The 57,671-nt window shown below is 56.9% G+C and carries 54 protein-coding genes and 3 tRNA genes (1 of these 57 only partly in view); 15 read left to right on the forward strand and 42 right to left on the reverse strand.

Going from position 1 to position 57,671, the window contains the following annotated elements; all coding sequences use genetic code 11:
- Positions 1–50 precede the first annotated feature (50 nt).
- Positions 51–701: a PEP-CTERM sorting domain-containing protein gene (locus tag M8010_RS17220; RefSeq protein ID WP_250093953.1), complete on the forward strand. Its 651-nt coding sequence runs from the start codon at positions 51–53 to the stop codon at positions 699–701.
- 95 nt (positions 702–796) lie between these two features.
- Here M8010_RS17220 and prpF read toward each other — a convergent pair whose 3' ends face one another.
- The 11 genes from prpF to M8010_RS17275 all read right to left on the reverse strand — a co-directional run bounded on the left by prpF (position 797) and on the right by M8010_RS17275 (position 16,016).
- Positions 797–1,972 (reverse strand): 2-methylaconitate cis-trans isomerase PrpF, encoded by a 1,176-nt coding sequence (prpF, locus tag M8010_RS17225; RefSeq protein WP_250093954.1) that lies wholly within the window; start codon positions 1,970–1,972, stop codon positions 797–799.
- Positions 1,973–2,101: 129 nt separating this feature from the next.
- Positions 2,102–4,699, reverse strand: coding sequence for a Fe/S-dependent 2-methylisocitrate dehydratase AcnD (gene acnD / locus M8010_RS17230; protein WP_250093955.1), 2,598 nt, complete (start codon positions 4,697–4,699; stop codon positions 2,102–2,104).
- Positions 4,700–4,957: 258 nt separating this feature from the next.
- The gene (gene prpC, locus M8010_RS17235; RefSeq protein WP_250093956.1) at positions 4,958–6,088 is read right to left on the reverse strand and encodes a bifunctional 2-methylcitrate synthase/citrate synthase; all 1,131 of its coding nucleotides are present in this window, start codon (positions 6,086–6,088) and stop codon (positions 4,958–4,960) included.
- Between the two features lie 171 nt (positions 6,089–6,259).
- Positions 6,260–7,144: a methylisocitrate lyase gene (prpB, locus tag M8010_RS17240; protein WP_250093957.1), complete on the reverse strand. Its 885-nt coding sequence runs from the start codon at positions 7,142–7,144 to the stop codon at positions 6,260–6,262.
- A 159-nt stretch (positions 7,145–7,303) separates the two neighbouring features.
- On the reverse strand, positions 7,304–7,984 hold the full coding sequence (locus tag M8010_RS17245) for a GntR family transcriptional regulator (RefSeq protein WP_250093958.1): 681 nt from the start codon (positions 7,982–7,984) through the stop codon (positions 7,304–7,306).
- A gap of 105 nt (positions 7,985–8,089) precedes the next feature.
- Entirely contained in the window at positions 8,090–9,226 is a 1,137-nt protein-coding gene (locus M8010_RS17250; protein ID WP_250093959.1) for an AI-2E family transporter, read from the reverse strand.
- 2 nt (positions 9,227–9,228) lie between these two features.
- Complete coding sequence (locus M8010_RS17255; protein WP_250093960.1) at positions 9,229–10,809, reverse strand: OpgD/OpgG family glucan biosynthesis protein; 1,581 nt, start codon at positions 10,807–10,809, stop codon at positions 9,229–9,231.
- Positions 10,809–12,944, reverse strand: coding sequence for a glucans biosynthesis glucosyltransferase MdoH (gene mdoH / locus M8010_RS17260; protein ID WP_250093961.1), 2,136 nt, complete (start codon positions 12,942–12,944; stop codon positions 10,809–10,811). Before mdoH ends, M8010_RS17255 begins: the two co-directional genes overlap by 1 nt.
- Complete coding sequence (locus M8010_RS17265; protein WP_250093962.1) at positions 12,937–13,203, reverse strand: hypothetical protein; 267 nt, start codon at positions 13,201–13,203, stop codon at positions 12,937–12,939. The genes mdoH and M8010_RS17265 overlap by 8 nt, the downstream gene beginning before the upstream one ends.
- Positions 13,200–14,750 carry a glucan biosynthesis protein G gene (locus M8010_RS17270; protein WP_250093963.1) on the reverse strand — a complete coding sequence of 517 codons (1,551 nt, stop codon included), beginning with the start codon at positions 14,748–14,750 and terminating at the stop codon, positions 13,200–13,202. Before M8010_RS17270 ends, M8010_RS17265 begins: the two co-directional genes overlap by 4 nt.
- A 90-nt stretch (positions 14,751–14,840) precedes the next feature.
- Positions 14,841–16,016: a ShlB/FhaC/HecB family hemolysin secretion/activation protein gene (locus M8010_RS17275; protein ID WP_250093964.1), complete on the reverse strand. Its 1,176-nt coding sequence runs from the start codon at positions 16,014–16,016 to the stop codon at positions 14,841–14,843.
- A gap of 337 nt (positions 16,017–16,353) precedes the next feature.
- Here M8010_RS17275 and galU point away from each other — a divergent pair, with 337 nt between their 5' ends.
- Complete coding sequence (gene galU, locus M8010_RS17280) at positions 16,354–17,190, forward strand: UTP--glucose-1-phosphate uridylyltransferase GalU (protein ID WP_250093965.1); 837 nt, start codon at positions 16,354–16,356, stop codon at positions 17,188–17,190.
- A 5-nt stretch (positions 17,191–17,195) separates the two neighbouring features.
- Here galU and M8010_RS17285 read toward each other — a convergent pair whose 3' ends face one another.
- Entirely contained in the window at positions 17,196–17,444 is a 249-nt protein-coding gene (locus M8010_RS17285) for a hypothetical protein (protein ID WP_250093966.1), read from the reverse strand.
- Between the two features lie 131 nt (positions 17,445–17,575).
- Here M8010_RS17285 and M8010_RS17290 point away from each other — a divergent pair, with 131 nt between their 5' ends.
- Entirely contained in the window at positions 17,576–18,448 is an 873-nt protein-coding gene (locus M8010_RS17290) for a RibD family protein (RefSeq protein ID WP_250093967.1), read from the forward strand.
- Here the strand turns inward: M8010_RS17290 and M8010_RS17295 are convergent.
- The 4 genes from M8010_RS17295 to M8010_RS17310 are packed head-to-tail and all read right to left on the reverse strand — an operon-like array spanning position 18,423 to position 22,734.
- Positions 18,423–19,352, reverse strand: coding sequence for a lysylphosphatidylglycerol synthase transmembrane domain-containing protein (locus M8010_RS17295; RefSeq protein WP_250093968.1), 930 nt, complete (start codon positions 19,350–19,352; stop codon positions 18,423–18,425). The genes M8010_RS17290 and M8010_RS17295 overlap by 26 nt on opposite strands.
- Before the next feature lies 1 nt (position 19,353).
- Positions 19,354–21,300 carry a glycosyltransferase gene (locus tag M8010_RS17300; RefSeq protein WP_250093969.1) on the reverse strand — a complete coding sequence of 649 codons (1,947 nt, stop codon included), beginning with the start codon at positions 21,298–21,300 and terminating at the stop codon, positions 19,354–19,356.
- Positions 21,287–21,685 carry a 6-pyruvoyl trahydropterin synthase family protein gene (locus M8010_RS17305; protein ID WP_250093970.1) on the reverse strand — a complete coding sequence of 133 codons (399 nt, stop codon included), beginning with the start codon at positions 21,683–21,685 and terminating at the stop codon, positions 21,287–21,289. Before M8010_RS17305 ends, M8010_RS17300 begins: the two co-directional genes overlap by 14 nt.
- A 32-nt stretch (positions 21,686–21,717) precedes the next feature.
- Positions 21,718–22,734 (reverse strand): zinc-dependent alcohol dehydrogenase, encoded by a 1,017-nt coding sequence (locus tag M8010_RS17310; protein ID WP_250093971.1) that lies wholly within the window; start codon positions 22,732–22,734, stop codon positions 21,718–21,720.
- A 71-nt stretch (positions 22,735–22,805) separates the two neighbouring features.
- Here M8010_RS17310 and M8010_RS17315 point away from each other — a divergent pair, with 71 nt between their 5' ends.
- The 8 genes from M8010_RS17315 to M8010_RS17350 all read left to right on the forward strand — a co-directional run bounded on the left by M8010_RS17315 (position 22,806) and on the right by M8010_RS17350 (position 30,778).
- Positions 22,806–23,525 (forward strand): CDP-alcohol phosphatidyltransferase family protein, encoded by a 720-nt coding sequence (locus M8010_RS17315; RefSeq protein ID WP_250093972.1) that lies wholly within the window; start codon positions 22,806–22,808, stop codon positions 23,523–23,525.
- A complete protein-coding gene (locus M8010_RS17320) occupies positions 23,522–24,136 on the forward strand; it encodes a YceI family protein (protein ID WP_250093973.1) in 615 nt (204 codons plus the stop codon). Before M8010_RS17315 ends, M8010_RS17320 begins: the two co-directional genes overlap by 4 nt.
- Positions 24,137–24,219: 83 nt before the next feature.
- The gene (locus M8010_RS17325) at positions 24,220–25,176 is read left to right on the forward strand and encodes a DMT family transporter (protein WP_250093974.1); all 957 of its coding nucleotides are present in this window, start codon (positions 24,220–24,222) and stop codon (positions 25,174–25,176) included.
- Positions 25,177–25,231: 55 nt separating this feature from the next.
- A tRNA-Val gene (locus M8010_RS17330) sits at positions 25,232–25,308 on the forward strand.
- A gap of 339 nt (positions 25,309–25,647) precedes the next feature.
- Positions 25,648–27,729, forward strand: coding sequence for a putative bifunctional diguanylate cyclase/phosphodiesterase (locus M8010_RS17335; RefSeq protein ID WP_250093975.1), 2,082 nt, complete (start codon positions 25,648–25,650; stop codon positions 27,727–27,729).
- Positions 27,730–27,742: 13 nt separating this feature from the next.
- The gene (locus M8010_RS17340; protein ID WP_349666119.1) at positions 27,743–29,476 is read left to right on the forward strand and encodes a DUF7125 family protein; all 1,734 of its coding nucleotides are present in this window, start codon (positions 27,743–27,745) and stop codon (positions 29,474–29,476) included.
- A complete protein-coding gene (locus tag M8010_RS17345; protein WP_250093977.1) occupies positions 29,473–29,772 on the forward strand; it encodes a circadian clock KaiB family protein in 300 nt (99 codons plus the stop codon). The genes M8010_RS17340 and M8010_RS17345 overlap by 4 nt, the downstream gene beginning before the upstream one ends.
- Before the next feature lie 88 nt (positions 29,773–29,860).
- Entirely contained in the window at positions 29,861–30,778 is a 918-nt protein-coding gene (locus M8010_RS17350) for a sensor domain-containing diguanylate cyclase (RefSeq protein WP_250093978.1), read from the forward strand.
- 100 nt (positions 30,779–30,878) lie between these two features.
- On the opposite strand, the gene M8010_RS17355 is transcribed toward M8010_RS17350, so the two are convergent.
- From M8010_RS17355 to M8010_RS17385, 7 genes are all read right to left on the reverse strand, one after another.
- Positions 30,879–31,886 carry an NAD-dependent epimerase gene (locus tag M8010_RS17355; protein WP_250093979.1) on the reverse strand — a complete coding sequence of 336 codons (1,008 nt, stop codon included), beginning with the start codon at positions 31,884–31,886 and terminating at the stop codon, positions 30,879–30,881.
- Between the two features lie 20 nt (positions 31,887–31,906).
- Complete coding sequence (locus tag M8010_RS17360) at positions 31,907–32,641, reverse strand: TIGR04219 family outer membrane beta-barrel protein (protein ID WP_250093980.1); 735 nt, start codon at positions 32,639–32,641, stop codon at positions 31,907–31,909.
- Between the two features lie 35 nt (positions 32,642–32,676).
- Complete coding sequence (gene purC / locus M8010_RS17365) at positions 32,677–33,390, reverse strand: phosphoribosylaminoimidazolesuccinocarboxamide synthase (protein ID WP_250093981.1); 714 nt, start codon at positions 33,388–33,390, stop codon at positions 32,677–32,679.
- A 47-nt stretch (positions 33,391–33,437) separates the two neighbouring features.
- Complete coding sequence (gene bamC / locus M8010_RS17370; protein WP_250093982.1) at positions 33,438–34,535, reverse strand: NlpB/DapX family lipoprotein; 1,098 nt, start codon at positions 34,533–34,535, stop codon at positions 33,438–33,440.
- 37 nt (positions 34,536–34,572) lie between these two features.
- The gene (gene dapA, locus M8010_RS17375; protein WP_250093983.1) at positions 34,573–35,448 is read right to left on the reverse strand and encodes a 4-hydroxy-tetrahydrodipicolinate synthase; all 876 of its coding nucleotides are present in this window, start codon (positions 35,446–35,448) and stop codon (positions 34,573–34,575) included.
- Positions 35,449–35,520: 72 nt separating this feature from the next.
- Entirely contained in the window at positions 35,521–36,585 is a 1,065-nt protein-coding gene (locus M8010_RS17380) for an AI-2E family transporter (protein WP_250093984.1), read from the reverse strand.
- A 30-nt stretch (positions 36,586–36,615) separates the two neighbouring features.
- Positions 36,616–36,843, reverse strand: coding sequence for a sulfurtransferase TusA family protein (locus M8010_RS17385; protein ID WP_250093985.1), 228 nt, complete (start codon positions 36,841–36,843; stop codon positions 36,616–36,618).
- A gap of 154 nt (positions 36,844–36,997) precedes the next feature.
- Between M8010_RS17385 and M8010_RS17390 the strand changes: the two genes are divergently transcribed.
- Positions 36,998–38,476: a M48 family metalloprotease gene (locus M8010_RS17390; protein WP_502846232.1), complete on the forward strand. Its 1,479-nt coding sequence runs from the start codon at positions 36,998–37,000 to the stop codon at positions 38,474–38,476.
- A 2-nt stretch (positions 38,477–38,478) separates the two neighbouring features.
- Here M8010_RS17390 and nadA read toward each other — a convergent pair whose 3' ends face one another.
- The 14 genes from nadA to aspS form a co-directional block, all read right to left on the reverse strand.
- Positions 38,479–39,540 carry a quinolinate synthase NadA gene (gene nadA, locus M8010_RS17395; RefSeq protein WP_250093986.1) on the reverse strand — a complete coding sequence of 354 codons (1,062 nt, stop codon included), beginning with the start codon at positions 39,538–39,540 and terminating at the stop codon, positions 38,479–38,481.
- Between the two features lie 147 nt (positions 39,541–39,687).
- Positions 39,688–39,763 (reverse strand) — tRNA-Lys (locus tag M8010_RS17400).
- Positions 39,764–39,830: 67 nt separating this feature from the next.
- Positions 39,831–39,906: transfer RNA gene (locus M8010_RS17405), tRNA-Lys, on the reverse strand.
- Between the two features lie 85 nt (positions 39,907–39,991).
- A complete protein-coding gene (ybgF, locus tag M8010_RS17410; protein WP_250093987.1) occupies positions 39,992–40,765 on the reverse strand; it encodes a tol-pal system protein YbgF in 774 nt (257 codons plus the stop codon).
- A gap of 12 nt (positions 40,766–40,777) precedes the next feature.
- Positions 40,778–41,356, reverse strand: coding sequence for a peptidoglycan-associated lipoprotein Pal (gene pal / locus M8010_RS17415; RefSeq protein WP_250093988.1), 579 nt, complete (start codon positions 41,354–41,356; stop codon positions 40,778–40,780).
- A 72-nt stretch (positions 41,357–41,428) separates the two neighbouring features.
- Positions 41,429–42,748: a Tol-Pal system beta propeller repeat protein TolB gene (tolB, locus tag M8010_RS17420; RefSeq protein ID WP_502846233.1), complete on the reverse strand. Its 1,320-nt coding sequence runs from the start codon at positions 42,746–42,748 to the stop codon at positions 41,429–41,431.
- 17 nt (positions 42,749–42,765) lie between these two features.
- On the reverse strand, positions 42,766–43,809 hold the full coding sequence (tolA, locus tag M8010_RS17425; protein ID WP_349666120.1) for a cell envelope integrity protein TolA: 1,044 nt from the start codon (positions 43,807–43,809) through the stop codon (positions 42,766–42,768).
- Positions 43,810–43,830: 21 nt separating this feature from the next.
- A complete protein-coding gene (gene tolR, locus M8010_RS17430) occupies positions 43,831–44,277 on the reverse strand; it encodes a protein TolR (protein WP_250093989.1) in 447 nt (148 codons plus the stop codon).
- A 43-nt stretch (positions 44,278–44,320) separates the two neighbouring features.
- Positions 44,321–45,010 (reverse strand): protein TolQ, encoded by a 690-nt coding sequence (gene tolQ / locus M8010_RS17435; RefSeq protein ID WP_250093990.1) that lies wholly within the window; start codon positions 45,008–45,010, stop codon positions 44,321–44,323.
- Positions 45,011–45,024: 14 nt separating this feature from the next.
- Positions 45,025–45,468, reverse strand: a complete 444-nt coding sequence (locus M8010_RS17440; protein ID WP_250093991.1) for a YbgC/FadM family acyl-CoA thioesterase — start codon at positions 45,466–45,468, stop codon at positions 45,025–45,027.
- Positions 45,461–46,489, reverse strand: a complete 1,029-nt coding sequence (gene ruvB, locus M8010_RS17445; protein WP_250093992.1) for a Holliday junction branch migration DNA helicase RuvB — start codon at positions 46,487–46,489, stop codon at positions 45,461–45,463. The genes M8010_RS17440 and ruvB overlap by 8 nt, the downstream gene beginning before the upstream one ends.
- 143 nt (positions 46,490–46,632) lie before the next feature.
- Complete coding sequence (gene ruvA / locus M8010_RS17450) at positions 46,633–47,265, reverse strand: Holliday junction branch migration protein RuvA (RefSeq protein ID WP_250093993.1); 633 nt, start codon at positions 47,263–47,265, stop codon at positions 46,633–46,635.
- Positions 47,266–47,295: 30 nt separating this feature from the next.
- Complete coding sequence (gene ruvC, locus M8010_RS17455) at positions 47,296–47,826, reverse strand: crossover junction endodeoxyribonuclease RuvC (protein ID WP_250093994.1); 531 nt, start codon at positions 47,824–47,826, stop codon at positions 47,296–47,298.
- Positions 47,827–47,840: 14 nt separating this feature from the next.
- Positions 47,841–49,649 (reverse strand): aspartate--tRNA ligase, encoded by a 1,809-nt coding sequence (gene aspS / locus M8010_RS17460; RefSeq protein ID WP_250093995.1) that lies wholly within the window; start codon positions 49,647–49,649, stop codon positions 47,841–47,843.
- 318 nt (positions 49,650–49,967) lie between these two features.
- On the opposite strand from aspS, the gene fabR reads away from it, so the two are divergent.
- On the forward strand, positions 49,968–50,591 hold the full coding sequence (gene fabR, locus M8010_RS17465) for an HTH-type transcriptional repressor FabR (protein WP_284048182.1): 624 nt from the start codon (positions 49,968–49,970) through the stop codon (positions 50,589–50,591).
- 22 nt (positions 50,592–50,613) lie between these two features.
- Here fabR and M8010_RS17470 read toward each other — a convergent pair whose 3' ends face one another.
- Genes M8010_RS17470 through tadA form a run of 4 tightly spaced genes read right to left on the reverse strand, consistent with a single transcriptional unit; the run spans position 50,614 to position 53,953 of the window.
- Entirely contained in the window at positions 50,614–51,051 is a 438-nt protein-coding gene (locus M8010_RS17470; RefSeq protein WP_250093996.1) for an HIT domain-containing protein, read from the reverse strand.
- A gap of 1 nt (position 51,052) precedes the next feature.
- The gene (locus M8010_RS17475; RefSeq protein ID WP_250093997.1) at positions 51,053–52,396 is read right to left on the reverse strand and encodes a UDP-glucose dehydrogenase family protein; all 1,344 of its coding nucleotides are present in this window, start codon (positions 52,394–52,396) and stop codon (positions 51,053–51,055) included.
- A gap of 51 nt (positions 52,397–52,447) precedes the next feature.
- Positions 52,448–53,431: a UDP-glucose 4-epimerase GalE gene (gene galE, locus M8010_RS17480; RefSeq protein ID WP_250093998.1), complete on the reverse strand. Its 984-nt coding sequence runs from the start codon at positions 53,429–53,431 to the stop codon at positions 52,448–52,450.
- Between the two features lie 9 nt (positions 53,432–53,440).
- Complete coding sequence (tadA, locus tag M8010_RS17485; protein ID WP_284048183.1) at positions 53,441–53,953, reverse strand: tRNA adenosine(34) deaminase TadA; 513 nt, start codon at positions 53,951–53,953, stop codon at positions 53,441–53,443.
- Positions 53,954–54,145: 192 nt separating this feature from the next.
- On the opposite strand from tadA, the gene M8010_RS17490 reads away from it, so the two are divergent.
- Both M8010_RS17490 and M8010_RS17495 read left to right on the forward strand, forming a co-directional pair.
- The gene (locus M8010_RS17490; RefSeq protein ID WP_250094000.1) at positions 54,146–54,487 is read left to right on the forward strand and encodes a phasin family protein; all 342 of its coding nucleotides are present in this window, start codon (positions 54,146–54,148) and stop codon (positions 54,485–54,487) included.
- A gap of 9 nt (positions 54,488–54,496) precedes the next feature.
- Positions 54,497–56,299, forward strand: coding sequence for a PHA/PHB synthase family protein (locus M8010_RS17495; RefSeq protein ID WP_250094001.1), 1,803 nt, complete (start codon positions 54,497–54,499; stop codon positions 56,297–56,299).
- Between the two features lie 19 nt (positions 56,300–56,318).
- Here the strand turns inward: M8010_RS17495 and guaA are convergent, their stop codons facing one another.
- Positions 56,319–57,671, reverse strand: the 3' portion of a protein-coding gene (gene guaA, locus M8010_RS17500; RefSeq protein ID WP_250094002.1) for a glutamine-hydrolyzing GMP synthase. Its footprint extends 225 nt past the window's final position; the window shows 1,353 of its 1,578 coding nt (coding positions 226–1,578); its start codon lies off the right edge, out of view — the gene reads right to left on this strand; it ends in the stop codon at positions 56,319–56,321.

Here is a 57,671-nt window from a genome sequence, read left to right on the forward strand (position 1 = left end):
TAGAGCGTGCCTCCTGGCACTCCAATAAAGTAAAACAAAGGGATCTTCAAATGAATTACTCAACGAAAACTTCACTGCTTGCGCTCTCCATGGCTGTAGGCCTTGCAGGCGCCAGCATCACTCAAGCTGGCCCAGTTAACGAAAACTTCGAAGAGCTTGACGATAACCCGATTGCAGAATTCCGTGGCAATGGTAATAACACGTCCTGGAGCTTCGGCACGGGCAAAGACACCCAGACTACTGGGTCCTTTGATGAAAGTGGCTTCGTATGGCAATCCGGTGTTGCCACAAACTGGTCGTTCAACGTCTCAGAAAATACCTCGACTCTGACAGTTGGCGATTTCACTACTCAATATACCGGACTGACTGCAGCTCAGCTTAGTGCGAATACGCTTGCCATCCACGCCAAGGATAGTGTTGATTTCTCTTATGATTTTGGGAGTCTCGGTAGCGGCTCACTTTCGGGCGACGACGCCAACCGGTTTGGTGTCGACTGGGCCTATCTCGGACTCAGCGGTCTCGACGGGATTTCTGGTTCGGGCACCATCACGTTCCGGGATGACCCCATCGCAAACCAGTCTGGCACTGGCGTAACGTTCAAGATTGGCAACGTCGCTGAAGTTCCCGAGCCTGGCACACTTGCACTGTTCAGTTTGGGCCTGCTCGGCCTGGGCGTTGCACGTCGCCGTAAGGCAGCATAACTCTGAATAAAAATCTGAACTAGCCACAAGCGTGGCAGAAAAAAGGGTCAATGGAAGTTCCATTGACCCTTTTTTTCTCTTATTGAAAAGTCAGTTCAACTAGATTTTGGAACCCTCACCCAACCTTCCATAAGCACCCGTGCACTGCGGCTCATGATAGCTTTGGTGGCAGTCCACTGGTTATTGACCAGGGTGGCTTCGGCGCCTACCTGAAGAGTGCCGGATGGATGCCCGAAGGTGACCGAGGTGCGGTCTCCACCGCCGGCAGCGAGGTTAACCAGTGTTCCCGGAACAGACGCCGCTGTCGCGATTGCCACGGAAGCGGTGCCCATCATGGCATGGTGGAGCTTGCCCATGGACAGGGCGCGGACCAGAACGTCCACATCTGCAGCTTTGATGTTCTTCCCGCTGGAGGACACGTAATCCGCCGGTTTCGCCACAAACGCCACCTTGGGTGTGTGCTGGCGATTGGCCGCTTCGTCGATGTGTTTGATAAGCCCCATTTTAACCGCGCCATGTGCACGGATAGTTTCAAACATGGTCAGTGCTTTGTTGTCGCCGTTGATGGCTTCCTGGAGTTCTGTGCCCTTGTAACCGATATCTTCGGCGTTGACGAAAATGGTGGGAATGCCAGCATTGATCATCGTGGCCTTGAGGGTGCCAACACCGGGTACTTCAAGATCGTCCACCAGGTTGCCTGTGGGGAACATGGAGCCTTCACCGTCGGCCGGGTCCATGAATTCCACCTGGATTTCGGCTGCCGGGAAGGTGACGCCGTCGAGTTCGAAGTCGCCGGTTTCCTGGACTTCGCCGTTGGTGATGGGGATGTGGGCGACGATGGTTTTCTTGATGTTGGCCTGCCAGATGCGGATTGCGGCGGTGCCGTTTTCGGGCACCCGGTCTGGCGCTACCAGGCCGCTGCTGATGGCGAATGCGCCTACTGCTGCGGACAGATTGCCGCAGTTGCCACTCCAGTCGACGAAGGGTTTGTCGATGGAGACCTGGCCAAACAGGTAGTCCACGTCGTGGTCCGGCATGGTGGGTTTGGACAGGATGACGGTTTTGCTGGTGCTGGAGGTGGCGCCGCCCATACCGTCGATCTGTTTCTGATAGGGGTCGGGGCTGCCTATTATGCGCAGCAGGAGGTTGTCACGGGCTTCGCCTGGGGTTTGGGCGGCCTCTGGCAGGTCGTCCAGGCGGAAGAAGACGCCTTTGCTTGTGCCGCCTCGGATGTAGGTGGCTGGGATTCGGATTTGGGGGGTGCTGGGCATGGGGGTACCTGTTGGCTTGGTCAATGGGATTGGGGTCTGACCCCCTGGGGTCAGACCCCTGAGTCCTCTTCAGCTTGGTCAATGGGGGTGGGGTCTGACCCCGCAGGGTCAGACCCCTTTCAGACCCCGTTAGGCTGCCCCCTCGGACTGGAGGAAGTCCTCGGCGAAACGTTGCAACACTCCGCCGGCCTGGTAGATCGAGACTTCTTCGGCGGTATCCAGGCGGCAGATTACGGGCACGCGTTCGGTGCTGCCGTTTTTGCGGTGGATGACCAGCGTCAGTTCAGCGCGGGGTGCGGCGGTGCCTTCTACGTCGTAGGTTTCGGTGCCGTCGAGGGCCAGGGTTTTGCGGGTGGTGCCTTCTTCGAACTGCAGGGGCATTACGCCCATGCCCACCAGGTTGGTGCGGTGGATGCGTTCGAAGCCTTCGGCCACGATGGCTTCTACACCTGCCAGGGCAACGCCTTTGGCGGCCCAGTCGCGGGAGGATCCCTGGCCGTAGTCGGCGCCGGCAATGATGATCAGCGGCTGCTTGCGCTCCATGTAGGTTTCGATGGCTTCCCACATACGGGTTACCGTACCTTCCGGTTCGATGCGTGCCAGGGAGCCCTGCTTCACGTTGCCCTTTTCGTCCAGCACCATTTCGTTGAACAGTTTCGGGTTGGCGAAGGTGGCACGCTGGGCAGTCAGGTGGTCACCACGGTGGGTGGCGTAGGAGTTGAAGTCTTCCTCCGGCACGCCCATTTTGTGCAGGTACTCACCGGACGCACTGTCCATCAGGATGGCATTGGACGGCGACAGGTGATCCGTGGTGATGTTGTCTGGAAGCACTGCCAGCGGGCGCATGCCCTTGAGGTTCTTCTCCCCTACCATACCGCCTTCCCAGTACGGCGGGCGGCGGATGTAGGTGCTCATGGGCCGCCAGTCGTAATTCGGGTCGGTATTGGCATGGGCGTCCCGGGTGATGTCGAACATCGGGATGTAGGTGCTGCGGAACTGTTCCGGCTTCACGCTTTCCTTCACGATGGCATCGATTTCCGGGTCATCCGGCCAGATGTCTTTCAGGGTGACGGGGTCGCCATCCTGGTCGTAGCCCAGGGCATCTTTTTCGATATCGAAGCGAATGGTGCCGGCGATAGCGTAGGCGACCACCAGTGGCGGTGAAGCCAGGAATGCCTGTTTGGCGTAGGGGTGAATCCGGCCATCGAAGTTCCGGTTACCGGAAAGCACGGCGGTGGAATACAGGTCCCGGTCGATGATTTCCTTTGCGATCTCAGGGTCCAGGGCACCGCTCATGCCGTTACAGGTGGTGCAGGCAAACGCCACAACGCCGAAGCCGAGTTGTTCCAGTTCCGGCAGCAGTTTGGCTTCTTCCAGGTACATTTTGACGGTCTTGGAACCCGGCGCCAGGGAGGTTTTCACCCAGGGCTTGCGGGTCAGGCCCAGCTTGTTGGCGTTACGGGCGATCAGGCCGGCAGCTACCATGTTGCGCGGGTTGCTGGTGTTCGTGCAACTGGTGATGGCGGCGATGATGCAGGCACCATCCGGCATCAGACCTTCTTCCTTCTCCCACTTGCCGGCAATGCCACGCTCGGCCAATTCGGAGGTGGGCAGGTGCGCATGGGGGTTCGAAGGGCCAGCCAGGGTACGGGTAACCTTGGACAGGTCAAATTTCAGCACACGCTCGTATTCGGCGTTTTTCATGCTGTCTGCCCACAGGCCCGTTTCCTTGGCGTAGGTCTCAACCAGGGCTATCTGATCGTCTTCACGGCCGGTCAGCTTGAGATAATCGATGGTCTGGCCGTCGATGTAGAACATGGCAGCGGTGGCGCCGTATTCCGGGGTCATGTTGGAGATGGTGGCGCGGTCGCCCACGGTGAGGCTGTCGGCCCCTTCTCCGTAGAATTCCAGGTAAGCCCCTACCACTCTTTCCTTGCGCAGGAATTCGGTGATGGCCAGGACCATATCGGTGCTGGTGATGCCAGGCTGCAGTTTACCGCTCAGCTCCACACCGACGATGTCCGGCAGTCGCATCATGGAGGCACGGCCGAGCATGACGCTTTCGGCTTCCAGGCCGCCGACGCCTACGGAAATAACGCCCAGGGCGTCCACCATCGGGGTGTGGCTGTCGGTGCCGACGCAGGTGTCCGGGAAGGCAACGCCTTCACGATTCTGAACCACCGGTGACATCTTCTCCAGGTTGATCTGGTGCATGATGCCGTTGCCCGGGGGAATCACGTCCACGTTCTTGAACGCAGTCTTGGTCCAGTTGATAAAGTGGAAGCGGTCATCGTTGCGGCGGTCTTCGATCTGACGGTTCTTTTCAAACGCGTCTTTCTCGAAGCCGGCGTGCTCAACGGCCAGGGAGTGATCCACGATGAGCTGAGTGGGAACCACAGGATTGACCTTGGCCGGGTCACCGCCCTTCTCTTTGATGGCGTCACGCAGGCCGGCAAGATCCACCAGGGCAGTCTGGCCGAGGATGTCGTGGCAGACCACCCGCGCCGGGTACCAGGGAAAGTCCAGGTCCCGCTTGCGCTCGATCAGCTGCTTCAGGGAGTCCGTCAGCGCCTCCGGAACGCAGCGGCGAACCAGCTGCTCCGCCAGGATTTTGGAGGTGTACGGAAGTTTGTCATACGCGCCAGGCTGGATGTCCTCCACGGCCTGGCGGGTGTCGAAATAGTCCAGGTCGGTGCCTGGGAGGGGTTTGCGGTAATCGTTGTTCATCGTTTTTTTGCTCCTAGGGGTCAGACCCCGCATGGGGTCTGACCCCATTTAAATTGACCAGGTCTGACTGGTGCTCCGGGGTCTGACCCCAATTAAATTGACCGGGTCTGACTAGTGGTGGGGCTGAGGCCTGGTCAGTGTTTGTGGGGTCTGACCCCAAGGGGTCAGACCCCGGAGTAACATCTTAGGCCTGGTCAGTGTTTATGGGGTCTGACCCCGTTCGGGGTCAGACCCCGGAGTGAGACCTCAGGCCAACGGCTACGGCCGCTTATCAATCGGCACCCACTCCGCATGGTCCGGCCCGTCATAGTCGGCGCTGGGGCGGATGATGCGGTTGTTTTCGCGCTGTTCTTTGACGTGGGCGGTCCAGCCGGATACGCGGGACATCACGAAGATGGGGGTGAACAGTTCCGTGGGGATGCCCATGAAGTGATAGGCCGAGGCGTGGAAGAAGTCGGCGTTGCAGAAGAGCTTCTTCTCGCGCCACATGACTTCTTCGCAGCGTACCGATACCGGGTACAGCACGGTGTCGCCGACTTCGTTGGCCAGTTTTTCAGACCATTTCTTGATGATGGCGTTACGCGGGTCGGAGTCGCGGTAGATCGCGTGGCCAAAGCCCATGATCTTTTCCTTGCGCTCCAGCATGCCCATCAGGCCTTCTTCGGCTTCGTCCGGGGTTTTGAACTTCTGGATCAGTGCCATGGCCGCTTCGTTGGCGCCGCCATGCAGCGGGCCACGCAGGGTGCCGATGGCACCGGTGACACAGCTGTGGATGTCAGACAGCGTGGAGGCGCAGACGCGGGCGGTAAAGGTGGAGGCATTGAACTCGTGCTCGGCGTAGAGAATCAGAGACACGTTCATCACCCGCTCGTGCAGCTCGCTGGGCTTCTTGCCGTGGAGCAACTCGAGGAAATGCCCGCCGATGGAGTCCACGTCACTGGCTGTCTCAATACGCACGCCTTCATGGGCGAAGCGGTACCAGTAGGTAATAATGGCGGGGAACAGGGCCAGCATGCGGTCGATCTTGTCGTCCTGCTGACTGAAGTCGGTTTCGGTTTCCAGGTTGCCCAGCATGGAGCAGCCAGTGCGCATGACGTCCATAGGGTGGGCGTTTTTGGGGATATGCTCCAGCACCGACTTCACTGCGTATGGCAATTCGCGCAGGCTGGCTAGTTTTTGCTTATAGGCGTCCAGTTCCTGGCGATTGGGCAACTTGCCGCGCAGCAACAGGTAGGCGATTTCCTCGAACTGGGCGTGTTCGGCCAGGTCGCTGATGTCATAACCGCGATAGGTCAGGCCAGTGCCGGACTGGCCGACGGTACAAAGTGATGTTACGCCGGCTACCTGGCCGCGAAGGCCTGCGCCGCCTAGTTTTTTTGCTTCGCTCATCGTTGGTTCTCCCGGATGTTTCTCCGGGGTCAGATCCTTTCGGGTCTGACCCCATTGGCATGTTAGCGGGTTCTCGGGGTCTGACCCTTTGGGGTCTGACCCCATTTATATTGGCCTGTTAGCGGGTCAGTAGATTTGGGGTCTGACCCCGTTCGGGGTCAGACCCCTGAATCAGACCCCGCGCCGAAACAACTCATCCAGCTTCTGTTCGAAGTCGTGGTAGTTGAGGAAATCGTAAAGTTCCATGCGCGTTTGCATCAGGTCAACCACGTCTTTTTGGTCGCCTTTTTCGAGGATGTTTTCGTACACCGTCAGCGCGGCTTTGTTCATGGCGCGGAAGGCGCTTAGTGGGTAGAGCACCATACCGGCGCCGGCTTCTGCAAGTTCTTTGCGGTTGTACAGCGGTGTGGCGCCGAATTCGGTGATGTTGGCCAGTACTGGCACGTCCAGCGCTTCGGAGAAGGCTTTGTAGTGTTCCAGTTCGGTGACGGCTTCGGCGAAGATGCCGTCGGCGCCGGCTTCGATGCAGGCTTTAGCGCGTTCGATGGCAGCTTCAAGGCCTTCTTTCTGGAAGGCGTCGGTGCGGGCCATGATAAAGAAGTCGTCGTCTTCCCGGGCATCCACCGCGGCCTTGATGCGGTCGACCATTTCTTCCTGGGACACGATCTCCTTGTTGGGGCGATGGCCACAGCGCTTCTGGGCGACCTGGTCTTCAATATGAACGGCAGCCGCGCCGGCGCGTTCCATTTCCTTAATGGTGCGGCCGATATTGAACGCCCCACCCCAGCCGGTGTCGATGTCTACCAGCAGCGGAACGTCGGTGGCTGCGGTGATACGACGGACATCTTCCACCACATCGTTCATGGTCGTCATGCCCAGATCCGGCAGGCCGTAGGAAGCGTTTGCCACACCACCGCCGGACAGATAGATGGCCTGATGACCGACCTTCTCCGCCATCATGGCGGTGTAGGCGTTGATGGTGCCCACGATCTGGAGTGGGTGGTTTTCTTTCAGGGCTTTGCGGAAGCGTGCGCCTGGGGATGTTTTTTTGGTCATGGTGTTGGCCTCTTTTGTTTGGTCTGTCCCGGGGTCTGTCCCCGAACGGGGACTGACCCCAGTGAATTGACAAATTGTCGGTTTGGTTGGGGACTGACCCCGTGTCCTGATGAATTGTCAGTATGTTTGGGGTCTGACCCCGTTCGGGGTCAGACCCCTTTAGACCCCCGCAGTCCCGTTCTGGATCCTCTTTTCTATATTCTTCCTGGCCGCATTAATGTGGCGTTTCATCAGGAATTCTGCCAGTTCGCCGTCGCGTTGGGCTATGGCTTCTGCGATTCTTCGGTGTTCTCCCAGGGCCATGTGGGGCCGGCCGGAGGAGGTGCTTAGGCGATATCGGTACATCCGGACCATATAGTAAAGATCACCCAGCAGCATTTGCGCGAGTTTTGTGTTGCGGCTGCCGGTGGCGATGCGGTGGTGGAAGTCGTAATCGCCTTCGGCCTGGTAGTAGGCCTGGCCCTGGGCTTCTTCGATCATTTTTTCGTGGCTGTCGAGGGTGGCCTGGAGGTCGGCGATTTCTTCGTCGGTCATGCGTTCGGCGGCCTGGCGAGCGGCGAGGCCTTCCATGGTCTCGCGGATGCGGTACAGCTCCAGGAGTTCTTCGGCGCTTACGGAGACGACTTTTACCCCGGCATGGGGCCGGCGGACCAGTAGTCCACGGGATTCCAGACGGCCCAGGGCTTCCCTGAGAGGCCCGCGGGTAAGGTTGAAACGGGAGCAGAGCTCCACCTCGCCTATTTTCTCGCCAGGGGCGAGGTCACCTTTTACGATCGCTGTTTGCAGACAATCAAAGGCTTCGTCGGCACGGGTGTAGGTTTGGGTGGCTGCTTCAGACATTTTTTGTCAACAATAGTGACTTTAATTGCCGGAAATTTACGCCCATCTATCGTTATTGTCAACAATCCATAGATTAAGGATTAGCCAATTGTTGACATGACACCCTCATTTACCTAACAACTCCCCCACCGCACGTAAATTACCGACGTGGTCACACAGGGTTTTGATGATCATCAGCACCGGTGTCGCGATAATGAGCCCGACCGGACCCCAGAGCCACCCCCAGAACAACAGGCCGATGAAGATAGCAATTTCGTTGAGGCTGGAAACGCGGCTGGTGAGCATGGGGAGCAGCAGGTTACCCTGGATACTGGTTATCACCAGCGACACAGCGGCGACAAGTATGGCCATATCGATAGTGCCAAACTGAATGAATGCAGCCACTCCGGTACCCGCCATCACCAGAAACGGCCCCAGATAAGGTACAACACTCGCCAGGCCGGCCACCACGCCCCAGAAAACGGCCTGCTCCATCCCCAGGAAAAAAAACGCCAGCCAGGTGAAAAACCCCACAAACAAAGCGCCCAGCAGCATCACGAACAGGAAACGCCGCACCTGGCCGTGAAATTCGTTCATGATCCGTGCAGCCTTGCGCATGTCGCTGAATGCAGGCCCCGACAGTTTGACGACTTTGCGCTTATAGAGCCTCCCCGCCGCGAGCATGAAATACACCAGTAACAGTACGGAAAAAACCTGCGAAACAACCACCAGTATCGTTGAAGAACCCTCCATCAGGAATTTCCGGATTTTGAACGGCTCGTCCACAACCCTGACTCGCATCACCTCAGGCTCGTCCTCCGACTCTTCATCACCCTTGGCGCTATCCTCGATCTTCTTGGCCACATCCTGGGCCTTTTCCACGACACCTTCTTCCTTCGGAGCGGAGCGCGCTTCTTGACGCTGGAACTGCTCGATGGCCCAGGGGGCCTTTTCCAGTATGGCAATGGTTTCCCGTTTCAGCGGTATGCTTGCGCCAACAATGGTGACCACCAGAATGATCAACATCAGTGCGGCGCCAAGGGGGCGGGGAATCCGGAATCTTTCCAGCCCGGACACCAGTGGGTCCAGGGCGTAACTGATGAGAATGGCTCCCACCAGGGGGACGAGTACCGCCTGGGCCCAGGAGATGAAATACAGCGCCGCGACGGAGGTGAGGATAATCATCGCGGTATTGCGAACATTTATCCGCTCTATCAGGCTGCGTTCAGACACCCCCTCTGTTTCTATTTCCCGCTCTTCCATAGCTACGCCCTCTCTTTCTGCGGCGGTGGCGTGTACTGGTAAAGCCAGGTTTCCGTAAGCACCTGTTCGCCCAGCCTCAATTGCAGCCGCAAGTCGATGGGCTCCAGTGAATTATCCGGGACCAGGTCAAACATGGCCCGGTACCCGTCAATGGAGGTCAGAGGGCGGGCCGAGGTAATTTCAACCCGGCCCCTACTGGCGGTGATCAGTGGCTCTACTTCTGCATCAGCGGACAGCAACGGCAGGGCACCACCGGCGAAATCCACGGCAAACCGCCAGGAAAAATAGTCTCGTTTCTGGCCAATCACGCCTCCGATCCCGGTGCGTGTCGCCTGCACGGTAGCCAGTTTTTCGGGCTGTTTAGGTGGCTCTGCACCCCAGGTCAGGGTGTAGGCATACAGATACTCGTTGCCCGGTTCCAGCGGTTTTTCCGGGTTCCAGAAGGCAACGATATTGTCGAAAGTCTCATCTTTGGTGGGAATTTCAACTAGCATCACACTGCCACTGCCCCACTCCCCATGAGGTTCCACCCAGGCACTGGGGCGCTTGTCATAAAACACGCCGTCGTCCTGGTAGTGGGCAAAATCCCGGTCGCGCTGAAGCAAGCCAAAGCCTCGCGGATTGTTGTCGACAAAACTGTTCACCCGCACGGATCTCGGGTTTACCAACGGTCGCCACAGCCATTCACCCTGCCCGTTATGAACCGCCAGGCCATCGGAATCATGGATTTCCGGGCGCCAGTCGTTAGCCATGCGGCGATTGTTCTCTCCGGTCTGGTACATGCTGGTCAGCGGTGCCAGGCCTACCCGCTCCATGGGTTTGCGTGGGTACAAGGCCACGTCTACCTTCATGACCATGTCTCGCCCGGGGGTCATGGTGAATGCGTAGGCGCCAGTGGTGCTGGGGGAGTCCAGCAATGCGTAGACCACCATCCGATGACTGCCAGGCGCCGGCTTTTCCAGCCAGAACGCGGTAAATTGCGGAAATTCCTCTTCACGATTCAGGCCAGTGTCGATAGCCAGGCCCCTGGCGGAAAGGCCGTACTGCATATCGGAACCCACCGCGCGGAAGTAGCTGGCTCCCAGGAAGGCGGCCAGATCCCTTTCGTAATCGGTATGGAAATGCACCCGGAATCCGGCGTAGCCAAGATCCTCGGGCAGGTTACCCAGCGGCTCCTCGCCTTCGTAACGAAAGTAGCCTGGCCGATAAGCGAGTTCCCGGGCCTGGCCGTTTTCCAGCTCGTAAATGCGCACCGGCGACTTGAAATACAGGCCGAGGTGGAACAACTGAACCTGGAACGCGTTATCGTCCTTGCGCCAAAGGGCTTCTTCGGGGCGAAACCGAATGGCCTGATAGTCGTCCCATGACAGTTGTTTCAACGAGCCGGGCAAGCTCTCTTCTCCAGATCTCCAGGGTATGTCAGCCAGATTTCTGGCATGGCCTTTGAGCCAGCCATAGCTGAACGGGCGGGCCTCGCCCATCGCTTCTGCCTGCGTCTGCCGGCTAAACATCAGCACAGAGAGCGGCAGTGCCTGGGCGCCAGCAAGGGCCACGAAGGTTTTGATCAGTGTGCGTCTATCCATCATGCGCTCCGTGTTCTGCGTTTTCTGCCTTTTCTGCTCAGCATGGTGATACGCCGGCCCCAGAAACTGTCGGTCGGTGCCTGCCAGGCAAGCTGGTGTAGCTCCGCCAGGGCCTGCCTGTCGCGGAACAATTGGCTGAGTTCGGCACGGGACAATGCGTCGGGGCCCTCTGCGCCAAAGTGTTTCACCAGCGGCACCAGCAACTCTTCCCGCTTGGCAAGGCGGACATCCCGTGCCAGTGCCTGATGAAGCCTGTTCAGTCTGGGCCGGACCACCGCTTCTTCCACCGCTGTCAGCATGGAATCATTTCTGCTGTCGCGCCTGGCTGCGCGGGCATCCTCCAGTACTTGAACGGGCTCACGTTCTTCTGGAATGACGAGCATGCCCCATTCACGCAGCGCCTGGCCGGCGCTGACCTTACTCAGCAGTACCGACGTGGGGGCCGCGAGCACCAGCGGAATAGCGACAGGCAGTGACCAGAGGAAAAACATCGGGTCCAGACTCCAGGCAAAAGCCGACCAACCCGCCGCAACCAGCATGCCGGGGAACTGGGTTATAAAGGCCTCCCGCCACGAGGTCTCCTGTGTACGGTTCTGGCCGGCCCAGGTCAGTGACAGGTTCAGTAAGGCACCGATCACATAACGACTATGGGCCATCATTCGTACCGGTGCGAGCAGCACGGAAACCACAATCTCTGCCAACACGCTGACAAACAGCCGAAAGGCACCACCAAACTGCCTGGCAACGCCGTGAATAACCGCGTCCAGGATGGCGAGAAATTTCGGAATGAACAGCAGCGACAGGGTACTTAACGCCAGGCCCAACGCCCATTCCGGTCGCCATTCCGGCCAGAGCGGGAATAGCCCCTGATGCCCCTCGGGGAAATAGTCGATACTGGCAACAGTCATCTGAACCGCTTCCACGGTGGTCAGGATCAGGAAAGCCAACCATAGCGGCGAGGCCATGTAAGCCATCACACCGTTCAACAGAGCCATCCGGTGGGCCAGGCGAAGGCGGCGGCCGAACAGCAGAATCCATAGATGCTGGAGATTACCCCGCGACCAGCGGTTGTCACGGGACAACTCGTCCGAAAGCGTCGGCGGAGATTCCTCAAAGCTGCTGCCAAGGCCGGGCTCCAGCCAGACTTCATAACCAGCCCTGCCCATATAGGCCGCCTCGACAAAGTCGTGGCTCATGATGGGGCCGCGAAACAGGCCGAATCCGCGCAACTTGCGCAGGCCGCAATGGTCCATGAAGGGTTTGACCCGGATAATGGCATTGTGCCCCCAGAAGGCGGCATCCCCCATCTGAATGGCAGCAAGGCCAGTGGCAAACAGCGTGGAGTAAAGCCGGTTGGAAAACTGCTGCACCCTGGCAAACAGTGACTCGCCGTTGATAATGGAAGGAGCGGTCTGCAGTATGCCAACGTTCGGCTCCCGCTCCATCAGCTGCACCATGCGCACTATGGTATCCGCACTGAGCAGGCTGTCCGCATCCAGGACCACCATGTAGCGATAGCAGCGACCCCAGCGGCGGAGGAAGTCTGCCACATTGCCGCTTTTGAAGTTGAGGTTCACCCGCCGGCGACGGTAGAAAAGACGCCCTTCTGCCCCAAGCTCCTGGCACAGGCGGTACCAGGTGGCCTGTTCTTCGAGCCAGACATTCGGGTCCCGACTGTCTGAGAGAATATGGAATTCAAACTGGTCCAGATGGCCGCAGCGTTCCAGGTCCTGGTATACCGCCTTGAGCCCGCTGAGTGTCCAGTGCACGGGCTCGTGATAGACCGGCATGATTATCGCCGTTTTGGCCAGCGGCGTGGCCTCCAGCGCGTCCTCTGGATGACGCTTGAGAAGGCTGTAGCGGTCGCCTCCGGCCAGCCTCAACACGAAGCCGAATATTGCCGTCCAGAAGCCCACGGCAATCCACATGTACAGCAGGGCAAAGAGAATCAGCAGTCCGAGCTCCACCAGGGTGCCACCGTGGTAAGGCAGAACCCAGAGCAGAAAATAGCAGGCGACAAGGGTTTGTCCCACTACAAAGATGGTCAACAATAACCGCCTGAACGTAGCGGCCCTGCGCCAGCTGCCGGAACGTCTCCGGGCCAGTGTATTTGCCGCATCAGCCATGTCAGTCATATCCGATAGATCCGCGTTTCAGCGTTGGGTTGGCTTCCGGAATGCTTTCAGAAGGATGCTCGAAATAATCGGGAATACTGGCGATACACCGGGCAGGTAGGTCCGGGCCCGCACCTTCGGCAAGTGCCGATTCCACAAGGCGAAGGGCCTGCCGGCAGGTGTCCGTTGTCAGCACAACACCATCGTCACCCAGATAGGCCAACACGCGTTCCAGGGCCTGCTGGCACAGGATTTCCGGCATATCCAGGACGCCTGTCATGATCCACCCTGTCGAATCCTGGCAGCCTGCGATAGCGAATAGGTCCAGACCTCCGTCAGGGGCTTGTCGTCGAGCAGCAACTGGCCGCGGAAAACCGGATGCTCTCCGTTACCCGGGCGCACCAGCATGGACAGGCGCCAGTTGTTATCCGCTGCTATGTACTCTACAAAATGCTCAATGATTTCAGCACCGTCGCTACCGCTTCCCTCACTAACGTTGCTGACCACCGCCGCATCCGGTTTGAGTGCGTCCAGTGGTCCGCCAGCAAAATCCACGATAATGCGGTATGCTTTCTCCGCATTCCCACCGCCGATGCGGTTACCATCCCCCACATACGTTTTCATCGCCCGCCCGGTGTCCTGACCAGCCACGTCGCGGCTACCAATGCTGAGCGTATAGGCAATTTTATGGTGAGACCCCGCGCTCGCCTCTTCTTTCGGTTGCCAGAAAGCGACGATGTTGTCGTTGGTTTCCGAGTTCGTGGGTATCTCCACCAATACTACCTCACCTCCGGACCAGCCCGGCCGGGGTGATACCCACGCGCTGGGGCGCAAATCGTATCGGGCTTCTGCATCCTCAAAGTCATGAAAGGCAGTGTCTCTCTGGATAAGGCCAAATCCGCCCAGGCGATTCACCTGCAGGTAATTGAGGCTAAGACGTGAGGGATTGACCAGAGGGCGCCATAACCACTCGCCACTGCCCGCGTCGTGGATCAGCAAGCCATCCGAGTCATGAACCTGCGGCCGCCACTCCCCCACTGGCCGCTCGGTATTCTCGCCGTAATAAAACATGGAGGTGAGTGGTGCGAGGCCCGGCAGTCGCACTGCGTTTCGAAAAAACAGCTCGGCCGTGACGTCGATTCGGGTGGTTTGCCCAGGCTGTATATCGAAGCGGTAAGCCCCGGCAACACTGGGCCCGTTCAGCAACCCGTAAATTCGCATACGATCACTGTTGCCACCGGGCCGTTCAAGCCAGAACTCAACAAAGGCGGGAAACTCTTCGCCAGAGGGAAGGCCGGTATTTACGGCTATACCTCTCGCCGACAGACCGAACCGGTTGCCCGCCCCGACTCCCCGGAAGTAACTCGCTCCGGCAAAAACCAGAAACTGATTCTGTTCCGTTTCCTCCCCGAGAGGATAGGTGAGTTTAAAACCGGCATGGCCGAGATCGGCGGGAATTCGCCTGGCCAGGTCACCGGGAAAGCTATACGCGGCTTTGTCAAAGGAAATAGGGCGGACCCCATTGGCATCAATCTCGTTGAGCGCTACGGTGTGGGTATAGAAATTCCCTGGCGGAACCATCATGACGTGAAAACGGGAACGCCCTTCCCGCCAGAGACTGGCCTCCGGGTTGAATCGAATTGCCTGGTAATCCCGGTAATCCAGGGCTCTGAGGAATCCGGGCACCTCGGGTGGCGGATTGTACTTTCCTTCGGCCAGGGCCCTCGCCCTGTTGACCACCTCTTCAAACTCGAAAGCCCGGGCCGAAACGGTGTAGAGAAAACACGGCAATATAAGCAGTGTCAGCAATCCTGTCCCTGAGCGCATGGTTCTCCGACCTTTAGCCGTCCCTTTGAGCTATTAATGTAGCACCTGCGGCGGAAACTTACTCAAGTGACAACTTTGTAAGGCTGGGAATCAGATCCCCATGGACAGCGAGAACCGCACGTCCGGATGGTCGGGCATTGTCATGGCCGTGCTTGATGTGCGAAGCATCCGGCCTACGCTGACGTTGGCGGTGAAGGCCCTGCCCTGCATCTTCAGGGAGACCTGGCCCGCACTGGCCTTGCCGTGACGGTTGGCCTGAGCCGCTGAATACGGAACCCAGCCCTGAAGTACGGCGAAGTTTATACTGGACAATACACCGTCAACGAATGGCATGGGCCAGGCGGGGCTGGCGGTATCCAGCCGCAGCCAGCCACCCCTGATCACGGCAACCGACTGACCGTTGAAGCCGGTCAACATGGACGGGCCCGCAACCGTCAGATACTCGGAGCCCGGAAGGTCTTCATCCGCAAACTGATACCGGCCCTTGACCCGCAAGTTCCACTGGAACAGCTCATGCTCCACAGAGGCGGACATGGCCACCTTGTAAAAATCCCCCTCCTCTGAGGTATCGTCTTGCATCGGGTAGTCGGTTGCCTGGGATTCGCGACCACGCAACGCGAGCATACGGGTGTTGGCGAAAAGCCCGCCCCACAGTTCATAGCCACCATTTGCTTCCAGGCCAAGGGTTGAAAGCTGGTAACGGGATTCGGAAACCAGACTGCTTTCCTTGAAAGATTCACTGTCACGCCCCCGATGTTGGGCGATTCCGCCAAAGGCCATGCCGAACCGCGAAAACAGGGGCCGGCTGATGCCGAAGCCCATAACACGGGATTCACCACTGGCGTTAAAGCGGCGGCTACCATTACTTGCCGCGTGGTCGTAACGGGACCTCCCCGCCTCGATCCGAACCCGGTTCGCTCCTGCCGGAAAACGATAGCGAAACGATGCAGCGCTGGAGTCAGTATCGTTCTTGTAGGACCGGGCATCGCGGTAGTCGAACCCGATGGCATCGTTCTGGCCGATGAGTCTGTCTGCTGCGACACCCACTGATCCGTCGATACCATCACTGTTCAGTGCCGTCTTGCCGGAGAACTTCAGCCGCGACCGCAACCAGTGCTCGCGCTCTTCCTTGAACGCGTCCGCACTGCCAACAAAATTAGCGGCATAGGGCTGCCAGCCGTTTCGAAGCCAGGAGCCGTTTTCTCCGGCGTAGAGAGATTGGCTGATAATGCACCAGGTCAGTGCAATCAACAGAAATAATTTCAATGGTCAGGAACCTGCGCCTGGAATTCTGAAGAAATTTTCATAGTGGGGAATGTATTGCATCGGCAGCCACAATTCCAGCGGCTGTTGCCAAACTTTACAAATGAAATATGTATATTTTACAGTCAGTTATATTGTTATTTGAATGTTTTTTCTATGTAAATCAACAGGCAACACCAACGGTGATCAGTTTCCCCTTTTTACCAATCTCTACATTTCAGTACCGGGGCCTCCATTTAGGCCAACAACTTGGTTACACTTGGCACACTTCGTGAGTCAGCCTGCAAGGATGACTGACTCACCAAAGGCTGCGACCAAAGCGAATATAAGGACGAACGTTATGATCAAGAAGTGCCTCTTCCCAGTTGCCGGCTACGGCACCCGTTTTCTTCCGGCCACCAAGGCCATGCCCAAGGAAATCCTGCCGATTGTAAACAAGCCACTTGTGCAGTACGGGGTGGAAGAAGCCGCTGAAGCCGGCGTTCATGAGTTCGGGTTTGTTACCGGCCGGGGCAAGCGTGCCATTGAAGACCACTTCGACATCAGCTACGAGCTGGAACACCAGATTGCCGGTTCAGGCAAGGAAGACCTGCTTAACTCCATTCGCGAGCTGATCGACAACAACTCCTTTGCCTTTACCCGCCAGAATGAAATGAAAGGCCTGGGCCACGCCATCCTGACCGGTCGCAACCTGGTGGGCGACAGCCCCTTTGCAGTGGTGCTGGCGGATGACTTCTGCGTCGCGGACAGCGATGGCGAGGGTGTTCTGGCTCAGATGGTCAAGCTCTACAACCAGTTCCGCTGCTCTATTGTGGCCATTGAAGAAGTGCCGGAAGACGAAACCCACAAGTACGGTGTGATTGCCGGGGAATCCATGAAGGATGGCCTGTACCGAATTACCGACATGGTTGAAAAACCCGCGCCTGAAGACGCCCCCAGCAACCTGGCTATCATCGGCCGCTACATCCTGACACCGGATATTTTCGACATCATTGAGCGCACGCCTGCGGGCAAGAACGGTGAGGTCCAGATTACCGACGCGCTGCTGGAACAGGCAAAGAACGGTTGCGTTCTGGCTTACAAGTTCAAGGGGCGTCGCTTTGACTGCGGAAGCATTGATGGTTTTGTGGAAGCCACCAACTACGTTTACGAGAATATCTACAAGAAAGCGAAGTAAGGGAGTTATTTACCCAATATCTGCAGAACCATGCGCCGGTTTTCAGTCGAGGTTTTCCGGAACCGGCGCAGCAATTCCACCTCTTCCTCCGACAGCTGGATACGGTCTATTTCCTGTTCAAGCTCCTTCAGTGCCGCTGACAGGTCATCGCCATCACTGAATGCCAGGCCCGGCAGTTCCAGTTGGCCGTTGTCTCCTCTGTCCTCCAGTTCCAGCAGGCGTTCCAGGGGTTTTTGCGTTTTCAGGTACCGCATAAGGAATGTCCCCAGCCGGGTTTCTGAAGGCTTGACTATGCTGACAGTGAATCAAACCGGAAATCTAACGTACATATAGCTTTACACACAATCCATCTATAATGAATCCACCAGCAACGGAATTACTCGGCATGGCGGCACAAATACTGGATAAAAACACGGCCTGGACGTTGATTCTGGAGGCCGTGGACCGCAGCAACACCACACTCCCGTTACCGGGCAGTGATGTCCCGGCACTGGATCTCGGGAGTGATGGTGCCTGGCAACTCCGGCTTCACGCCGATGCGGACGCAAGGAACCTGTTGTCGGTTTTCCTGCCCCTGTGCCGCCCCCTTGCACGAGAAGCACCGCCCCGGGTAGTCGGCCAGATGGGACAAAGCCTGGATGGCCGCATAGCCACAGTTACCGGTGCTTCGAAGTTTATTAATGGTGACGACGGCATAACACACCTGCACCGCCTCAGGGCCGTGTCCGAGGCTGTTATCGTCGGCGCCGGCACCGCTGCCACGGATAACCCCCGGCTTACTGTTCGCAAAACCACGGGCGCAAATCCGGTGCGGGTGGTGATTGACCGCAACCGGCGGGTACCGGAAGACCATCACCTGTTCAGCGATGAGGCATCGCCCACCCTGCGACTGGTTGCCGGTGAATACCGGCGCGGAAACAAACTCACACCACGGCACGGGGTTACGGAAGTGCCCTGTCTCGGAACCGATGAAACCACGAAACCTGCTCATATACTGGCGGTTCTCGGCGACTTTGGCCTACGCAAAATCTTTGTGGAAGGTGGCGGGCTGACAGTGTCGGAATTCCTTAACGCGGATCTTCTGGACCGGCTCCATGTAATGGTTGCCCCGATGATTATCGGCAGCGGCCGCCCTGCCTTTTCGCTTCCGGAAATCAGCCATCTCGGCAGTGCCCTGCGCCCCCGGGCACAGATGGTGGATCTTGGTAGTGATATGCTGTTTGATCTGGATTTCAGCCGGCAGGCTGACGGCCAGTGACGATGAACAGTACGCCGGGTAAACTTGAAATCAGAACCGCCAGCCCGTAGCCAACGCTCAACGCCACACCCTGCTCTGGAGGCAATCCGACCAGCGGCCATAACAGTGCTGCAGCGCCCTCACGTACTCCCCAGCCTGCCACGCTGAGGGGAATCGCCATTGCCAGCAACAACAGACTGCAAAGCGCCATCAGGGTTGCCAGCTCAAGAAGTCCCGTCCAGTACCCGGCTCCCAGCGCGAGCAACGCAAATACCCCCAGATAGGTTGCCACCACCACAGCGGAGGACCCCGCCTGCACCAGAATCGCAGGCCAGCTCAGCAATGCTGTGCGAATATCGCGACGCAATGCCTGTACATACCCCCTGCCGCGCGCCCACAGCCGGCCAACCGCTCCCAGTAAGATCAGAGCAGCGACCACCACGCCCGCGGCAACCGCACCCAGATCGGTAATAAAACCTGCGACTCGTCCCTGATGCAGTGCCAGCCAGGCCCCCAGCCCCATAGCAACGGAGATCATCACCACCTGGCCGGAAAGCCGCTCGATGATCACCGCGTGGACAGCCTTCAGCCTGGCACCGGAGTCCTGGCTATGGCGCCAGGCCCGGTTAACGTCTCCGAGCACACCGCCCGGCAATACCTGATTGAGGAACGTTGCCAGATAGTACTCGCGCGCCGCCATCACAAAGGGCAATGAGATGGACAGCCGTCCGGCGGTGTAGCGCCAGCGCCAGGCCGACACCAGAACCTGAAGCACCGAGATCACCATTGCCGCCAGCAGAATCGGCAGCGAGAAACGGCGAAGCTCCTGCCAGATAGCGGAGATATCCAGAAAAGTGACCGTCGCCAGCAACAGCAGCAGGGTTAGAATCCATCGCAACCAGGTGGGCACTTGGCTTCGGGACACGTCAGCGGTAGCCTTCGTAAGCGGGCCAGGCAAACAGGTCCTGGTGGTCTACGCGGATGCTCAGACGCTGTTCCCGTGCCTGTGCCAGCCGATTGTCAAACCATCGCTGCGCCCTCACCTGCTCACCCGGGGACTGCTCCAGTACGGCCTGTTGCCAGCCTTCCAGCAATGCGGTCTGTAATGCCGACTGTTCCGGTGTGAGTCGCCAGGGGCTGGGAGCTACCGATACCCGATAGCCATAGGTTTGCAGCCGGGTTTGCAGGTACGTGGTTGCGTCAGGGCCCATGGCGGCACCTGCGCCCTTTTCGCGGTGCTGGTGAGCATTAACCGTTGCCAGTATCCAGTGGTCGTCAGCCTCTGCTGGTGACAATTCAAACCGGCCGTCGTAGGTGAGCACAATCAAGAGGCCTGCGCGGCGTGTCGCAACTGCGCTGGCCAGGGCCTTCAGCCATTCCGCCGACATCAGGTCAATCAGTGCCGAGGCAGTCACCAGCCGGGTATCTTCCGGTATGTGGCTGGATAGTGTCTGAGCCGTCAAATGGCAGGCCTGGATTTCCAGTGGCACGTCCAGGTGCTCCATGCGTTTTACGGCCAGCGCGAGCAGGTGTTTATCCTGGTCCAGGAGAATCCAGCGTTGGGGCAAGGGCAATGCCGGCACCAGGTGTCGGGCATTGGATCCAGTGCCCGTGCCCAGGTCCGCAATCAGCAGCGGAGGCGCATGCTGACCGCCAGCCTTATCCGGAACGCTGTATTCCTTATTCGCCCAGGTCAGAACATGTGTCATTAGTGAACGGTTGCGGGCCCGGTGGTCCGCCGGCTCCCGTAGGGTCAGCCAATCGCTGTCAAAGGTGGTCAGGTCGTTTGTTGGCAGAAGGCTTTCGAGGGCATCCCGGAACTCTCTTGCGGCCTGGCTCCAGCGGCGCAGATATTGTGCTTCCGTTCTCGCCTCCTGTGCTACCCGGGACAATTGTTCCGGGTTACTCAGCCATTGTTCAAGGCAGGTTCTGAGCCGCGCCGTATCGCCTGCGGGATACTGTCGTGTTCCGGGGCGGTTACCGGTGCTCGCCAGCGCCCCGCCATCGGTGGTGATGATTGGCAGGCCCGCAGCCTGGGCTTCATCGATGACCATGCCATAGCCTTCATAAACGGACGGCAACACAAAGATGTCCGCACGCTCATAGGCGCGAGCCAGTCCAACATCATCCAGTTCCCCTGCCAGTGTGACGCGTTCCTCAAGGCCTTGTTTTTCAACCAGATCCCGGATTTTCTGACCATAGGCTTCGTCCCGGTCCGTTGAACCTGCCAATGTGCAATGCCATGGCAATTGCTGCAGACCACTCAGGGCCTCGATCAGGTGATGTTGCGCCTTGCGGGGTGAGAGATGAGCGACACACAGCAGGTTGACAGTACTGCCGGGCACCTTTCCTGCACTACTGGCCCCGGCGACACCTGTGACGGTATCGGCCCCGGGTTCCACCACACGAATACGCTGAGCAGGCACGTTATAGTCGCGCAGCCGTTCGGCTGTATGCCGGCTGGTAGTGATCACCCCAGCCACAGCGGCCAGCGCCCTGCGCTCAACCCTGAACAGCCAGTCACGGGTTTCGGCCGCTAATCCTGTTTCATCCGCCAACGGATGATGCACCAGCGCTACAATCTGCAAACGCCCGGCATGGTTGGCAATGACATCCGGCAGGGCGCCCATGGCCAGCCCGTCCAGGACAACAATCGAACCGTCGGCAAGGCTCGCCAACAGGCTGTCCATGGCTCTTTCCGCTTGGTCGTCCGGAATCGGAAAGATGCTGCCCAACCCTTCGCGGAACACTTCCACGCCAATGTCCCTGAGCCCCTCGGCTACCCGGCGGACGTACCGATAGCCACCGGTATTCTGGTCCGGGTTGCCGGGGACAACAAAGGTTACCGATAGCGGGGCATCAGAGTTTGCCATGGTAACTGGCCCAGGCAACATGAGACTCGCCGAGGGTGACTTTCATGGCGCACAGGCCTTTTCCGGTCTCTCCCAGCCTGCCCTGTTGTATGGCAGCCGCCATGCGGTCAAATACCGTGGCCGCCATGAATTCCGTGGTGGTATTACGGTCGGCGAACTCTTCGATATCATCCAGGTTTTTCATGTTGAACTCAGCAATGACCTTAGACAACACGCTGGAAGCCAGCCCGATATCGACAATCAGATCATCGCTGTCGAGGGTTTCCCGCTCGAAGGTAACATCAACAACGTAAGTGGCGCCGTGCAGGCCCTGCGCCGGGCCAAAGATCTCTCCGTTGAAGCTGTGGGCGATCATCATGTGATCCCTGACGGTAAGACTGAACATAGGGTTACTTTCCTCTATACGAGTGCGTGATTTCAGCGATGGTTATAAACAATACGATGGCACAGGGTTTCTGCGGCAGAAGGCCCGAAACGATTTATGTCCGGGCCGCCTGCCAGCGCGGGCATTAGTTCGGGCAGCGACTCGAACGGACTTTCACCAGTGATAAGGCTATCCAGCACATCGTCCCGCAACAGGTTCAGTGCGAGAGCCATGCGGTCACGATACTGCCAGCGTGGCACCTGTAAGGGATTTAGATGGCCCACCTGGCTTGAACGGATGGTCAGGCGGCGTGAATGGAAAGCCTGGCCAAGAGGCACCGGCACGGTCTGACTTCCGTACCAGCTCATTTCGATAATACGCCCTTCCATACCGACCAGTTGCAGGGCGGATTCAAGACCTGCCGGGTGGCCGCTGGCATGAATCACCAGGTCATGGTCATCCTGCTCGCAATGGGTCTGGAAATCGAGGCCCAGCAAGTCAGCGACCGCCTTCCGACCCGGGTTGGTGTCCAGTGCCGTGACGCGGGTGCCTGGTATCCGGCTGGCCAGCCATGCCACTAACAGGCCCACAACCCCCAGGCCCACCACCGCAATACGGTCACCAACTTTCGGGGCAGCGTCCCACAAGCCGTTAACAGCCGTTTCCATGTTCGCCGCCAACACCGCTCTGCCTGCAGGCAGACCATCGGGCAAGGGCACAACCGCCGAAGCCGGAACCCGGTAGTGGGTCTGGTGGGGAAACAGGCAGAACACCTGCTTCCCTTCCAGACGGTCAGGGCCCGAGGTCACCTGCCCGACACTGGCATAGCCGTATTTCACCGGGAACGGAAAATCACCCTCCTGGAACGGTGCCCGCATCGTGAGGTACTCGGATTCCGGCACCTGGTTACCGAACACCAGGGATTCGGTTCCGCGACTTATACCTGAATACAGCGCCCGGACCTCAACCGCCGGATCGTCTGCGGTTGCCACGGCCGGGGGATGATGATCGAACGTGCCCTCGCGGATCGCCCCTTCCAGGGGACCGGTGACCCAGAATGCGTTTGTCATATCGTCTGTTTCCTTACAGCGCACGTAAGCAACTATAGTGCATAAAGAAGCACATACGCAGAGGTTGAGTGATGGATTCCCGAACCCGGACAATTGATCTGCCCCTGGCCGTCGACCTGGCCTGGGGGGCTTGCCTGACTGCCGTTCTGGTGATAGCTGCGGGCACCGGGTTTGCATTGCCTATGGCTTTTTACCTTACCGCAGCGTTGCTGTACTTGGCCATTGCCGCTCCTGTCCTCTACTACTGGCCTTCTGGCCGCGACTTTGGATGGGCCAACCGGGCCACTCTGGTAAGAGCCGCACTGATTGTAACGCTGATTGGCCTTGCACCTTTTATCGCCGGCCTTGGGAACTGGTTGTGGTTGTATGGGTCACTCTGTTTACTGGCTCTGGTACTGGACGGGGTTGATGGCGCCATTGCCAGGGCCACCCACTCCACAACCGAGTTTGGTGCCCGTTTTGATATGGAGCTGGATGCCCTGTTCATCCTCGGGCTCTGTGTTGCGGTGATAGCACTGGAAAAAGCCGGCGGCTGGGTGCTGGCCCTCGGGCTGATGCGTTATGCATTCGTGGCCGCGGGCCACTGGCTGGAGTTCATGAAGCTGCCGTTACCGGAAAGCTTTCGACGTAAAACCGTGTGTGTCTGGCAGGTGGTAACCCTGATGATTGCCATTCTGCCCATCACCTCCACGGTTTTTGCAACCTGGACACTCGCAACCGCTCTGGCGCTACTGTGTTATTCGTTCGCAACGGATCTGCGCTGGCTTTTTCAAACCGGGAGACAGTCATGAAACACTCTATCTCAGCCGCGGTTATCGCAACCGCCTCGGCCGCCAGCCTTGCACTGGCCAGCTCCTCTGCGTTGGCCGAGCCGGCAACCTACGTGCTCGACGATGAGCATTTCTCCATGGCTTTCGAGATCATGCATATCGGTTATGCGCCTGTCATGGGAATGTTCCGCGATGTGGAGGGGCAGTTTGAGTACGATGAGGAAGAGAAAAAACTCACATCCGGAAAGGTGACCTTCAAGAGCAAAAGCGTATTCACCAACCACGACAAGCGGGACAATCATCTGCGCAACCAGGACTTCCTCAACAGCGGTCAATTTCCCGATATTGTGTTCGAAGTGACGGGATTTGAAACCACCGGAGATAACACCGGCATCGTCACCGGCGACCTGACCCTGCTGGGCCAGACGCGGCCGGTGGATTTGGACGTTACACTCAACAAAGCCGCCGAGTACCCTATTGGCCATAAGGAATACACCCTGGGCCTGACGGCAGAAACCACCATCAACCGCAGCGACTGGGGGATGACCTACGGCATTGAGAATGACCTGGTAGGCGACGAAGTGCGCCTGCGCTTCGGGCTGGAAGCGATTCGCGAATCAGGGTGGTTCTGAGCCATTTTTCCCCCGCCATGATAGACTCCGCCGCTGTCCCGCTGTTGGCCGGGCCCAGTCAATCCTCTGCAAGGCGGTTGTGAATGCCCCTCTCGAACACCCATAAATCCGACCTGCTTCTGGTTATCGTGACCATTATGGCCGCTATAAGCTGGATGTTTTCCAAGGAAGCGGTGCTGCTGATGCCGCCGCTGATGTTTATGGCGATTCGTTTTTTGCTGGCCGGCTCCATACTGGCGACTATTGCATGGCCCTCACTGAGACGTCTCAGTGTAGACCAGGTTAAACGCAGCGTTGGCGTGGGGATGGTGTTCGGGGTTGCCATGAGCTGCTGGGTGATGGGACTGTTTCATGCCAGCCATGTTGGAGAAAGCGCCTTTCTGACCAGCCTGGGCGTGGTGATAGTGCCGGTAATTGCCCGGGTTATTTTCGGGGAAGAGCAACCCCTGAGTACCTGGTTTGCGATTCCGGTGGCTGTTGGCGGGCTGGCACTGTTGTCTTTGAAGAACGGCTTCCGGCCGGAAATCGGGCAGCTGTTCTTCGTTGGCGCGGCGTTTATATTTGCGCTGTATTTTACGCTGAACACCCGTGCAGCCAACCAGCGCACTGTGGTCAACCGCAAAGGTGAGACGGTGGAAAAGCACCGAGTGCCCGCCCTGCCCCTGACCAGCATTGCCCTGCTCACCGTGGGTACCTTCACGCTGATCGAATCCACCTTACTTGAGCCCTGGACGCCGACGCTGGAGAACTTCTCTGGAGTGCTTGCCCTATGGATCGTTGCCAGCGCCGTCGTCGGCACCGCTGGCCGTTTCCTGCTTCAGACCTATGCCCAGAGCCTCTCTGCCCACAGCCATGGGGTCGTCATTCTGGTGCTGGAACCGGTGTGGGTCGCACTTTTTGCCGCCGGCTGGTTCAGCGAAACCATGTCCACTACCCAGCTCGCCGGCTGCGGGCTGATTTTCCTGGCCCTGCTGATCAATCGCTGGGGAGTGATCAGCAGGGCGGTAAAAGGCTGGACCAGAAAGCAGAAAACCATCTGAAAGAGGTTGACCACGCCCATCGGAATCAGTATATTTCCTCCCCGTTGCAGAACACAGGACCATAGCTCAGTTGGTTAGAGCGCTGCCTTGACATGGCAGAGGTCGGCAGTTCAAATCTGCCTGGTCCTACCAAAATTCCTGATTAAAGCCAGTTAGTTACGGGTGACCGTATTAACTGGCTTTTTTCGTTTAGAGATATTCTGGAAATATCTTCATCCGTCTTCAGGTGCTCTGCCACATCAAACGGCCGGACACCGTATTTCTTCATTGCATCTTGATTAATAGCCATCGTCATCAACCTGCGTGTAATAAACCCGGTACCCTGGGCGATGGGCGAGGCACAAGCATTTGCGCCATACTTCTGCCGCGCGCTCCTGGTGACACAAAAAACTGTCTTAAACACTCAAACGCTGTCAGGCAGAGCTGGCATATGTATAATTGCAGCGCTGTTTGTCCCCGGTAGAGCGTTTTATGGCAAGTGATACAACCCGCTTCACGTTATCCCAAAAGCATCCGGACCTGGCCGGTTTGTCATTGGACGACGATCACCTGTGCTGTATTTTGGGTTCTGGTTACCGCTATTTATGGGCAAACCGCAAATACGGCCTTGCGTATGGATTAGAGTTGAATAGTGTTCACAAATACACTGTACAAGATGTGTTCAGTTCAGAGTACTTCCAGCAAACCCTCCAACCAACGCTAGACCTTTGTTTCAATGGAATCGTTCAGCGCTACAAAACCGACCATGAGTTAATCGGGTTGGGTCTACGCGCGTTAGACGTCCGCTATTACCCCGTGGAGTTGGCAGGAGTCCCAGAGCGACTTGTCGCGGTGTTGATTAGTGACATAACCAAGGTTCATGAGGACCAGCAGCAACTGCGCAAGCTGGCACAAATTGTAGAGCAGAGCCCAGCCCCGACAGCAGTCACCAACCTTGCAGGCAAGATTGAATATGTTAATCCTGCCTTTGAGCGAATTTCAGGCTACCGTCAGTCGGAATTGCTGGGCAACACGCCCGCTCGCATTCAAAGCGGCTATACCTCCAAGTCGGCCTACCAGGAACTGTGGAACACAATCACCAGTGGGCAAGTCTGGACCGGCGAACTGCAAAACCGTCGCAAAGACGGCCGCCTGTACTGGGAATCCGAGGTGATTTCGCCACTCAAGGATGATGCCGGAAACATCACACACTATGTGGCCGTCAAGCAGGACATTACTTCACTGAAACAAGCTCAGCAGAAGCTCAGCCTGCTTGCCTATACGGACAATTTAACCGGCCTGCAAAACCGCAATGGCTTTAGTCGTCAGCTCGAAAGACGCATCGAGGAACACCCATGGAATCCTGAGGGCGCCGTGGTTGCGATCGATATTGCCGGCCTTCGGGATATCAATGACGTTTATGGTTATGAGATTGGCGACCGGTTGTTAACTCAATTCGGACAACGTTTGTCAGCCATTTCTGAAAATACTGATTTAGCCGGGCGTATCGGCGGCGACGAGTTTATGGTGCTGATTGTTCCGGGATCTGGCAGCTCACTGGATGATTGTCTGGATAGTGCCCTTAAGACGCTTTTCCCCGCTTTCGAGTTTGACGGTATCGACATCGGAGTAAAGTTACGAGTTGGCTACACACGTCTTGGCGAGAACAAACGCTCGGTAGAGCATTTATTACGCGAGGCGGAAAGAGCCTTGGCCCTTCATCGTGAAGAGCCCTCTCTACCCTGGATTGCCTACAGTGAAAGGATTCAGAAGAATACCGATAAGCGCTTGGCGATGACTCGTGAACTGCGACAGGCACTGGCCGAAAATCAGCTGGAGCTCCATTTTCAGCCGAAAGTGGATCTGGCCACCGGCACTCTGATTGCCTGCGAAGCGCTCCTGCGATGGAATCATCCTAAGCGAGGGCTTATCTCACCCGGAGAATTCATACCCATTGCCGAGCAGAGCCAGTTAATCGCACCGATCGGTGATTGGGTGCTACGTCGTGCCTGTCAGCACCTGCGAGAGTGGCGAGATGCCGGCCTTGAACCCGTTCGGGTGGCGGTCAACGTGTCGATCGTTCAGTTCCAGATGAGTGATTTTGCCAGCCGGGTTCAGACTGTTCTGGATCAATCCGAAGTTAAACCGGAAGAACTCGCGCTGGAGGTAACCGAAAGCGTCTTTGGGAAGGAATCGGACACTCTACTCAATCAAATGTACAAATTGCGGGATATGGGAGTTTGGCTTTCGCTGGATGATTTCGGTACCGGCTACTCCTCATTGCTGTACTTAAATCGTTACCCCTTCAACGAGATCAAAATTGATCAGGGGTTTGTATTCAGTTTGCTGAGCGATTCCTTTAGCCAACACATCGTCGAGACGGTGATAATGCTGGCCAAAGCCCTGGACGCAGAAGTCATAGCAGAGGGAATAGAGTCTGCGGCTATTGCCGATAAGTTGAAGGATATGGGTTGTTATTCCGGTCAGGGTTTTTTTTACAGCATGCCGCTTGAAGCGGAGGATTTTCGTTGGTTGTTAGAACAGCGCAGTAAATTGCCTCTCACAGCCGTTTAAAGCGATCAGCAGGATGTTCTTAGTGCAGAATGATGAAATGAAATTGCAAAAGCGAAAAACCGGCATTGTCAGCCTGGATAATGTTTCGGAAGGTGGCTTGCCCTCGGGACAAGCAACGCTTGTGCTCGGGCAGGCCGCGGCCGGCAAAACGGTGTTGAGCCTGCAGATATTGGCGCGAGCCATTGAGCGCGGTGAAGGCGGCGTGTTTGTGACGTTTGAAGAGTCGCCGGCACAGGTAAAACGGGATGTGGCCTCATTTAGTTGGGGTGAGAAGCTGCTGACGTCTGAGCGCTGGCAATTGATTGACGCCCGCCCTCGCTTTGGTGCCGAGGCGGCGGGTGAATTTGATATTGAAGGTCTGCTGAGTATTGTCGGTGCCGCAATCGCAAAGACCCATGCGAACTGGGTGGTCTTCGACGGCATTGATCAGCTTCTGCAGTATCAACCGGACCCTAAAGTCGCGATTGATCAGGTACGCCGTATCAATGACTATTGTGAGAGCAAAGGCTGGACGCTTCTGCTGATCGGCAAGGCCATGGATGAGAGCCTGGCGCCAGCTCACCTTGAAGGCATTGAATTCCTCCTTTCCGCGACACTTGTTTTATCGGCGCGAGTCGTCGGGCAGCAATTAAACCGTTCCCTTCGTATTGCCAAGTTTCGGGGCTCCCGGCATGTCGCTGACGAACTGCCAGTGGTCATGGACGACGATGGTATTCAGCTTCCGTATCATGAGTACCTGCCCACCGCCGAAGTGGTCGCAAGCAATGAACGCATCAGCACCGGCGTTAGCCGGCTAGATAAATTGCTTGGTGGCGGGATTTACCGGGGCTCCAGTCTGCTGGTTTCTGGTCGCCCGGGAACGGCAAAAAGTACACTCGCAGGTAGTTTTGCCGAAGCAGCTGCCAGGCGAGGTGAGCGCACTTTGTACGTCAGTTTCGATGAAATCGAGAGCCCCTACGTGCGCAACTTAACCTCGGTTGGGATCAATCTTCGCGACCCTATCGATAACGGTCTGGTGCAATTTGTTGACCTGTCCGCGTTTGCCTTGCGGGTGACGGAACACTTCCTGACATTGCGCCGTCTGATCGATACCTTCGACCCCCATTGCCTGATCATCGACCCGGTTTCCGCATTGCTCAAAGCAAGCGGCGCGGAGGGTGCGACCATGGCAACCGAACATTTGATCGATCTGGTGCGACGTCGAGGTATCACCACCCTGCTCACGTCGTTAAGCGGTGTGGGCGACCCCGAAGGCGAGGCGACCCAGGGCCAGGTTTCTACCTTGGCCGATAGCTGGATTGTTCTCGACTATAACGTGCGGGGTGGCGAGCGAAATCGCTCTCTGTCGATCGTTAAATCCCGTGGTTCTGCCCACTCCAACCAGGAACGGGAATTATTGCTGTCAGACGCCGGTATTGATCTTGCCGATGTCTATGAACATGGCTCCGAGGTATTGATGGGAACGGCGCGAGCCGCCAAAGTCCGTGAGGATGCCGTGGCCCAACGACATCGGAAACTGGAACGGGAGCAGCGTCGCCTGGATCTCCAGAGACAGTTAGAACAGGCCGAACGAGAGCGTGATCTCTTCAAGGCCAAGCTGGATCTGGAGAATGCGGAAATGGCAGAAACGGATCAATTGGAAGATAGTTTTCGTGAGGACATTCGACAGCGACGTGATCCGGAACAGGAAAATCCTGATGAGCCCAGCAATTTGGATGCGGTTAATGACAAGGCGCAGTGGCAATGAGCAATCACCAACCTTCAGAGACAACCATGCCGATGCTCATCCTGTTTATAACAGGCACTGCTCCTCGCTCACAACGCGCACGGTCGAATCTTGGAAAAATGCTCGATCGTTTGAATCTCAATGATGTGAAACCTTTCGAGGTTGATCTTCTGGAACAACCCGATCAAGGCATCGAGCATGGCATTTTTGCCACTCCGTCACTATTGAAGTTTGATTCAAGTGGCGAAGTATCCATTCTATATGGCGATTTGTCTGTTGAGGAACGTCTGCAAAAGTTTTTGTCCGATCTTGACTGACCGGAGGAGGTCGGGGAATGTCCGCTCAAAACACTGGATGCTTGAACGCCTGTATACGATGTAGAGATCAGCGAAGCCCAAAACTATCATGACTCAACAATTAGATACGTCACTTGAAGTTTATTGCCAATTCCTGAACAGCATACCCGATGCTGCATTGCTTGCTGATCCAACAGGCCAGATAGTTTGTTCCAATAATAGTGCGATACATCTTTTTGGTAGTTCAGAAGGGAGGCTCTGGGCGCGAAATATTCAGGAAATGATTCCAGAACCTGCAAAAGCAGCTCACCAAGAGCTGATGGGAAATTACTGGGTCAATCCGGTCGCCCGCCCTATGGACAACCGAACACAGCTTGAGGCACTCACAAAAGAGGGGATACCGGTCCCAGTTTCTGTGATGCTCAATCAACTAGACCTACAAGATGGTCGCTATGTATTAGCGATTTGCCGAGATGTCTCTTTGGCGCAGAATCAACAAAAACACTTACGTGCCGCGCTGGATCGGGAACACAGCCTTGCGATGACTGATTCATTGACCGGCGCGTCTAATCTTCGCCATTTCAAGGAGCTGGTTAGTAACGAAATTGAGCGATGCGGACGACATGGTCGAGTATTCTCTCTAGCTTACTTTGATATTGATAACTTTAAATTACTTAACGATAGTTCGGGACACGCAGCAGGTGATCAGTTGCTCAGACGGATTGTCGAGATAGCTAAGGGTCGGCTTCGAAAAACAGATGTAATTGCCCGCATTGGTGGTGATGAATTCGCGGTTCTTTTGCCTGAGACGGACGCGGCAGATCTCGGGTCGCCAGTGACACATCTTCTGGTAGAAATTAATCAGGAGATGGACAAGAATGAATGGCCAGTAACGCTAAGTTGCGGCGTCGTGACATACCGTACCCCCCCTAAAAGTGCAGATGATGCAATCGAAGCTGCAGATCATTTGATGTATCAAGTCAAGGCGGGTGGCAAAAACGGGGAGCAACAGACCGTTTTTGAGTGAAGTAGCGTTGGTGCCTGGAGGCCATGACCAGACCCTGGCAAACCAGAACAACGAAGAAGTTGCAGTACCCGCAGCGGCTTCTTACTGAGCTTGAACCCCACTAAACCTTATAGAAATCCCGATACCAGTCCACAAAGTTGGCAATACCCTCTTCCACAGTGGTAGACGGCTTGTAGCCCACATCGGCGATCAGGTCGTCCACATTGGCATAAGTGGCCGGTACGTCGCCTGGCTGCAGGGGAAGCAGGTTTTTCTGCGCTTTCTTGCCAACGCGCTCTTCAATGATTTCGATAAAGCGGGACAGTTCCACCGGGTTGTTGCTGCCGATGTTGTACAGGCGGTAAGGCGCTTTGCTGGTGCCGGGATCGGGCTTTTCGCCGCTCCACTCGGGATTGGCCGTGGCAACGTTGTCCAGGGTTCTTACAACCCCTTCCACGATATCGTCGATGTAGGTGAAGTCCCGTCTGTGATTGCCGTGGTTGAATACGTCAATGGGCTCACCAGCGAGGATCTTCTTGGTGAAGATGAAAAGCGCCATGTCCGGCCGGCCCCAGGGTCCGTACACCGTAAAGAACCGCAGGCCAGTAGTAGGCATGTTGTAGAGATGGCTGTAGGTGTGGGCCATCAGCTCGTTGGCTTTCTTGGAGGCTGCATACAGGCTCAGGGGGTGATCAACATTATCGTGAATCGAGAACGGCATGGTTTCGTTGGCACCATAAACCGAGCTGCTGGAGGCATACACCAGATGCTTGACGTCGTTGTGGCGACAGCCTTCCAGGATGTTGGTGAAGCCCACCAGGTTGGCGTCGATGTAGGCGTGGGGATTTTCCAGCGAATACCTGACGCCCGCCTGGGCAGCCAGGTGCACTACGCGCTCCGGCTTGTGCTCCCGGAACAGTGCTTCCATGGCTGACCTGTCGGCGACATCCTTGCGAACTTCGGTAAATCCCGATTTGCAGGTCAGGCGGTCCAGGCGGGCTTCTTTCAGGGCAGGATCGTAGTAATCGTTGACGTTATCCACGCCGATCACTTCATCACCGCGGTCAAGCAGCCGATGCGCCAGATGGGAGCCGATAAAGCCCGCCGTACCCGTAACCAGAATTTTCAAAGTCTTTTCTCCCTGTTCCTTCAGAATGTCAGACCGGCACTCACGAACGGGCCACCCAGTTCGATATCCAGACGGTCGTTGCTGTCTTCGTAATCGATGCTGATCTGGCGATAGCCCGCGCGCAGTTGCAGCAAGGATAATTCATACTGGCCATAGGCGTTGTAGTCGTAAACAGAGTCGCCATCGAAGCTAATCACGTTTGCTTCACCACCGACGGAAACGCCGGTCAGCGGCAGGTCAAACCGTGCAGCAAGATACCCCATGGGCACCACGCCATTGATCTCGGTTTTGCTGACCTGACCATTTGTAACCTTCTCCCGGACAATCAGCTCGCCGTCGAGATCGCGGGCCGTCAGGCCAAGGTCAAGGTTGACCCAGTTGTCCAACACCTCGTAGTAAAGCGTAACATCGAACTGGCTCAGGTCCAGATCGGAATCAACGTCCACGCCACCTTGAATCGCATCAAACTCGGTAGATAACTCCCCACGTCCACTCTGCTCAATACGAGTGTAATTCAATCGCACATTGGGCAGCAGGGGCACCGGATGCTCAAAGTAGGCGCTCAGATTTGCATTGGTGTCACTGTCGAGATTCAGGTCGTTCTCAATATCGACCACATCGTTATTTTTACCGGCTTTACCAGACAAGTCGGAGTCCCAGTAGCTGACATTGGCACCAACGCCGAGCACATCGGCGGTGGCGAGAGGAGCCGCAACCATCAGGGAGCCGCCCAGGGCGAGAATCAGTTTACGCATAGTACACCTGTTTTGTGTTTGTTGGTTCTGACGGTTCAGTCAAAACTGATACCGAGCCGACGACCCACTTCTTCGTAGGTCTCGATCACATCGCCCAGTCCCTGACGAAAACGGTCCTTATCCATCTTTTTCCGGGTTTCCTTGTCCCAGATACGGCAACCATCGGGGCTGAATTCGTCACCGAGGACAATCCGGCCACCCGAGCGGCCAAACTCCAGTTTGTAGTCCACCAACAGCATGCCGGCTTCATCGAACAGCGCCTTGAGGACGTCGTTAACCTGGTAGGTCAGCTCCTTCATTTTCGCGAGCTCATCGGCTTTCGCCCAGCCAAAACTGACGGCCAGAGACTCATTGACCATGGGATCATGCATGGCGTCGTTCTTGAGGAACAGCTCGAAGGTGGGTGGATTCAGCTCCAGCCCTTCTTCCACTCCCAGACGCCGGCAAAGGCTACCGGCGGATATGTTACGAACCACGCATTCCACCGGAATCATGTCCAGCTTCTTGACCAGGGACTCGGTGCCTGAAAGTAGGCCCTCGAAGTGAGTAGGAACGCCGGCGGCTTCCAGTTTCTCCATTATAAAGGCGTTGAAGCGGTTGTTGACCATGCCCTTGCGGTTCAGCTGCTCTTTTTTCTCGCCATCGAACGCCGACGTATCGTCACGAAACACCATGACGAACAAATCAGGGTCGTCTGTGCGATAAACAGATTTGGCCTTGCCTGCGTAAAGTTCTTCACGCTTTTCCATCTCGGGTCTCCGGGTGTCCCCGCTGCGTGCGGGGCACGGCTAGCAAATTAGTAGAGGTATTCGAACAGTTCGGACAGCAGCTCTGAAGAACGGTCGTCGCCGGTGTAATCCGGAGCGCGGTTAACAGTGACCACGACATCGCCGTCGCGTTCGTCAAGCTGGACATCAAACGTGTGCTCGGGCTCCGGATCGTCGGAGAACCAGCTGAACCAGCCGGATTCGCGCTCTGATTCCGGGCGAAAGTCCACGAAGAAATACCCTTCTGAGCGGTTAAGATCCACTACCGGTATGCTGGCTTCGTCCAGTGAGCGTCTTACTTCTGCCCAGGCACGGCCATAATCCAGGCTCATGACGATCTGCTGCGGGGTTTCATTATCTGAAACCAGGCGGACACGGGGTTCACTCACCATGCCCAACGCGGCGCGGGAATAGGATTTACTGTCTTCACGATTCCTGAGGTGTCCTGCCAGATCATTTAGCAGTAGTTTGCTGGTGCTTAACTGCTCCTCGCTGCGCTGTTCCCGGTTGCCCCATACTAGAAGCTCATCCGGGTCATCCTCAACTTCAAAGGTGCGGAACTGTATCTCGGTGGTTTTGCGTCGAACGCCCGGTGCAATGCGCGCCTGTACGGCAATTCGGGCTTCCTGGCCTTCAGGGTTGTCTGGCAGTTCCAACAGTTCCCTCGCCCGCTTGCTGAAGTTCACCAGTTCACTCTGAATCAGTCCCAGTTGGGGGCTGTCGTAAGCCACACCAAGTCCACTCTCGTTCATGTAGGTGGTAACCGCCGGCCAGAGCCGGCCCGGCACGTCGTTTACCAACAGCCACACCTGACCATCCAACTCTTCGACAACGTAATTTTCATCAAGGATGTCAGACGTCATGTCCGGAGGGTTGGGAATGCTGTCACGATACATGCGGCCAGAGTCCGCTGCGCTGATTTCACGGATCGGCATCACTTGAGTGAACTTGCCCTCGTCGGCTGTTTCCGGCAGCTTCAGCGATTTACCTTCCGGCTCGTCGACATAGCGCTCGGAGCGATCTTCAACAAAACTACAGCCAGCGAGGGCCAAAACAAGCATCAGGCCCGAGAGGGGCCTGATGAAATCAGTGGATCTTGTGACTTCTGTCCTGAACTTCAACGCCATCAGGCGACTCCAGTTACGATAGATGATACAGCCCGACTCAGAGTACGCCAGAGGCTCGTAATGCTTCTTCCACTTCGGCGTGGAATTTTTCGCTCAGCGGGGTTAGTGGCAGGCGAATGCCCTCGCCAATCATACCCATGCGATGCAAAGCCCATTTTACGGGAATGGGGTTAGCCTCAAGAAAGAGCTTCCGGTTCAATGGCATCAGCAGTTCATTGAGCCTGTCGGTCTCTTCCTGGTTACCGGCGACTGCGGCTTCACACAGTGCCGCCATGGCGCCCGGTGCGACGTTCGCCGTGACCGAGACATTACCCTTGCCACCCGCCAGCATCAGGCCGGCTGCGGTGGCGTCATCGCCAGAGTAGACCACCAGCCTACCCTTGACTGCTTCTATCAGCTCAGCGCCACGGGGAATGTTACCGGTGGCATCCTTGATGCCGATAATGTTGGGGATGTCTGCCAGGCGCTCAACGGTTTCGTTGAGCATGTCGCACGCAGTGCGACCGGGCACGTTGTACAGAATCTGGTTGACCGGAACAGCCTCGGCGATGGTCTTGAAATGACGGTACAAGCCTTCCTGGGTCGGCTTGTTGTAGTACGGCACGACCAGCAGGCAGGCATCGGCACCAAGCTTGTGGGCTTTTTCCGTCAGCTCTATGGCTTCCCGGGTACTGTTGCCACCGGTGCCGGCAATGACAGGAATACGGCCGTTAACGCGCTTTATGATATAGCCGATAACCCGCATGTGCTCATCCGGGTCCAGCGTTGCGGATTCACCGGTCGTTCCAACGGCCACAATGCCATGTGTTCCGTTGTCGATGTGAAAGTCCACCAGCTTATCAAGGTGCTCCCAATGGATGCTGCCATCGGAATGCATGGGCGTGACCAGTGCAACAAGGCTCCCCGTAATCATAAAAGCTCCGTACGAATAAAAACGATATGGTAATGTTGGGCACCAACTGACACAAGGGTATTGAAGCAGATGTCATGTTGGTTCCTGCTGCTCCTTCACCGGCCAGGCCGAGAATACAGCCTTCAGCATGGTGGCCAGAGGTATAGCGAAGAAAACACCCCACAAGCCCCAGATGCCACCGAAAAACAGTACCGCCACAATAATTGCCACTGGATGCAGGTTATTGACTTCCGAGAACAGCAGAGGAACGAGAACGTTGCCATCCAAAGCCTGGATAATGCCGTAAGCTACCATGACCCAGATAAACTCGCTGCCCCAACCAAAGGCAAACAGGGCTATCATCGCCACTGGAATGGTAACAACCGCGGCGCCGATATATGGAATCACCACACTGAGGCCAACCATCAAGGCCAGCAAAGCTGCGTAAGGCATGCCCAACAATTTAAATGAAGCGTAGGTTACAACGCCCACAATGAGAATCTCCACTGCCTTGCCGCGTACATAGTTGGCGCACTGGAGGTTCACTTCGTGCCAGATCCTGACCATCATTGGACGCTGGGACGGCAGCATTCGTGAGAGCGAATCCAGCAGGATACGGCGGTCCTTGAGAAAAAAGAACACCAGGATGGGCAACAGCACCATGTAGATCAGCAGTGCCACCAGGTCCGGAATGCTTGCCAGCGAGAACGACACCAACCACTGGGTCATACGCCCCGCTTCGGTGGTGACCTGATTGTAGATGGTGTTGATACCTTCCATGGAAATCAGCGTGGGATACTGTTGGGGAAGTACTTCCAGATAGGACTGCATTTCCCTGAAAATACGGGGGGCTTCGCCGGCAAGAGACGTAACCTGGGTCCAGATCAGTGGCAGCAGGCCAAACAGGAACCCGATCAGGACACCCAGAAATATCACAAACACCCCGATGATGGAGACGATTTCCGGGACACCGATCTGGTTAAGTTTGGCAACCAGCCCCTGCAGGATAAACGCAACAATGACGGCTGCAATGGCTGGGGCCAGCATGGCGCCGAACAGAATGACAAAAACCACACCTGCCAGTAACAACAGGAAAAGAATGACGGCTTCTTCATCTGAAAAGTATTTATGGGCCAGACCACGTAAAATTCTGATCATGAACAACTCCGGATGGTCACCACGGCAAGCTTAACCGCCGCACTTTATCACAAAGGTGAAACTACCACCCTGTTCGGTCGAACTGATCAGCTCGTGGGAGGATAACTTGAGGAACGCAGGAATATCTCGTGCCGACCCTGCGTCGGTGGCGATCACTTCCAGTTCCTGGCCGGGAGCCATGCTGTTCAGTTCAAGCTTGGTTTTCAGTAACGGCATGGGGCAGCGAAGTCCCGATGCATCAAGTATTCGGTCAGCCATGACAAGCAGATACCCATACGGTGAAAATAAGAGCCGGCATTATGCCGATAGTGGTACCTTAATGCATCACAATCGTAACCGGCCACCAAGGAGCGAACTTTCAGTGGCACAATGCTGTCTGACGAAATCATATGACAAGGGATATCGCCCACCCATGACCCTGAAAGATAGAAGCACGGCCCCCTGGCACGGAGCACCGGTATTCGCGTTGATGCTACTGCTGGCCCTGTTTGCAGGTAAGGCGTTGGGGCAATCTCCGGACAGCACCCTGCCTTCTATCGGGGGCGCCGGGGGCGGATTAGTCTCCGGCCAGCAGGAAGCCGATATCGGCCGCCAGGTCATGACGTCGATCCGCCGCTCGGCACCACAGATCACCGACCCGCTGGTCTATGACTATCTCAGCTCGGTAATTTACCGCCTGGTCCCATCAGCACCTCTTTCCAATAGCGAGCTGACTCTGGCCATTATCGATAGCCCGGATATCAACGCCTTTGCGGTACCCGGCAACATCGTTGGCGTTAACGGTGGGTTGTTTTTGAACGCCAGTAGTGAGCAACAGTTCGCTTCGGTAATGGCACACGAACTGGCACACCTGAGCCAGCGTCACTTCGCCAGGCGTCTGGAACAGCAGGAAGCCAGCGCGCCGCTGACCATTGCCGGCATGATTGCGGGTATCGTGCTGTCAGCGGTGACCCAGTCAGATATCGGTATTGCCGCCATCGCAGGCACCCAGGCGCTGGCGATACAGAATATGCTCTCTTACAGCCGTGCTCACGAGCAGGAAGCCGACCGTATCGGAATGGAAATTCTGGCCGATTCGGGCATGGACCCAAGGGGCATGCCTGAAATGTTCGAGATCATGATGCGCCAGAACCGGCTTCAGGGAAACCGGGTTCCGGAATACCTGTCTACTCACCCACTCACCCAGAACCGCGTTTCCGACACCCGCAATCGAGCCGAACAATACCCCCGCAGGGATGTGGCCGATGCCCAGGAATATCACCTGGTTCGCTCACGCCTTCAGGTACGCTACGCCAAGTCGCCGCAGGTTGCCGTGGAAACCTTCCGTGATTACCTGGAACGCCCGGATACCGAAAAACCCGATGCCGTTCGCTACGGCCTTGCCGTCGCTCTTCTGCGCAGTGGCAACTACACCGATGCCATCGGCGAACTTGAACTGCTGCTTGAGAGCACGCCGGGGCGAATTACTTATCAGGTCACTCTTGCCGAGACCATGATTGAACAGGGCCGCCTGGAACAGGCACGCAACCTGTTGGAAGACGCGCTGGACCGGAATCCTGGCAACTACCCGATTACCGATACGCTGGCCCGGGTGGAAATCGAGGATGGAAACGGCAAGCGCGCAGCGGATTATCTGTACCAGCTGACGCGGGAGTTGCCGCAGAAAGAGCATCTTTGGCTTCGTCTCGCGGAGGCGGAGGGAATGTCGCGTAACATTGTGGGTGTTCACCGGGCTCGTGCCGAGCATGACATACTGATGGGCGATCTGGAATCGGCCCAGCGCCAGCTGCGTCAGGCCCAGGAAAGACTTCCGGCTGGCGCGCCCCTGAGGCAGGTGGTCACCGAGCGCCTGTCTCAGGTTTCCTCCAGGCTCAACCAGCAGCGGAGCTGATTTCAGGCATTACCGGCAGCTTTCAGATTCATGTTGGCGGTGAAATCCAGCATCCTGTGAAGCGGCTTGAGGGCCTTTTCCCGCAGCTCGGGTTCCACGTGGACTTCCTGGTCACCGTTTTCAATCACTGCCAGCAGGTTTTCCAGCCCATTCATGGCCATCCATGGACAGTGAGCGCAGCTGCGGCACGTGGCGCCGTTGCCGGCCGTGGGCGCTTCAATCAGTGTTTTGTTGGGCGCCAGTTGCTGCATCTTGTAAAAAATGCCGTTGTCAGTCGCCACGATGAACTGTTCATTAGGCAGCGTCTGTACCGCGTGAATCAACTGAGACGTGGACCCCACCACATCGGCCATTTCCACGACCGCGTCAGGGGATTCCGGGTGCACCAGTACCGCGGCATCCGGATACAGCGCCTTTAGATCCTCGAGCCCGCGGTACTTGAACTCTTCGTGGACAATACAGGAACCGTCCCACAACAGAACATCCGCCCCTGTGGTTTTCTGAACGTAGTGGCCAAGGTGTTTGTCCGGTGCCCAGAGAATTTTTTCACCACGGGCGTCCAGTGATTCCACAATTGCCTGGGCACAACTGGAAGTCACCACCCAGTCTGCCCTCGCCTTTACAGCGGCGGAGGTGTTGGCGTACACCACAACGGTTCTGTCCGGATGCTGGTCGCAAAAAGCCGCAAACTCGTCGGCCGGGCAACCGATATCCAGTGAACAGGTGGCTTCCAGAGTTGGCATCAGCACCCGCTTCTCCGGGTTGAGGATTTTCGCGGTCTCGCCCATAAAGCGAACACCAGCGACAACAACGGTTGATGCTTTGTGCTGATTGCCGAAGCGGGCCATTTCAAGGGAATCCGCCACACAGCCACCGGTTTCCTCAGCCAGGCGCTGTATGTCCGGGTCGGTGTAATAATGGGCCACAAGAACCGCATCCTGAGCCTTGAGGGCGGCACGGATACGGGATTCGAGATCGGCTTTTTCGGCCTCGCTGAGGCTCTTGGGCTCAGCCTGGTGTGCCAGGTGCTCCTGAACCAGTATACGGTCTTCACCTCTTGTCATTACAGCATCTCTGTATTGCGTTAACGTGCAGAGTATATCACTTGGAGTCGATTACGCTCTCTACGGACAGATGTATGACCGTATAGCCAAAAAAAAAGAGCCCTGAGGCTCTTTTTTCAACAGAAAGCAGCTCGCTACCTGTTTTGTTGGTGGGTCGTGAAGGATTCGAACCTTCGACCAATTGGTTAAAAGCCAACTGCTCTACCAACTGAGCTAACGACCCGCAACTGTCAGCCCGTTTCCGGACCCGGAACACAACGATGGACTTTCCCACCGCTTTGTTCGCAATTTGGTGGGTCGTGAAGGATTCGAACCTTCGACCAATTGGTTAAAAGCCAACTGCTCTACCAACTGAGCTAACGACCCAAACGAGGCGCATATAGTAATGATTTTTCAGCGCCGATCAACCCCTAATTCCCAGGTTTCTCAACATTCTTCACGCCAGCGAAAGTCAGGTACTGCCGGAATCCAGGTACTTTTGTGCCAGCTTGGCGGCGCTGGTGTCCGGGTAATCCTCAACCACACTTTCCATGCGTGAACGGGCCTGCTCCTTGTTACCCAGTCGGTCAAGCGTGACGCCGAGCTTGTAGACAGCGTCCGACGCCTTGCGATGATCTCCATAACGGGTAGCAACAATGGTGAATGCCTGCCGGGCCTGATCAAGCTGATCCTCAACCAGATACACCTCACCCAGCCAGTAATAGGCATTTACAGTGAGATCGCCCTCCTCGTATTCATCAATAAAGTCATACAACCCGTTAATAGCCTGGTCGTAGTTCTTCTCCTGATGGATCAGAGTCTGGACCTTCTGGTAGGCGCTTCGTTCAGCGTCGGAGGGTTGGCGGTAAATCTTGGTTTTTAAGCCGGAACTGTCACCGCCCGCCTCAGAATCACTGGTGCTCTGGGTGCTCGCCGGGGCTTCAGCCACCTTCTCCGAAAGCTTGAGTATCCGCTGGTCGAGATCTATGTAGCGATCCCGCGCCTGTTTGGTAAGGCGGTCAATGGAATATTGCTGCTCTTCTACCCGCCCCTGCAATCGGCGGATTTCACCCTGTAATTGCTGGATCATGTAGAACAGCTCTGCGTTAGCCTGGCTGTCGCCAGCCTTGCGCTCGGCTTCCGACGAATTGTTCTGGAATATTGGGGAAACGGATTGCGCCAGGGCGCTACCCGCCGACCCGAGGGCCAGCGGGAGCAACACTGTCGCCATGAGCAGATGTCTCATGGGATTCGCCTGTTACTGGAAAACAAGTTCAACGCGACGGTTCTGGGCCCAGTCGCTTGCACTGGAGCCCATAACGGCCGGTTTCTCTTCACCATAGCTGATGGTTTCCGTCTGGCTACGGGATGCACCGTTCACGATCAGGAAACGCTCAATCGCATTGGCACGACGCTCACCCAGCGCAAGGTTGTACTCCTTGGTACCGCGCTCGTCGGCATGACCTTCAATGCGCACGTCCTGGTTGGGGTTGGACTGCAGGTAACGGGCATGGGCAACCAGCACTTCGCGCGCTTCGGATTTGATTTCTGCGGTATCAAAATCGAAGTAGAAGGTGGTGATATCTCGCATCGCCTCACGCTCTGCGCGCTCTGCACGTGCCTCGGCTTCACGGCGCTGCTCTTCAGTCATCTCCGATGAAGACACACCGTCTCCATCGTCGCCGCCATAGACAGTGCTGCCGCCTTCCTGGTCAACAGCAGAAACATCAGAGTCGTACGTGCCATCTTCGGTGGTATCACCTGTGCTGCTACAGCCGGCAATCAGTCCGAGGGACAAGGCCATGGCGAACAATTTGTGGTGAGCTGTTACTTTCATAATCACTTCCTTCCTGTTTATCTGTCGGTTGTACTTGAGCGTTAACAAACCTGCCGGATTCCGAGTTCCGGTTTACTGAACGATTGGTGACCATGCCGGATCGCGCACATCACCCTCCGAAGCCGGCAAACTATAGGCTGCGCCGCCGTCGGCGGCAATTACAGTTAGTACACTGTTGCCACCCTGCTTTGTAGCGTAGATCAGCATCCGTCCGTTTGGCGAAACACTGGGCGACTCATCAGACCCCGTACGAGTAAGGACAGTTTCCTCTTCGGTCTGCAAGTTGGTCCGGGCTATGTGGAACGAACTGTCCCGCTGGTGAACATAGTAGACGTACCTACCATCATTGTCGGGGCGAGGTCTGGCATTATAACGGCTGCCAAAGGTGATCCGACGCGGCTCGGCGTTCTCGCTCGACTTGTGGTAGATCTGGGGCCCGCCGGATCGGTCAGAGGTGAAGAAGAACCCCTCGCCGGTATGATCCCAGGTGGGTTCTGTATCGATTGACCAGTGATTCGTCAGCCTCTTGAGCGAACGGCTTTCAATATCCAGTTTGTAGATTTCAGCATTGCCATCCTTCGACAGCGTCAGCAGGAGTGAGCGCCCGTCATCTGACCAGGCGGGGGCCGAGTTCAAGCCCGGGAAATCAGCTATACGAGTGCGATTGCCCGACGAAAGTTCATGGATGTAAATAGCCGGCTTGCCGGTCTCAAAGGACACATAAGCAAGTTTCCTGCTATCCGGAGACCAGGCCGGCGAAAGGATAGGCTCATCACTCTCCAGTCGCACCCTTGCCCGCTTGCCATCCACGTCACTGACCTGGAGACGATATAATGGCTCGCCACCGGAACGCTGCAGCGTGACGTATGCAAGTTTGGTGGAAAACGCGCCAGGCACGCCGGTGATGGCTTCGTATACCCTGTCACTGATGTGATGGGCAAGGCTTCGGGAGCTGTTGACTGACGAGGAGGCTGTTGCACCCATGACCCGTTCTTCACGGTTTACATCGAACAGCTCATAGCGTGCTTCGATTTTGTCTCCCCTGCGTGTCAACTGGCCGACCAGCACATAACGTTGGCCAAGTAGTCGCCAGTCACGGAAATAAACGTCATCGCCTGACGAAGGCAGGCTGAGCATTTTTTCCGCCGGCAGCGGACGGAATTCACCGGTCATGGTGAGATCATCCTGTACGATACTGCTTATCTTGTCGCCCGACGGCATTTGTCCGGATTCTGAAAAGGGAACGACTGCAACCGGGATAGCAGAGTCCGCCCCCTCGGTAATCCGTATCAGCAGTTCGGTGCTGGCCGGGCTGCTTCCGATCATCACGGCAATCGCCAGCAGCCATGCCACTACCGAAAGACCTTTACCTGTACTTGTCCGGTTCGTCATCTGTGGTCCCATCATCCTTATCTCAACCGCCGGGGATTGAACTCAATTGTAAACTGGCGGAAATAGCGTTCAAACGTGTCACGATCGTCCGGAATCGGATACCGGCTTAACGATTTCACGGCCCCCAGCGCCGAGTTATCAAACGCGGTGTTACCACTGCTGGAGACAAGATTTACCGAGGCAAGTTCACCGGTCGGCAACAGGGTTATCTGCAACCTTGCGGTCATTTCCTCGGTTGCCGAAGACGGCGGATACCAGGCCTGGCTCAGGCGCTCCCGAATCAGCGCCTGGTATTTCTGGCTTTCCGACAGCATCTGGGCTTCGCGCGCCTTGGCAGCGGCTGCTTCCCGACGCTGACGTTCCTCGGCTGCACGTTGCTGTTGAGCCTCCTCTGCCATTGCTTCCAGTTGCTGTTCTTTAAGGCGACGCTCGCGCTCCTTGCGTTTACGCTCAGCTTCCAACCGCTCCTCTTCTTCCCGGGCTTTACGCTCTGCTTCCTCTTTTCTGCGTTGCTCCTCTGCCCGGCGTCTTTCCTCTTCAGCCTTGCGAGCAGCTTCTTCCTGACGACGCTTCTCTTCCTCGGCCTTCTGGCGCTCACGTTCCTTGGCTTCAGCTTCGGCTTTCTGACGGGCGGCCTCTTCCTCAGCTTTACGCTGCTGTTCCCGCTCACGCTCCGCGGCTTCTTCCTGACGCTGGCGTTCCTGCTCGCGTTCCTTTTCCTGCTGTATGCGGCGGGCTTCCTCACGGGCACGCTCTTCTTCCTCGGCCTGACGGCGCTCTTCCTCTTGCTGCCGCTGCCTTTCTTCTTCCTCCTCCTGCCGGCGCTCTTCATCCCGGTCGGGCTGATCTGTCGGTTCTGTCACCGGACTGGGCTCTGGTTCATTCTGCGTCACCAGTCGCGCGGAAATGCTGGGCGGTTGCGGATCCTCCGTGGGCACAGACCAGGACCAGCCTGCCAGTGCCACCCCAAGAACCAGCCCATGCATCAGAACTGACAGTGCAACAGGCGATTTCCAGGGTGGCTGCCCGGTGCTGATTACATCACGCTCATGACCTCTCACAAAAACCTGCCTGCCCTGTGCTCACTCATCGATGTTTGGTGCTTCGGTTATCAGTCCTACGTTGGTGGCGCCCGCTGCCTGCAGCTGGGACATCAGTCGAACCACCGTGCCGTACTCCACGTGTTCATCTCCCCGCACCAGAACTTCGCGGTCGGTACGCTGGGACAGAATTTTCGATATCCGCTCACGAATATCCGCCAGCGACATCGGATCGCTGCTTTCATCGCCAACATCCATGAAATACGCGCCATTGCTGTCGACGGACACCACAATGGATTCCACGTTCTTGTCGGACTGGATCGGCTCGGAGGTTGTCTCCGGCAGGTCCACCTTGACACCCTGAGTCAGCATTGGCGCTGTCACCATGAAGATAATCAGCAGCACCAGCATCACGTCGATGTAGGGCACAACGTTGATTTCCGACATCGGCTTGCGGCGGTTCGCCGGCATCATTCCCATGCCTTTCATGTTCCTGCACTCCCGATTGTCTGGCTGTTACCGACAACGCTCATCACGCGGCCGATTGCTCGCTGTTGTGTACCCGGCGATGGAGGATGCTGGAAAACTCCTCGGCAAAGGTTTCGTAGTTTTTCAGCAATGCGTCCGAAATCGCAGCGAATCGGTTGTAGGCTATAACCGCTGGAATGGCCGCGAACAGACCCATGGCTGTGGCAATCAGTGCTTCGGAAATGCCCGGTGCTACCGTTGCCAGGGTAGCCTGCTGTACCTGAGCCAACCCTCGGAACGAATTCATAATGCCCCAGACGGTCCCGAAGAGACCGATGTAAGGGCTGGTGGAGCCGACAGTCGCCAGGAATGGCAAATGCAGTTCCAGCCTTTCCTGCTCACGGGAAAACGCCACCCGCATGGCTCGCTGGGTGCCCTCCATGACGGCATCGGCGTCACGACTTTGCTGGCGCAGGCGGGAAAACTCCTTGAACCCGGCCCGAAACACGGACTCCATACCGGAGAAAGGCGTGGGGTCGCTGTTTACCTCACGGTATAGCTGCCCCAGGTCCATACCGGACCAGAACCGCTCCTCAAAGGCATACTGTGCCTGCTTTGCCTTGCGGAACACCTGAAGGCGCTGAAAGATGAGCGCCCAGGAGACAATGGAAGCCAGGGCAAGCAACAGCATGACCAGCTGAACCAGCACCCCGGCATTGGCGATGAGATACCAAACAGAAACTTCTGACTCCACCTTCTACTCCCGGATTATTCCACTTGTGAATTGGTTTTTCTGTCGTTTTCCAGTAATTCCAGCATGTTCGCGGGTAGCCGCCGTGGCCGGCCGGAATCCAGGGCAACACAGGCTACACGCACATCGGCTGACGCCAGTAACGACTGATCGGAAACCCGCACGACCTGCTGGCGAAAATCCATCCAAATCCGGCCAAACGCGACCGGTTCCGCGGTTACCCGCAACTCATCGTCCAGCTTGGCCGGTGCACCATAATGAATGGATAACCGCTGCACCACATAACTGACATTGTCCGCCAGACCTGCTCTGAGCCCGACACCCCGGCTACGTACCCATTCGGTTCGGGCCCGCTCCATGTAGTTCAGGTATTTGGCATGGTACACAATGCCACCGGCATCCGTGTCTTCAATATAGACCCTGACCAACAGACCGACGGATGGCTCGTAACGCTCAGTCAAAAAGATCTTCCCCCTCGGGCCCGGACGGCACTACGCCGAAATGTTGATAGGCACTGGAGGTCACCATTCGACCCCGGGGCGTTCGCAGCATGTAGCCTTGCTGAATCAGAAACGGCTCCAGCACATCTTCAATAGTGCCCCGTTCTTCGCTGATGGCAGCGGCGAGGCTTTCCACACCCACGGGGCCACCGTCAAACTTTTCAATCATCGCCAGCAGCAACCGGCGGTCCATATGATCAAAGCCCAGGGCATCCACTTTCAGCATGTTCAGGGCCTGATCGGCAATGGTTTCACTGATGCAACCATCCGCCTTTACTTCGGCAAAGTCACGCACCCTTCTCAGCAGGCGGTTGGCAATACGGGGTGTTCCCCTTGAACGGCGGGCAATTTCATAAGCACCGTTATTGTCGATGGTGACGGATGAAAGCCGCGCGGAACGCAGGATGATATCGGTCAAATCCTTGGTGTTGTAGAACTCCAGGCGCTGGACAATACCGAACCTGTCCCGTAGCGGAGAAGTCAGCAGGCCGGCCCTGGTGGTGGCACCCACCAACGTAAATGGAGGCAGATCGAGTTTGATGGAGCGCGCGGCCGGGCCCTCTCCGATCATGATGTCCAGCTGGTAGTCTTCCATGGCCGGATAGAGAACTTCTTCCACGGCAGCGCTAAGGCGGTGAATCTCGTCAATGAAGAGCACGTCGCCCTCTTCGAGATTGGTCAGCATTGCCGCCAGATCGCCGGCCTTCTCCAGCACCGGGCCGGATGTGGTCTTGATGGATACGCCCATCTCATTGGCGATGATATTGGCGAGAGTGGTCTTGCCCAGACCGGGTGGACCAAAGATCAATACATGGTCCAGCGCTTCTTGCCGCCCACGTGCCGCGGAAATGAAAATTTCCATCTGTTCCCGCACTGCGGGTTGGCCGACGTAATCCGCCAGCACGCCAGGACGGATAGCACGGTCCTGGACTTCTTCGTATTGTCCGGCCTGGGATGAAATCAGGCGATCCGACTCGATCATTGAACTACCCGCTCAGAGGGAATCAACAACATGTCTGTACACTCGTCTCGGGTTAAGGATGTCCCAATTGTACAAACCGTTCTTTTGCTGTCACGTTACGCTCTCTACACAATGCGCGCCACAACGCCCTGACTGGCCAGCCGTTAACTTGCCGGAATCATGTTCCGCAGCGCCAATCGGATAAGCTCCTGGCTCGACATACCATCTTCAGCCACCTTGCTGATGGCTTTTGATGCTTCCTGGGGCTTGTAGCCAAGGGCAATCAGAGCGGCCTCTGCTTCCTCCGCAGGATGGTGAACCGTTGCGGCCTCCGCCCCGGATGCGCCAGGTTTCACTGTCGCATTCAGCGACCCAGGCGTGAACTGCCCTTCAAGTTGCCCTATACGGTCTGTCATTTCAATAAGCAGCCGCTCAGCGGTTTTCTTGCCGACACCCGGGAGCTTGACCAGGGCATTGGCGTCGCGGGCTTCTACGCAACGAATAAATTGATTGGCATCCAGCCCCGAGAGTATACCCGCTGCGAGTTTTGGCCCCACGCCGTTAACCTTGATCAGTAATCGAAACAGGTCACGATCAAGGCGGGAGGAAAAGCCATAGAGACTTTGGGCATCTTCACGAACCACAAAGTGAGTATGGAGAACGAGCTCATTGCCAGTTTCAGGCAAATTGAAAAACGTGGTGTAGGGAATATCGACTTCGTAACCCAGGCCGCCGCACTCAACCAGTGCCTGGGCGGGGGATTTTTCGATCAGAATGCCTCGGATGCGACCAATCAACGGGGTTCTCCCTGGAGTTCAGTGAGTCGGTTATTGTCCTCTGACCCGGCCGCTGCGGACCTTGCCGCCGCCACCGGTCGCCAGCCGTGCAACGCTCTGGCTCATGTGGGCGTGGCAAAGCGCGATACCCAAAGCATCGGCGGCATCCTCCTGGGGCCTGCGGGAAAGGGCCAGCAGCACCTGGACCATGTGCTGGACCTGGGCCTTGTCGGCACCGCCCTTGCCCACCACGGCCTGCTTGACCTGGCGGGCGGAGTATTCGTGAACCTCCAGCCCGCTGTTGGCAGCAGCAACAATGGCCGCTCCCCTGGCCTGCCCCAGCTTCAGAGCGGAATCCGGGTTGCGGGCCATAAACACCTGCTCGATCGCGAACTCCCCGGGCCGATATTCGCCAATCAGCGTCGCCAGGCTGTGAAAGATGGTTTGCAGTCGCTCCGCCATGGGTTTTTCACCAACCCGGATGCAACCGCTGTCGATATATTCGATCACCCGGCCCTCGACGCGAATGATGCCATACCCGGTAATGCGGGAGCCGGGGTCGACCCCCATGATTATCGACACATCAATCCTTACCCTTACTCGTTGTCCGCGGATTCTGCCCTGTTGCCATCGGCAGCCTTGGCTGCCGGTTTGCGACGGCGGATATGCAACTCCCGCAGCTGCTTGTCATCCACTTCCCCGGGGGCTTGTGTCATCAGACAGGTCGCACTCTGGGTTTTCGGGAAGGCAATAACATCACGGATAGAGCTGGCACCGGTCATCAGCATGATCAGACGGTCCAGACCGAAGGCCAGGCCACCGTGGGGAGGGCAACCGTACTTGAGGGCGTCCAGCAGGAAGCCGAATTTGGCACGGGCTTCTTCATGGCCAATACCCAGGGTACGGAATACGCTTTCCTGCATGGATTCATCATGAATACGGATGGACCCACCGCCCAACTCGGTGCCGTTCAGCACCATGTCATAGGCACGGGACAAGGCTGTGGCCGGAGATGCTTCCAGTTCCTCGGCAGAACAGGACGGTGCAGTAAACGGGTGGTGAATAGCGGTCAGGCTGCCGTCTGGCAATTCCTCGAACATCGGGAAGTCCACTACCCACATCGGTGCCCACTCAGCCGTCAGCATGTCCAGGTCATGGCCGACCTTGATACGCAGCGCTCCCAGGGCTTCGTTGACCACGTTGGTCTTATCAGCGCCAAAGAACACGATATCGCCGTCTTCGGCACCGGCACGCTCGATCACAGCCAGGGCCACGTCATCACCCAGGAACTTGACGATCGGCGACTGCAGGCCTTCAACACCCTTCGACAGGTCGTTGACCTTGATATAGGCCAGGCCCTTAGCGCCATAGATGCCCACGAACTTGGTGTAGTCATCGATCTGCTTGCGGGTCAGCTCACCACCCTTGGGAACACGCAGCGCCGCAACGCGGCCTTTGGGGTCGTTGGCCGGACCGGCAAACACCTTGAAGTCCACACTGGCGACCAAATCACCAACATCCACCAGCTCCAGCGGAATACGCAGGTCCGGCTTGTCACTGCCGTAGCGCTGCATGGCCTCGGAATACGGCATGCGCGGGAATTCAGGCAGATCCACCTCCAGCACGTCCTTGAAAAGGGAACGAATCATGTTCTCATTCAGGGTCATCAGGGTTTCTTCGTCGATAAACGAGGCTTCCACATCCACCTGGGTAAACTCCGGCTGACGGTCGGCACGCAGGTCTTCGTCGCGGAAACACTTGGCAATCTGGTAGTAACGGTCAACGCCGGACACCATCAGCAACTGCTTGAAGAGCTGAGGCGACTGGGGCAGCGCAAAGAAGGAACCTTCGTGGGTACGGCTGGGAACCAGGTAGTCACGGGCACCTTCGGGGGTGGCACGGGTCAGGATCGGGGTTTCCACGTCCATGAAGCCGTTGCTGTCCAGGAAGTTGCGGATGTAGCTGGTCACCCTGGAACGGAAACGAAGACGGTTCAGCATTTCCGGGCGACGCAGGTCCACAAATCGGTACTTGAGACGAACGTCCTCGCCCACGTCGACGTGCTCGTCCAGCGGGAACGGCGGCGTGGCGGCGGCATTGAGAATGTTCAGCTGCTTGCCCAGCAACTCCACCTGCCCTGTTGACATGTTGGTGTTCTCGGTGCCGGCGGGACGGCGGCGCACGCGGCCGGTTACCTGAATGACGAATTCACTGCGGACTTTTTCCGCCAGGTTGAAGCTCTCAGGGGTATCCGGATCAAACACCACCTGGGAAATACCATCCCGGTCACGCAGGTCCAGAAAGATCACCCCGCCGTGATCGCGGCGACGGTGAACCCACCCGCAAAGTGTGACTTCCTGATCAATGTGAGATTCGTTGATTCCACCGCAATAATGACTGCGCATACCGGTTCCCGTTAAATTTGATGTGTTCGTCTGTGTCTGTTGTGCGGGCGAGCAGGCGGGGATGGCTTTCCGAAACACGCTGTGAATACATCCCTGTACGCTCGGCTCCGCCATCCATGGCTCCGCACGGTTTCGGAAAGCCATCCCCGCCTGCTCTGTCAGACCAAGTCGTGACCGCGAAAATTAACTGGCGAGGATACTGGATAAGCCGGCTATTATAAACACAATAACCGTTAAAATCAGGCTTCCGTGACTGTAGGTGAAAGTAGAGCCTTTGAAAGTTAAACTAGCCGGTCTTCTCAACAGTTGGAGCCACCCTTGTCAGCCAGAGCCGAACAAAAACTGCGCACGCGACGCGCTCTGATGGACGCAGCTCTGGCGCAGCTGAGTGCGGATCGGGGGTTTGGCAGTCTGAGCCTCCGTGAAGTGGCCCGAGAGGCTGGTATAGCACCTACGTCTTTCTACCGGCATTTTACCGAACTTGATGAACTCGGTCTGGCTTTGGTGGACGAAGGTGGCGTTGCTCTTCGCCAACTGATGCGCCAGGCGCGCAAGCGGATTGCGCGGGATGGTAGTGCGATCAGTACGTCAGTGGATACATTCATTGAGTACCTGGACAACAACACCAATCTTCTCAGGTTGATGCTCCGTGAGAAAACCGGGGTATCAAAGCCGTTCCGGACCGCGATCAAGGCGGAAATTGATCATGTGGTGACGGAGCTGGCAGACGATCTGAACCGGTTCGCGGAGCAGCAGGGAAAGCCTCTTTCTGAGGCCCGGCTTGTAGCCGAGGCCATGGTGACACTGGTTTTCAATCAGGGCGCTGAGGCGCTGGATGCTACGCCGAAAGAGAAAGGAGAGTTGAAAACTAAACTGAAGAAAGAACTCCGGATGATTCTTCTGGGTTCACAGACCCTCGCCCGCGCTGCCCACCGGAAATAGTCGTCCCGCTTCCGGAGTGTCTTTACCTTTCTGATCCGAGTGTTCTCAAAACCGGCCCGAGTTTGCCGATGACCGCAGCCAGCTCTTCGTCACTGTATGGTTGCGGTGGCTGCTTGCCCCACACCGGCCCGGGCCAGGCCGGGTCGCCTTCGAAGCGAACAATATGATGAAGGTGGAGCTGCGGCACCATGTTGCCCAGGGCGGCCACATTGAGCTTGTCGCCGTCGAACAGTTCCATCATGCCCTTTCCGAGCAGCGATGACTCCGCCAGCAAATGCCGCTGCTCTTCCTGCGACAGCTGGTAGATCTCGCGGACACCGGCCACACGGGGCACCAGAAGAATCCACGGCCAACTGCTGTCGTTCATCAAACGGATTTCACACAATCCGCTTTGCCCCAGGCTCACAGTATCCGCCTCCAGGCGCTCATGAAGCACAAACGACTGCTCTGGCCCGCTCATATCAACCTCCGTGGAACTGGTTCCGGCCGCGGCCGATGGCGTAGTAGATCATGCCGTAGCGCTCCAGCATTTCCGGCTCGTACAGGTTGCGTCCGTCGAAAACAGCCGGTTCCCGAAGTGCAGCCGCAATGGCCTCGAAGTCCGGTGAACGGAATTCCTTCCACTCGGTGCAAATAGCCAGCACATCCGCGCCCTTCAGGGCCTGCTCCTTGGTACCGCAGAGGGTCAGGCCCGGCTGGTCGCCGTAGATGCGCTGGGTTTCTTCCATGGCTTCCGGGTCAAACGCCTGCACGCTGGCACCGGCTTTCCACAGGTCCTCCATCAATGTTCGAGCAGAGGCTTCCCGCATATCGTCGGTATTGGGCTTGAATGCCAGCCCCCAAATCGCCACCACCTTGCCATTGAGGTTGCCATTGAAGTAATGACTGATCTTGTCGAACAGCACATGCTTCTGGGCATTGTTCACGGCTTCAACGGCGTTCAGCAGCCGCGAATCATAATCGCAATCCTTGGCGGTGCGCGCCAGGGCCTGGACGTCTTTCGGGAAGCACGAGCCGCCGTAACCGCAGCCGGGATAGATAAAGTGGTAGCCGATGCGGGGGTCGGAACCGATGCCACGGCGCACATTTTCGATATCCGCACCCAGCCGCTCCGCAAGGTTGGCGATCTCGTTCATGAAGCTTATCTTGGTGGCCAGCATGGAATTGGCGGCATACTTGGTCAGCTCCGCGGAACGGATATCCATGAAGATGGTTCGGTCATGACTGCGATTGAACGGATAATACACCTCGCGCAGCAGCTCCATGGCCCTTTCACTGTCGGTTCCGAGGATAATACGGTCCGGCTTCATAAAGTCAGTGATAGCCGCCCCTTCCTTCAGGAATTCGGGATTGGACACCACGTCGAACTCCAGTTCAAGTCCACGCTTGTCCAGGCCCGCGCGCACAGCATCCCTGACCTTGTCTCCGGTACCCACTGGCACGGTAGATTTGTCGACCACCACCTTGTAGTCGTCCATGTACTGGCCGATGGATTTGGCCACGGCGGTTACGTATTGCAGGTCAGCTGAGCCATCTTCGTCCGGTGGGGTACCTACGGCTATAAACTGCAGGACCCCATGCCCCACAGCCTCTTCGGTGTCCGTGGTAAACGATAGCCGGCCTGCCTCAACGGTATGCTTGACGATGGATTCGAGACCCGGTTCGTAAATCGGAATATGGCCATTTTTGAGCTTTTCGATCTTGCCGTGATCAACGTCCATGCACAGAACATGATGACCTACATCGGCAAGACAGGCTCCGGTAACAAGCCCAACGTAACCGGTACCAAAAATCGTAATTTTCATCCGTTAAAACCCTGATGTCTGTAATGTTTTAAAGTGTCAGAAAAGCGCTTTTCAGCCCTGCTTTTGCTGCCAGATTTTTTCCCAGGCCAGCGCCGTGCCCACGATGGTATCGAGATCATCATAGTCCGGCTGCCAGCCAAGTACTTTTTTGATTCGCGAGTTGTCGGCCATCAACGCCGCTGGATCCCCTGCCCGCCGGCCGGTTTCCTGCACCGGAAAGTCGTTACCCGACTTGCGCTTAACCACGTCGATGACTTCACGTACGGTAAACCCGCGCCCGTAGCCGCAATTCAGCACCCGCGAGTCGCCGCCCACGGCCATGTAATCCAGCGCCATTACGTGGGCCTTTGCCAGGTCTTCAACGTGGATGTAGTCACGGATGCAGGTGCCGTCACGGGTGTCGTAATCGGTGCCGAATACGCTCATGCCATCCCGCTTGCCGGTCACGCACTCGCAGGCCACCTTGATAAGATGAGTTGCCTCGGGCGTTGCCTGCCCCAGCAACCCGTCCGGGTTGGCCCCCGCCACATTGAAATAACGCAGAATCACATAATTCAGCGACGACGCGGCAGCCAGATCCATGATCATCCGCTCGCTCATCATCTTGGACGCGCCGTAGGGGTTGATGGGGGCCAGAGGCAGATCTTCCGTCAGTACGGTTTCTTCCGGCATGCCATAAACCGCAGCGGTGGACGAGAACACCATGTAGGGGACCTGGTGCTGCTCAACCGCTTTCAGCAGGTTCAGCGTGTTACGGGTGTTGTTGCTGTAATACTTGAGGGGGTTTTCAACCGACTCCGGCACCACAATATTGGCGGCGAAGTGCAGAACGGCATCGAAACGATGCTGACTGAAAAGATCCGCGATTGCCTGCTCATCTGCAAGGTCGCCCACGACCAGTTCACCGCAGGTAACAGCCCAGCGGTAGCCCGTGGACAGGTTGTCGAAAACAATGATGTCGTGCCCGGCCTCGCCAAGTTGCCTGACCACATGGCTGCCAATATATCCGGCTCCACCGGTTACCAGTACTTTCATTGTCTGTCGTCACTCCTTCCCTGAAATTGATTGTTTCCGGCTCCGGATCTGTGCTCTTCGCGCGGCGAAAAATTCGCTGATAACCTTACTGCACTGGTGCGCAAGGATGCCATTGTGGGTTTCAACACGCCAGTTAAGATGGCCTTCGTCCAGGGTCTGTCGGGTTGACTCCACAGCACCAGCTTTTGGCTCCGCGGCGCCATACACCAATCGGCTGACCCGGCTATGAACAATAGCTCCGACACACATGGTGCAGGGCTCAAGGGTGACGTAAAGCGTGGCACCCGGCAACCGGTAATTCCCGAGCCGCTTCGCTGCGTCCCGCAGAGCCCGGATTTCAGCATGGGCGGTAGGGTCGCAACCGCTGATCGGTGCATTGAAGCCGGCACCGATCTCTTTGCCATCAAGGACTACCACGGCACCCACGGGAACTTCACCAGCACTGGCTGCCTGCCCTGCCAGTTGCAGGGCTCGGCCCATCCAGGCCTCATCGTCATTACAACTCCGGTGCGCCAAAGCCATCAAAAATTCCCTGCCTACGAGTCGAGGGACGTCAGTTTATCATGCCTCAGGTATTTCCAAAGACCACAGCACAAAACAAGCTACCCCGAAAACCTTGAAGCCTCTCTTTCGGTTGATACTTGTCAAAATTGCGTCATAAACGATAAGGCACAATAGGATTACAAACATTCTTAATGCAAAGGAGATGTATCAATGAGCAATGACCTGTTTGATAAAGCCACGCGCCTTAACGAGACCCTCTTCGAGCAGTTCAACAAAGCCGCCGAAATGCAGATGAATGCGTTCCGCCGGTACGCTGATGTCACCATGGAGCAGGCCAAAAAAGTTTCTGAAGTGCGGGATCTGGAAGGCCTGAAGGCAGTTACCGGAGACCAGGCTGAAACCCTCAAGTCGCTCAGCGAACAATTCACAGCTGACTGGAAAGCCTGGCAGGACTACCTCAACGAAACCCGCGAGCAGGTCCAGAAGGTATTCGAGAAGGCCCCCGAGCCAAAGGAAGAGACTGCAAAACCCGGCCCCAAAGCCACCAAGTAGGGGTTGTTTATGTTGGGTATGGACACGCTGGGAAAAACTGTCAGCCAGTTGGTAAACCGTTTCGAATCGAATGTCCGGCAAGGTCAGCAGAGCCTGGAAAAATGGCTCGGAGATACCGGCGTAATGGACGATGCCAAGCTATCGACCCTGTCTGAGATGTCCGACGCCTACCGGGCCATGGCAGAGGATCTCCTGCTGCACCCGATCCGGTTTGCAAGTGCAGAGCTGGACCTTACCCGCAAACACCTGGCGCTGGGTTATTACACCCTTGCCCGGTTGACCGGCAAGGACAGGCATCGGGCAGCAGAACCGGACCCCGATGACCGGCGCTTCCAGGCGGAAGACTGGCACAGGCACCTGCCCTTCGATGTACTCCACCAGGCTTACCTGATCAACTCCCGGGCTTTTCTGGACTGGGTTGCCGGTATGGAAGGCTTGCCATCGGCGGGCCGCGACCAGATGCTGTTCTATGCCCGGCAGCTGACCAGTGCACTGTCTCCATCAAATTTCCCTGCGTCCAATCCGGAAGTTCTCAGGATTACCTGGGAGCGCAAAGGGATGAACCTGATTGATGGTACCCGGCAGTTGCTTGAGGATGTGCGCCAGAATCCGTCACTGTTCAATGTTGGCATGACGGATCGCTCGGCCTTTGAAGTAAGCCGCAACCTGGCAACCACACCGGGAAAAGTGGTTTACCAGAATGAACTGATGCAGCTGATCCAGTACTCGCCGTCCACCGAAACGGTCAGTCAGCGCCCCATTCTGATAGTGCCACCCTGGATCAACAAGTATTACATCCTGGACCTCACAGCGAAGAAGTCTTTTATCCAGTGGCTCGTTGACCAGGGGCAGACCGTCTTTATTATTTCCTGGCGTAATCCCGGGCCGGAGTTCCGGGACAAGGGGTGGGAAGACTACATGCATCTGGGCCCACTGGCCGCCATGGATGCCGTCACCGAGGCAACCGGCGAGGACCGGATGAACGTGATCGGCTATTGCATCGGTGGCACCCTGCTGGGCTCTACCCTGGCCTGGCTGAAGAAAAAACAGCGCAATCCGGTTGTCAGTGCTACCTACCTGACGACCCTTCTGGACTTCTCGGACCCTGGCGGCATCGGCGTTTTCATCAACGATCACTCCATCCAGGGCATTGAGCGTATGCTGGCACGCAAAGGCTACCTGGATGGCCGTGCCATGGCGTTTACCTTCAACCTGCTGCGGGAAAACGAGCTGTTCTGGTCGTTCTGGACCAACAATTACCTGAAGGGCGAAAAGCCGGCCGCCTTCGACGTGCTCTACTGGAACACCGATGGCACCAACCTGCCGGCGAAGATGCACAGCTTCTATCTTCGTGAGATGTATCTGAACAACCGCCTGGTTCAGCCGGACTCCCTGACCCTGGACGGAGAATCCATCAATCTGTCGGAGATCGAGGTGCCGTCGTTCTTCCTGTCAGCACGACAGGATCATATCGCCAAGTGGAAAACCACTTACAAAGGCGCGCTGGCCCACGGTGGTAATGTGCGTTTTGTATTGTCCGGCTCCGGCCACATTGCCGGGGTTATCAACCCGCCCTACAAGGAGAAATACGGCTTCTGGACCAATGATGATCTGACACCGGATGCTGACGACTGGTTCGCCGGCGCCGAGCAGCATCCGGGGTCGTGGTGGCCGCACTGGCTGGAATGGATTGCTCGGTACTCCGGCGAGCAAGTGCCCGCGCGTACGCCGGGCGAAGGCAAGATTCCGGTCATCGAGGATGCCCCCGGAAGCTATGTGCGGGTTAAAGCAGCAGAGGCGGCAGGCAGTTAACCTGCCGCTCTCACTTCCCTTACTCCCACTCAATGGTTGCAGGAGGTTTCGAGGAGACGTCGTAGGTGACCCGGGACACGCCCTCGATCTCATTGATGATGCGGTTGGATACCGTTTCCAGCAGGTCGTACGGCAGATGCGCCCACCGTGCTGTCATGAAATCAATGGTTTCTACCGCCCGCAATGCCACAACGTATTCGTAGCGACGGGCATCACCTACGACACCGACTGACTTGACCGGCAGGAAAACTGCAAAAGCCTGGCTGGTCTTATGGTAGAAATCAGCGCGATGAAGCTCCTCCAGAAAGATGGCGTCAGCGCGGCGCAGTATCTCCGCGTATTCCCTCTTTACCTCGCCCAGAATCCGCACGCCCAGGCCTGGCCCGGGGAACGGGTGGCGATACACCATGTCGTAAGGCAGGCCAAGCTCAAGCCCGATGCGGCGTACCTCGTCCTTGAACAACTCACGGAGGGGCTCCACCAGCTTCATTTTCATGGTTTCCGGCAGACCACCCACGTTATGATGAGACTTGATAACGTGGGCCTTACCGGTCTTGGAGGCCGCAGACTCGATCACGTCCGGGTAAATCGTGCCCTGGGCCAGCCAGTTCACATCACGGATATTGGCGGCTTCATCATCAAAGACATCGATGAAGGTATTGCCGATGATCTTGCGCTTCTTCTCCGGATCATCAACGCCCTTGAGCTTGGACAGGAACAGGTCTTCCGCATCCACCCGGATGACTTTAACGCCCATGTTGTTGGCGAACATGTCCATGACCTGATCACCCTCATGCAGGCGCAGCAGGCCGTTATCCACAAATACACAGGTTAACTGGCTGCCAATCGCCTTGTGCAGGAGTGCCGCGGTAACCGAGGAATCGACACCACCGGATAGTCCGAGCAGCACTTTATCATCGCCCACCTGGTTGCGAATCTGCTGAACCGCGTCGTCCACGATTCTTGCCGGAGTCCACAGTGCCTCGCACTGGCAAATATTGAGGACAAAGTGCTCGAGAATGCGTTTGCCCTGCAGGGTATGAGTCACTTCGGGGTGGAACTGCACACCATAGAGGTTGCGGGCAAGATCCTGCATGGCTGCTATCGGCGCGCTTTCGGTGGATGCCAGCAGCTCGAAGCCTTCCGGCATGACCACCACCTTGTCACCGTGGCTCATCCACACATCCAGGAGTGAATCGCCGCTGGGGGTCAGATGGTCGGTGATATCCTGGAGCAAGGGCCCTTTGGCGCGCACCTTGACCTGAGCGTAACCGAATTCCCGCTTTTCCGAGTTGGCCACGCGGCCGCCGAGCTGTTCTGCCATGGTTTGCATGCCATAGCATATACCGAGGACAGGAACGCCCCGTTCGAA

Origin of the sequence: Marinobacter sp. ATCH36 (assembly GCF_023555055.1) — a bacterium.
GTDB lineage: Bacteria > Pseudomonadota > Gammaproteobacteria > Pseudomonadales > Oleiphilaceae > Marinobacter.

Bases quoted from the DNA above. Each gene is read 5' to 3' on its own strand.
- M8010_RS17340 (WP_349666119.1), top strand. From the start codon at position 27,743: ATGTTCTTAGTGCAGAATGATGAAATGAAATTGCAAAAGCGAAAAACC.
- M8010_RS17495 (WP_250094001.1), top strand. From the start codon at position 54,497: ATGTTGGGTATGGACACGCTGGGAAAAACTGTCAGCCAGTTGGTAAAC.
- prpC (WP_250093956.1), bottom strand. From the start codon at position 6,088: ATGAGCGAAGCAAAAAAACTAGGCGGCGCAGGCCTTCGCGGCCAGGTA.
- M8010_RS17270 (WP_250093963.1), bottom strand. From the start codon at position 14,750: ATGCGCTCAGGGACAGGATTGCTGACACTGCTTATATTGCCGTGTTTT.
- M8010_RS17310 (WP_250093971.1), bottom strand. From the start codon at position 22,734: ATGACAAACGCATTCTGGGTCACCGGTCCCCTGGAAGGGGCGATCCGC.
- M8010_RS17490 (WP_250094000.1), top strand. From the start codon at position 54,146: ATGAGCAATGACCTGTTTGATAAAGCCACGCGCCTTAACGAGACCCTC.
- tadA (WP_284048183.1), bottom strand. From the start codon at position 53,953: ATGGCTTTGGCGCACCGGAGTTGTAATGACGATGAGGCCTGGATGGGC.
- ruvB (WP_250093992.1), bottom strand. From the start codon at position 46,489: ATGATCGAGTCGGATCGCCTGATTTCATCCCAGGCCGGACAATACGAA.
- M8010_RS17245 (WP_250093958.1), bottom strand. From the start codon at position 7,984: ATGTCTGAAGCAGCCACCCAAACCTACACCCGTGCCGACGAAGCCTTT.
- prpB (WP_250093957.1), bottom strand. From the start codon at position 7,144: ATGACCAAAAAAACATCCCCAGGCGCACGCTTCCGCAAAGCCCTGAAA.
- ybgF (WP_250093987.1), bottom strand. From the start codon at position 40,765: ATGAGACATCTGCTCATGGCGACAGTGTTGCTCCCGCTGGCCCTCGGG.
- aspS (WP_250093995.1), bottom strand. From the start codon at position 49,649: ATGCGCAGTCATTATTGCGGTGGAATCAACGAATCTCACATTGATCAG.
- M8010_RS17360 (WP_250093980.1), bottom strand. From the start codon at position 32,641: ATGCGTAAACTGATTCTCGCCCTGGGCGGCTCCCTGATGGTTGCGGCT.
- purC (WP_250093981.1), bottom strand. From the start codon at position 33,390: ATGGAAAAGCGTGAAGAACTTTACGCAGGCAAGGCCAAATCTGTTTAT.
- M8010_RS17325 (WP_250093974.1), top strand. From the start codon at position 24,220: ATGCCCCTCTCGAACACCCATAAATCCGACCTGCTTCTGGTTATCGTG.
- M8010_RS17285 (WP_250093966.1), bottom strand. From the start codon at position 17,444: ATGCGGTACCTGAAAACGCAAAAACCCCTGGAACGCCTGCTGGAACTG.
- M8010_RS17385 (WP_250093985.1), bottom strand. From the start codon at position 36,843: ATGGCTGACCGAATACTTGATGCATCGGGACTTCGCTGCCCCATGCCG.
- M8010_RS17390 (WP_502846232.1), top strand. From the start codon at position 36,998: ATGACCCTGAAAGATAGAAGCACGGCCCCCTGGCACGGAGCACCGGTA.
- M8010_RS17315 (WP_250093972.1), top strand. From the start codon at position 22,806: ATGGATTCCCGAACCCGGACAATTGATCTGCCCCTGGCCGTCGACCTG.
- tolB (WP_502846233.1), bottom strand. From the start codon at position 42,748: ATGACGAACCGGACAAGTACAGGTAAAGGTCTTTCGGTAGTGGCATGG.
- pal (WP_250093988.1), bottom strand. From the start codon at position 41,356: ATGAAAGTAACAGCTCACCACAAATTGTTCGCCATGGCCTTGTCCCTC.
- acnD (WP_250093955.1), bottom strand. From the start codon at position 4,699: ATGAACAACGATTACCGCAAACCCCTCCCAGGCACCGACCTGGACTAT.
- M8010_RS17250 (WP_250093959.1), bottom strand. From the start codon at position 9,226: ATGGAAGAGCGGGAAATAGAAACAGAGGGGGTGTCTGAACGCAGCCTG.
- M8010_RS17475 (WP_250093997.1), bottom strand. From the start codon at position 52,396: ATGAAAATTACGATTTTTGGTACCGGTTACGTTGGGCTTGTTACCGGA.
- M8010_RS17290 (WP_250093967.1), top strand. From the start codon at position 17,576: ATGGCGGCACAAATACTGGATAAAAACACGGCCTGGACGTTGATTCTG.
- galE (WP_250093998.1), bottom strand. From the start codon at position 53,431: ATGAAAGTACTGGTAACCGGTGGAGCCGGATATATTGGCAGCCATGTG.
- M8010_RS17220 (WP_250093953.1), top strand. From the start codon at position 51: ATGAATTACTCAACGAAAACTTCACTGCTTGCGCTCTCCATGGCTGTA.
- M8010_RS17470 (WP_250093996.1), bottom strand. From the start codon at position 51,051: ATGAGCGGGCCAGAGCAGTCGTTTGTGCTTCATGAGCGCCTGGAGGCG.
- M8010_RS17255 (WP_250093960.1), bottom strand. From the start codon at position 10,809: ATGGATAGACGCACACTGATCAAAACCTTCGTGGCCCTTGCTGGCGCC.
- M8010_RS17320 (WP_250093973.1), top strand. From the start codon at position 23,522: ATGAAACACTCTATCTCAGCCGCGGTTATCGCAACCGCCTCGGCCGCC.
- M8010_RS17345 (WP_250093977.1), top strand. From the start codon at position 29,473: ATGAGCAATCACCAACCTTCAGAGACAACCATGCCGATGCTCATCCTG.
- M8010_RS17335 (WP_250093975.1), top strand. From the start codon at position 25,648: ATGGCAAGTGATACAACCCGCTTCACGTTATCCCAAAAGCATCCGGAC.
- M8010_RS17350 (WP_250093978.1), top strand. From the start codon at position 29,861: ATGACTCAACAATTAGATACGTCACTTGAAGTTTATTGCCAATTCCTG.
- dapA (WP_250093983.1), bottom strand. From the start codon at position 35,448: ATGATTACGGGGAGCCTTGTTGCACTGGTCACGCCCATGCATTCCGAT.
- M8010_RS17265 (WP_250093962.1), bottom strand. From the start codon at position 13,203: ATGACAGGCGTCCTGGATATGCCGGAAATCCTGTGCCAGCAGGCCCTG.
- M8010_RS17380 (WP_250093984.1), bottom strand. From the start codon at position 36,585: ATGATCAGAATTTTACGTGGTCTGGCCCATAAATACTTTTCAGATGAA.
- bamC (WP_250093982.1), bottom strand. From the start codon at position 34,535: ATGGCGTTGAAGTTCAGGACAGAAGTCACAAGATCCACTGATTTCATC.
- tolR (WP_250093989.1), bottom strand. From the start codon at position 44,277: ATGAAAGGCATGGGAATGATGCCGGCGAACCGCCGCAAGCCGATGTCG.
- M8010_RS17305 (WP_250093970.1), bottom strand. From the start codon at position 21,685: ATGTTCAGTCTTACCGTCAGGGATCACATGATGATCGCCCACAGCTTC.
- prpF (WP_250093954.1), bottom strand. From the start codon at position 1,972: ATGCCCAGCACCCCCCAAATCCGAATCCCAGCCACCTACATCCGAGGC.
- galU (WP_250093965.1), top strand. From the start codon at position 16,354: ATGATCAAGAAGTGCCTCTTCCCAGTTGCCGGCTACGGCACCCGTTTT.
- mdoH (WP_250093961.1), bottom strand. From the start codon at position 12,944: ATGACTGACATGGCTGATGCGGCAAATACACTGGCCCGGAGACGTTCC.
- nadA (WP_250093986.1), bottom strand. From the start codon at position 39,540: ATGACAAGAGGTGAAGACCGTATACTGGTTCAGGAGCACCTGGCACAC.
- M8010_RS17300 (WP_250093969.1), bottom strand. From the start codon at position 21,300: ATGGCAAACTCTGATGCCCCGCTATCGGTAACCTTTGTTGTCCCCGGC.